This is a genomic window from Micromonospora sp. WMMD1274, from assembly GCF_049179035.1.
Taxonomy (GTDB): domain Bacteria; phylum Actinomycetota; class Actinomycetes; order Mycobacteriales; family Micromonosporaceae; genus Micromonospora; species Micromonospora tulbaghiae.
On sequence record NZ_JBMHMG010000001.1, the window covers coordinates 920,217 to 975,835 of the forward strand.

Genomic DNA, 55,619 nt, shown 5'->3' on the forward strand with positions numbered 1-55,619 from the left:
GCGGATCGTGTTGATCTCGCCGTTGTGCGCGATGAACCGGTACGGGTGCGCCAGCGGCCAGGACGGGAACGTGTTCGTGGAGAAGCGCGAGTGCACCAGCGCGACGGCGCTCACCACCCGCTCGTCGGTCAGCTCCGGGTAGAACGCGGGGAGCTGGTCCGGGGTGAGCATGCCCTTCCACACCATCGTGCGGCCGGACAGCGACGGGAAGTACGCCGGCACGCCCCGCTCGGCGGTCTCCCGCTCGACCTGCTTGCGCAGGCAGAACGACACCCGGTCCAGGTCGAGCCCGGTCAGCGGGGAGCCGGCCGGGCCGTCCGGCGAGCCGGTCAGCCGGTGCGCGGCCACGAACAGCTGCCGGACCCGGGGCATCGCCGCGAGCGCGGTCTCACCCAGGCCGGACGGGTCGGTCGGCACCTCCCGCCAGCCGAGCACGTCGGCGCCCTCGACCAACGCGTACTTGTCGACCACCTGGCGGGCACGGGCCTCGGCCGCGTCGTCGTCGGGCAGGAACACCAGGCCGGTGGCGTACTGGCCGGCCGGGGGCAGCGGGAAGTCGACGGTGGCGCGCAGGAACGCGTCCGGCACCTGGATCATGATGCCGGCGCCGTCCCCGGTGTTGTGCTCCGCGCCCCGGGCGCCCCGGTGGTCCAGCCGGCACAGCGCCCCGAGGCCGTTCGCGACGACCTGGTGCGAGCGCCGCCCGTGCAGGTCGGCCACGAAGGCCACACCGCAGGCGTCGTGCTCGTACGCGGGGTCGTAGAGCCCGGTCGCGGGTGGGGCCGACTGCGGGCTGTGAGGGTACGGAAAGGCCACCGGGCCTCCTGTCGTCACTCAGGATGGATCATGATGGGGACGACGTCGGCCCTCTGCGGTTTATTGAGTCTACGTTAGGGCTTCCGGCGCAAGGCCAGTTCAGATTGATCACACTTCCAGATGCTGGGACGTGTAGTCTCGCGCGGTGGATCTCGCACGCGCTGACGTACTCGACCGGTTGGAGCGGTTCTACGACGCGGTGCCCCGCGACGGGGCCCGGACCGAGGAGTACGGCGCCCTGGTGCTGTTCGTCCGGGACGGCGCCGGATGGCCGTTCTACGCCCGGCCCCGGCTCGGCGCCGACGAGGCGCCCACGCTCGCCGACGTCACAGCCGTCCGCGCCCGGCAGCGGGAACTGGGCCTGCCGGAGGCGTTCGAGTGGGTGCACGAGCACCAGCCGGACCTGCTCGCGGTGACCCGCTCGGCCGGGCTCAGCGTGCTGGAGGCGCCGCTGATGCTGCTGGAACCCCAGCGGCTGCCCGACCCGGGGACGTTCAGCGACGTACCGGTGCGGGTGCTGGACCCCGCCGAACCCGGCTTCGCGGCGGACATCGCGCTGCGGCGGGCCGTCGCGGCGGTCGGCTTCGCCAACGGCGGCACCGCGCGCGGCGACGCCGGACCGGCCGAGCGGGACGCCGCTCTCGCCCAGCTGGACGTGGCCGCGCTGGAGGAGGAGGCGACCCGGGTCGCCGAGGGGCGGCGCATCTCGGTGCTCGCCGGAACGCCCGGCGAGGGCGCGCTCGCCAGCGGGATGGCGATGCGGGTCGACGACGTGGCGGAGATCGCCGGCGTGGCCACGCTGCCGTCCGCCCGGCAGCGCGGGCTGGGCGCGGCGGTGACCGCCACGCTCGCGCGGGAGCTGCGCGCCGCCGGCACCGACCTGATCTTCCTGAGCGCCGGCAGCGAGGACATCGCCCGCGTCTACCTGCGGGTCGGGTTCCGCCGGGTGGGCACCGCCTGCATCGCCGAGCCCGCCGCCGTCATCTGACCACCGACCCGGCTGTCAGGTCGGGCCGGGCCGGGCCGGTCGCCCGGGGACCGCGCCGGCTGAGGGCCGGGCCGCCGGGAAGCCGTGCCGCCCGAGGGACGGCCGCACGCGGACGGGCCCGCGCGCGGACGGTCAGGACGGCGGCTGCCAGGCGGCGGCGGCCGCGGCGGCGGTGTTGCGCAGCCGCGGGCTGATCGTGCCCAGGGCGGCGTCCCGGGCGCGCAGCGCCAGCCGGCCCCGGGCCTGCAGGACCGCCGACATCCGCCGGGTCTGCCGGACCATCGTGGCCGCGCGGGGGCGGCGCAACCTGTCGTACGCGGTCACCGCGTCCGGCAGTCGCGACTCCCGCAGCAGCCCGGCCAGCGTCGCCGCGTCCTCGAACGCCAGGCAGGCGCCCTGCCCGAGGTGCGGCGGCATGGCGTGCGCGGCGTCGCCGAGCAGCACCACGCCGCCCGGGCCGGCCGGGAAGCCGTACGCCTTGGGCAGCGGGCGCAGCTCGCGGATCTCCTGCTGGACCACGTCCTCCGGGTCGGTCGCCTCCAGCAGCGTGCCGATCGGGGCGGGCCAGCCCGCGAACCAGCGCTTGAGCAGCGCGAGCTGGATCTCCGGCGGCTCCGGCCGGGGCGCGCCCGCGGCGGTGGCGACCCAGTAGACGCCGCCCCGGCGGGACGCACCCGCGGTGCCCCGCTCGCCGAGCGAGGCGGCCAGGAAGCGGTACCCGGCGCCGAGCGTCTCGCCGTGCACCGGCTGGTCGTCCGGCAGTTGCGGGGCCCGGTACCAGGGGATGACCGCACGCCAGGCCGCGCACCCGGAGCTGACCACCGCGGTCTCCGGTGCGAGGTGCCGGCGGATCTCGCTGTCCGTGCCGTCGGCGGCCACCACCAGGTCCGCCTCGTAGGTGTGCCGGCCGTCGCCCACCGCCGGGCGCTCGCCCGACGCCGCGCGCACCGTCCGCACGGTGACGCCGGTACGCAGCTCGACCCGGTCGCCCAGGCCGGCGATCAGCGCGTCGTGCAGGTCCTCCCGGTGCACCACCACCGGCATCCGCTCGGCCGGCGTGGACCGGGCCTGCACCAGCCAGTGCCCGTCCGGCCGGCGCACGCCGCCGTCGGGCAGCGGGGTGGCGATCGCGTCCAGCCCGTCGCCCAGCCCGAGGGCGCGCAGCGCGCGTACCCCGTTGGGCCAGAGCACCACGGCGGTCGCCTCCGGGCGGACCCGGTCGGCGCGTTCCAGCAGCGTGACCTGCCAGCCCGAACGGGCCAGCACACCGGCCGCCGCCATTCCGCCGAGGCCGGCGCCGACCACCACCGCGCTGCACATGACTCCCCCGCTCAGCTGTCCCGGTCCGCCGGGCGCCCGCCGCCGTCGGCCCGGCCGGCGTTCGTGCGCTCGGCGTCCGCCCGCTCCGGATCCGTGTCGTCGCCGTCCGCCCGGTCGGCGTCCGCGCTGTCGTCGCCGTCCGTGCCGCCCGTCGCGGCGTCGTCGGCGGCGGACTCGGCCCGTGCCGGTTCGTCGTCCGGCTCCGGGGGCAGCACACCGGTCTCCCGGTACGCGTCGAACTGTTCCTCGCTCACCACCCGGTAGCCCTCGGGCGCGACCGGCCGGGCGGCGGCCTCCCGGGCGGACAGGTCGACCTGCGACACGTCGCCGGCCGGACCGGCCACGGGAGCCGGCTCGCCCACCGGCACCAGGTATTCGCGGGGACCGCGCACCCGGATGAAGTAGGCCAGCGCGCCGAGGAAGACCAGCGCGGCGGTCCAGACGTTGAGGCGTACGCCGAGGATCAGGTTCGCCTCGTCGGTGCGCATCAGCTCGATCCAGAACCGGCCCGCCGTGTAGCCCATCACGTAGAGCGCGAACGCCCGGCCGCGACCGAGCCGCAGCTTGCGGTCGAGGAACAGCACCAGCGCGGCGACGCCGATGTTCCAGAGCGCCTCGTAGAGGAACGTCGGGTGGTAGAGCCCCGGCTGGAGCACCGGGTTGCCTGCGTCGTCGCGCAGCGCGTGACCCGGGTTGTCCGGGTCCATCACGTGCACTTCGAGGCCCCAGGGCAGCGTGGTCCGCCCGCCGTACAGCTCGTTGTTGAACCAGTTGCCCAGGCGGCCGACGGCCTGCGCCAGGGGCAGCCCCGGAGCCAGCGCGTCGGCGACGACGGCGAACGGGATGCCGAGCTGCCGGGCGGCGAGCCACGCGCCGACGGCGCCACCGGCCACCGCGCCCCAGATGCCGAGACCGCCCTCCCAGATGTAGAGCGCCTTGATCGGCTCACCACCGGCGCCGAAGTATTTCTCCGGCGAGGTGATCACGTGGTAGATCCGCGCGCCGATGATGCCCGCGGGCACCGCCCAGACGGCGATGTCGAGCACCGCGCCCGGCGCCACGCCGCGGCGGCGCAGCCGGTACTCGGTGACCACGCAGGCCACCACGATGCCGAGGATGATGCAGAGCGCGTACGCCCGGATCGGAACCGGACCGAGCTGCCAGACGGCGGTGCTGGGGCTGGGCATGGCCGCCAGTGGGGTCATCGGGGCGAGGGTCACGGGTGCACACGGTACCGGTGCGGACCGTGTGTGCGGCACCCCGGGCCGCCTGCCGCGCGGGTCGGATGACTTCTGGTTTGCACGGTCGTACGCTCTTTGTCCATGAGCCCGCTCACCTGGGCGGTCGCCGCTGTCGTCACCGACGGGTCCGGCCGGCTGCTGCTCTGCCGCCGGACCGAGGGGGCCCGCCGCTGGGGGTTGCCGGGCGGGCGGCTGCGTCACGACGAGAGCCCGGCGGACGCCGCCGTCCGGGCGGTCCGCGCGGAGACCGGCTGGGCGGTGGAGCTGACCGACCTGGTCGGCCTCTACCGGGTCACCGGTCCACCGGCGCCCGCCCCACCGGCCGGGCGGTGCGGCGCGCGCCCCGACGTGCTGGTGCACGTGTTCCGCGCCGGGCCGGCCGACGTCGAACCGGCGGGCGAGCCGGTGGCCGGGTGCCTGCCGCGGTGGTGGCCGCCGCAGGAGCTACCCGACGTGCTGACCCCCACCACGCGCGCGGCGATCGCGGACGCGCTCGCCGGCCGCGCCGGCGTGCTGCGGCACACGACCGGCCAGCGCGCTCGCGCATGATCGACACCAGATCGGCGAAGTGGCGGCATCCCGGCGGCCCCGACCACGCCACCTCGGCGGAACGGAGTCGATCGAGCAGGTGGGCGGCCAGGAGCGGTCAGCGGGCCGGGTTGCGGACGCCTTCGGCCAGTTCGGAGCTGAGCTTGCGCAGCGCGGTCAGGCCGGCGGCCTGGTCCGGGGCGTCCAGCACGCAGCGGACCAGCGCGCTGCCCACGATCACCGCGTCGGCGTACCCGGCGACGGTGGCGGCCTGCGCGCCCGTGCCCACGCCCAGCCCGACGCCGACCGGGATGTCGGTGACCTCGCGCAGCCGGGACACCAGGACCGGGGCGGCCTCGGAGGTCTGCGCGCGAGCGCCGGTGACGCCCATGATCGCGGTGGCGTAGACGAACCCGCGGCAGTGCTCGACGGTCATCCGCAGCCGCGCGTCGGTCGAGGACGGGGACACCAGGAACGTACGGTCCAGGCCGTGCGCGTCGGAGGCGGCCAGCCACTCGGCGGCCTCGTCCGGGATCAGGTCCGGCGTGATCAGGCCGGTGCCACCGGCGGCGGCCATGTCGCGGGCGAACGCGTCCACGCCGTACTGCTCGATGGGGTTCCAGTAGGTCATGGTGACCACGCTGGCCCCGGTCGCGGCGACGGCCTCGACGACGCGCAGCGCGTCCGCGACGCGGACACCGCCGGCGAGCGCGATGTCGCTCGCCTTCTGGATGACCGGGCCGTCCATCACCGGGTCGGAGTACGGGATCTCCACCTCGATGACGTCCACGCCCGCCTCGACCATGGCCTTCATGGCGGCGATGCTGCCCTCGACGGTCGGGAAGCCCGCCGGCATGCAGCCGACCAGCACCGCCCGCCCGTCCGCCCGCGCCTTGTCGAAGGCGACCCCGATGCGGCTCACGCTGTCACTCCTTGTCGAGGATGCCGAAGTACGCGCCGGCGGTGTGCACGTCCTTGTCGCCCCGGCCGGACAGGTTGACCACGATCACCGGCTCCCGGCCCAGTTCCTCGGCGAGCCGGGGGGCGATCGCGCGGGCACCGGCCAGCGCGTGCGCGCTCTCGATCGCCGGGATCACGCCCTCGGTGCGGCAGAGCAGCTCGAACGCGGCCATCGCCTCGTCGTCGGTGACGGGGAGGTAGGTGGCCCGGCCGCTGTCGTGCAGCCAGGCGTGCTCCGGCCCGACGCCCGGGTAGTCCAGGCCGGCCGAGATCGAGTGCGACTCGATGGTCTGCCCGTCGGCGTCCTGCAGGACGTACGTGCGGGTGCCGTGCAGCACGCCGGACGAGCCGCCGGTGATGCTGGCGGCGTGCCGGCCGGTGTCGACGCCCTCGCCGCCGGCCTCGAAGCCGTAGAGCCGGACCCCGGTGTCCGGCACGAACGCGTGGAAGATGCCGAGCGCGTTGGAGCCGCCGCCGACGCAGGCCGCGACCGCGTCCGGCAGCGCGCCGGTCAGGTCCAGGCACTGCCGGCGGGCCTCCTCGCCGATGCCGCGCACGAAGTCCCGGACCATCTCCGGGAACGGGTGCGGGCCGGCGGCGGTGCCGATCAGGTAGTGGGTGTCCTCGACGTTGGCGACCCAGTCCCGCATCGCCTCGTTCATCGCGTCCTTGAGCGTGCGCGAGCCGGTGGTCACCGGGACGACGGTGGCACCGAGCATCCGCATCCGCGCCACGTTCAGCGCCTGCCGCTCGGTGTCCACCTGCCCCATGTAGACGACGCATTCCAGGTCGAACAGCGCGGCGGCGGTAGCGGTGGCGACGCCGTGCTGGCCGGCGCCGGTCTCCGCGATGACCCGCCGCTTGCCCATCCGCTTGGTGAGCAGCGCCTGGCCCAGCACGTTGCGGACCTTGTGGGCGCCGGTGTGGTTGAGGTCCTCGCGCTTGAGCAGGACCCGCGCGCCGATCTGCGCGGAGAACCGCCGGGCCTCGTAGAGCAGCGAGGGCGTGCCGGCGTAGTCGCGCAGCAACGCGTCGAACTCGGCGAGGAAGTCCTCGTCGCCCATCGCCTTCCGGTACGCCGCGTCCAGCTCGTCCAGCGCGGCGACCAGCGCCTCGGGGACGAACCGGCCGCCGAACCGGCCGAAGTGACCGGCGGCGTCGGGGACCTGGCCGGCTGCGGGTGCGGCGCTCATCGCGGGCGTCCTCTCGGATCGGGTGCCCGGCGGCTCAGCGCACCGGGCGGGGCGTGGCCGGGTGGTTACCGGCGTTGACCAGCTCGGCGACCGCTTCGCGCGGACTCTTCTGGGTGACCAGGCCCTCGCCCACCAGCACGGCGTCGGCGCCGGCGGAGGCGTACCGGATCAGGTCGTGCGGACCGCGCACCCCGGACTCGGCGATCTTGACGACGCTGCTCGGCAGGCCGGGAGCGATCCGCTCGAACACCGAGCGGTCGACCTCCAGGGTACGCAGGTCGCGGGCGTTCACGCCGATCACCTGCGCACCGGCCTCCAGGGCACGGTCCGCCTCCTCCTCGGTGTGCACCTCGACCAGCGCGGTCATGCCGAGCGACTCGATCCGCTCCAGCAGCCCGACCAGCGCGTTCTGCTCCAGCGCGGCGACGATCAGCAGCACCAGGTCGGCGCCGTGCGCGCGGGCCTCGTGCACCTGGTAGCTGGAGACCACGAAGTCCTTGCGCAGCACCGGCACGTTCACCGCGGCCCGCACCGCCGCCAGGTCGTCGAGCGACCCGCCGAACCAGCGGCCCTCGGTCAGCACGCTGATCGCCCGCGCGCCACCGGCGGCGTAGTCCCCGGCCAGGTCGGCCGGGTCGGCGATCTCGGCCAGCCGCCCCTTGGACGGCGACGAACGCTTCACCTCGGCGATCACGGCCACGCCGGGGCGGCGCAGCGCCGCGTACGCGTCCAGCGGTGGCGGCGCGGCGGCGGCCAGTTCCCGGATCCGCTCCAGCGGAACCTGCTCCTGGCGCCGGGCCACGTCCTCGCGCACGCCGGCCAGGATCTCGTCGAGCACCCCTGCGGACGGCGCCGCTCCGGCGTCGTCCCCCTCCGCGTGCGCATGCTCAGCAGTCACCAACGGACTCCCCTCTCCGGGCGTCATGGGCCGATGCTAGGGGGCGCCACCTGGCGACGAGTGCCGGGGGGTATGGCGCACCTCACGACATGGGCTGTGGCATGATGGCCGACTTCCGGTGAACGCCATGTCACGCAGCGCCACCGCTGGCATCGACCGTCACCCATCCCCTATCTCACCACGATCGTTCCGGGCCCGCAGGACGGGTTCCGGCGATGGGCTGTGACCAAGCTCAAGGACCTCCGGCCCTGCCCAGGTCGACCCCGGTGCGACAGCGTTGACCTGTGCTTCACGGCGGCGAAACGTCCACCCGGAAGCATCGTCGTCGGGCACACTCGACGCCGGCGGCTGCCGACCGTCGCCAACGATCTCGTATGGGGTGACCATGAGCGCCAACGGGCCGACCCAGACCATCGGCTTGACCACCATCTCCCGTACCGTCGCCTCGCTCGCCGTCGGCGTGGTGCACACGCTCGAACGCGCGGTGGCCGGTGAGGGCCGGATGCGTACCGCCCGGGGCAACGCCTGGGAGGCGGTCTGCGCCGACCGGGCCCGCGCCGCCCAGCGCCGCGAGCTGGAGCGGCTGGTGGCCGAGCTGGCCGCCGCGCGGGCCGCGGCCCGGCAGCGGCGCGACGCCCGCGAGGCGCAGCCGGTCAGCTGACCGTCGGGTCCTCGCCCCGGTCCAGCGCGTCCCACGCGTCCCGGGTGCCGCGTTCGACCGCCGGCCGGCCGGGCTCGTCCGCCGGGGCGGACCGCCGCTCGTACCGGGCGCCCATCGCCGGCCAGCCGTCGCCGCGCAGCGCGGTGAACGCGCCGCCGGCCGCCAGGGCCAGGCCGCCGGCCAGCACCAGCGCCGGCCACTGCCGGCTCACGCCGGTCTCGGTCAGGCCGATCCCGCCGCCGACCGCCACCGCCAGGCCGACGCCGGCCAGCAGCACACCCAGCAGCCGGCGCAGCCGGCCCCGGGTGGCGAGCACCGCGCCGCCGCCGGCGAGTCCCACGTACGTCAGCGCCAGCACCCAGGGCAGCAGCTCCGTACCCGTGCGCCCGGCCCGGCCGGACGGCAGCGATCCCCGGGCGGTCACCTCGACCGCCCAGGTCCGGGTCACCGCCCAGCAGGCCAGGCCCGCGCCGGCCAGGCAGAGCAGCACCGCGTACGCGAGTTCGCGCCGGCCGCGGGCGGTCGGCACGGTGGTGCCGGGCGCGCTCACCGGGCGGCCCGCAGCGTCTCGGCGGCCGCGATGGCGGCGAGGACGGCGGCGGCCTTGCTGCGCGTCTCCTGGTCCTCGGCGGCGGGGTCCGAATCGGCCACGATCCCGGCACCGGCCTGCACGTAGGCGCGGCCGTCGCGAATCAGCGCGGTACGGATGGCGATGGCCATGTCCAGGTCGCCGCCGAAGGCGAAGTAGCCGACGGTGCCGCCGTAGACGCCGCGCCGCACCGGCTCCAGCTCCTCGATGATCTCCATGGCGCGCACCTTGGGCGCGCCGCTGAGCGTCCCGGCCGGGAACGTCGCGGCCAGCGCGTCGAACGCCGTGCGGTCGTCGCGCAGCTCGCCGACGACTGTGGAGACGATGTGCATGACGTGGCTGTAGCGCTCGATGGTGGCGAACTCGGGCACCTCGACGGTGCCCGGGCGGCACACCCGGCCCAGGTCGTTGCGGCCCAGGTCGACGAGCATCACGTGCTCGGCGCGTTCCTTGGGGTCGGCGAGCAGTTCGGCGGCGAGCTTGGCGTCGCCGTCCGGGGAGCCGCCGCGCGGCCGGGTGCCGGCGATCGGGTGCAGCAGCGCGCGGCGCCGCCCGTCCGGGCCGGCGCTGACCTTGAGGTGCGCCTCCGGTGACGAGCCGACGATGTCGAAGCCGTCGAAGCGCAGCAGGTACATGTACGGGCTGGGGTTCGTGGTGCGCAGCACCCGGTAGACGTCGAGCGGGTCGGCGTCGGTGGGGCGCTCGAAGCGCTGGCTGAGCACGATCTGGAAGCACTCGCCGGCCCGGATCGCCTCCTTGGCCGCCTCCACCGCCTGCGGGTAGCCGCCCTCGGGGGTGCGGCTGACCACCTCGCCGACGCCGGGCCGGCCCACAGTCGAGACCATGGGCGGGATCGGCCGGGACAACGCGCTGGTCATCGCGTCGAGGCGGCCGACGGCGTGGTGGTACGCGGCCTCGACCCGCCCGGCCCGGTCGGGGTCGTCCAGCGGCGGCAGCACCGCGTTGGCGACCAGGATCGCGGAGCCCTCGTAGTGGTCGAGGACCACCAGGTCGGTCGCGAGCATCATGCCCAGCTCGGGCACGTCCAGCTCGTCCTCGGTCAGCTCGGGCAGGCGCTCGAAGCGGCGGACCAGGTCGTACCCGAGGTAGCCGACCAGGCCGCCGGTCAGCGGCGGCATGTCACCGGCCGGGTCCCAGCCCGGCCCGGCGAGCGCGGCGACCGTCTCGCGCAGCACGGTGACCGGGTCGCCACCGGTGGGCACGCCCGCCGGTGGCGTGCCGGTCCAGCTCGCCGCGCCGTCGCGCTCGGTGAGCGTGGCGCTGCTGCGGACGCCGATGAACGAGTAGCGCGACCAGGCCGTGCCGGCCGAGCCGACGCCCTGTTCGGCGGACTCCAGCAGGAACGTGCCGGGACCGCCGGCCAGCTTGCGGTAGACCCCGACCGGCGTCTCCGCGTCGGCGAGCAGCCGCCGTGTCACCGGCACGACCCGCCAGCGGGCGGCCAGGTCGGCGAAGGTGGACCGGTCCGGGCTGACCGTGCCGTCGGTCACGGGGTCGCCTCCGGGGTGCTGACCGGCAGTTCGGTGAAGAAGCAGGTGCGCTGCCCGGTGTGGCAGGCCGCGCCGACCTGCTCGACGCTGACCAGCAGCGCGTCGCCGTCGCAGTCGAGGGCCACCGAGCGCACGTACTGGTGGTTGCCCGAGGTGGCGCCCTTGACCCAGTACTCGCCGCGGCTGCGCGACCAGTAGGTGGCCCGGCCGGTGGTGAGCGTGCGGTGCAGCGCCTCGTCGTCCATCCAGGCGACCATCAGCACCTCGCCCGAGTCGTGGGCGCGGACCACGGCGGCGACCAGGCCGTCCGGGGTGCGGCGGAGCTTCGCCGCGATGGCCGGGTCGAGCCGGGACGGGCGGGCCGGTCCGGGAACGGGGGCGCCGGTCAGCGGCGCGTCAGGGGCGGGCACGGTTGACCATTCTCCCGCACGCGGTCCGGGCACCGCCGACGTGTCCCGGGAGGCGGTCGTCACCGTGCCCAGCGCCCGGCCCAGCCGGGCGAGGTAGCGGTCCACCCGGCCGTCGACCAGCGCCTCGGCCAGGTCCGCGCCGTGGGTGGCGGCGATCTCGCCGGCGTACGGGCGGATCAGCGGGAGGATGCCGGTGACCAGCCGTCCGGCGGCGGCGCCGACCTCGGCCGGGTCACCGGCGCGCAGGCCGAGGCAGAGCAGCATGTCGTGGCGGTAGCCGGGCGGGGCGACCGGCAGGTCCAGCGCGGCGGTCAGGGCGGCCCGGCGGGACACCACGCGCACGGTCGGGTTGGCCGGCCGCAGCACCGAGGGGCAGAGCCGGGCCAGGTCGGCCGCGGCGAGCCGGACCCCGACCGGGTCGTCGGCCACGCGGGCCGCGGCGACCTTGCCCAGCGTCGCGATCAGCTCCTCCAGTCGCGGCTCGTCGGCGGGCTGGCAGAGCACCGGCAGGTCGATCAGGCGGCGCCATTCCGGTACGGCCCACAGCAGCCGGGCGGGCGCGGTGACCGGGAGCCCGAACGCCCAGTCGGCGGGCTGGCCGAGGCGGCGTACCCAGGAGCGGACGTCGCGGGCGGCCACCGAGACGTGCACGAGGCGACCGGCGAACTCGGTCAGGTACGCCCGCCGGGCCGCGTACGGCGTGCCGCGGCGGGACGTGGCCTGCCGGGCGCCCGCATCGGCGGGCCGTCCGTCGTCGGCGGCCACGAGCACGTCCACGTCCACGTCGCTGTGCTCGGTGGCGGCCCGCCGGGCGTGGCTGCCGCGCAGCATGATCCCGACGACCGGCCGGTCGGCGGCCTGCCGCAGGCGGGCGGCCCAGTCGTCGAGGAACGCGGTGTCGGGCAACTGCGCTGGACCCACGGCGCCATGGTGCCGAAATCCGATCTTCACCGCAATGACCGTTGCCGGACCCCGTGTCCGCCACTGGGGCGTTCAGCCGGATTCCTCCTCCGCACGGCGGTACGCGTCGATCTTGTGTTCGAGGACCTTCAGGTCCTCCTCCAGCTCGGCCATCCGGGCCAGGACGCGGGCCCGGTGCGCCTCGAACAGCGCCCGCCGCGCGCCGAGCGTGCCGTCCCCGTGCCGGGCCAGTTCGGCGTAGCGGCGCATGTCTCGCACCGGCATCCCGGTGCGCCGCAGCCGGGTGAGCAGGAACAGCCAGTTGACGTCGGACTCGGTGTAGCGCCGGCGGCCGGACGAGTCCCGTCCGACGCGGCCCACCAGGCCCTCCTGCTCGTACCAGCGCAGCGTGTAGGTGGTCAGGCCGACCCGTTCCGCCGCCTCACCCACGGTGAGGCTCATCTCCCGCGTGCTGATGTCCACGCCCTCCAGACTTCCAGTTCGAGCGCACTCGAAGTCAAGTCCCCCGTTGCCCTCGGGGAGGAATTCACCTACCGTTGAGTTCAACGGGTGATGAATTGACGGAGGCGAGCATGGACGACGCGGTGTCGGTCCGCGAGCTGGTGGTCGACCGGGGCGGGCGGCGGGTGCTGCACGGCATCACCTGCGGGGTGCCCCGGGGCACCGTGACCGGGCTGCTCGGGCCCAGCGGCAGCGGCAAGACCACACTGATGCGCGCGGTGGTCGGCGTGCAGACGGTCGGCTCCGGCGCGGTGGACGTGCTCGGCCGCCCCGCCGGCTCGGCCGACCTGCGCCGCCGGGTCGGTTACCTGACCCAGGCGCCGAGCGTGTACGCCGACCTGACGGTGCGGGAGAACGCCCGCTACTTCGCGGTGCTGCAGGGCCGGGGCCGCGCCGAGGCCGACCGCGCGGTGGCCGACGTCGGCCTGGGGAACGCGGCCGACCAGCTCGTCGGCACGCTCTCCGGCGGCCAGCGCAGCCGCGCCTCACTCGCCTGCGCGCTGGTCGGCGAACCGGAGCTGGTGGTCCTCGACGAGCCGACTGTCGGCCAGGACCCGGTGCTGCGGGCCGACCTGTGGGCCCGGTTCCACGCCATGGCCGCGAACGGCACCACGCTGCTGGTCTCCAGCCACGTGATGGACGAGGCGGCCCGCTGCGACCGGCTGCTGCTCATCCGCGAGGGCCGGCTGGTCGCCGACGACACCCCGGCCGCGGTCCGCGCCGCAACCGGGACCGACGACCTGGAGGAGGCGTTCCTGCGCCTGATCCGCGACGCCGAGGGAGAGGCGCGATGAACGGACGGATCCTGGCCGCCACCACCGGGCGCATCCTGCGCCAGCTCCGGCACGACCGGCGGACCGTGGCGCTGCTCGTGGTGGTGCCGTCGGTGCTGCTCACGCTCGTCTACTTCATGTACGTCGACCAGCCCGCCCCGCCCGGCGCGCCGAGCACGTTCGACCGGGTGGCCCTGATCATGCTGGGCTTCTTCCCGTTCATCATCATGTTCCTCGTGACCAGCATCGCCATGCTCCGCGAGCGCACCACCGGCACACTGGAGCGCCTGCTCACCACGCCGCTGGGCAAGCTCGACCTGCTGTTCGGGTACGGCATCGCGTTCGGCCTGGCCGGGGTGCTCCAGTCCACTGTCGCCTCGGTCGTCGCGTACCGGGTGTTCGGGCTGGAGACCGCGGGCAGCGCGTGGCTGGTCGTGCTGATCGCCGGGGTGAACGCGGTGCTCGCGGTGGCGCTCGGGCTGTTCTGCTCGGCGTTCGCCCGCACCGAGTTCCAGGCGGTCCAGTTCATGCCGGTGGTGGTGGCCCCGCAACTGCTGCTGTGCGGCCTGTTCGTGCCGCGCGACCAGATGGCCGGCTGGCTCCAGGCGGTCAGCGACGCGTTGCCGCTGTCGTACGCGGTCGAGGCGCTCCAGGAAGTCGGCGCGCACGCCGAGCCGACCGGGACGATGTGGCGGGACGTGGCGATCGTGGCCGGGGCGGCGGTGGCGGCGCTGGTACTGGCCGCCGCGACGCTGCGCCGGCGCAGCGGGTGAACGCGCGGCGCACCGGGCGGCGGCCCGGCAGCCCGGACACCCGTGAGGCCATCCTCGCCGCGGCGCGGGAGGCGTTCGCCGAGCGCGGCTTCGACGCCGCGTCGATCCGGGCCATCGCCGCGGCGGCCGGCGTGGACCCGGCGCTCGTGCACCACTACTTCGGCGGCAAGGAGGAGCTGTTCCGGGCCGCCACGGCGTTCCCGGCCGACCCGGGGCGGCTGCTGCCGGCGGTGCTCGCCGGCGGCCCGGACGCGGCCGGCGAGCGGATGGTCCGGGTGTTCCTGGAGGTCTGGGACTCCCCCACCGGCACGGCGGCGGTGGCGCTGCTGCGCTCGGCCGTCAGCAACGACTGGACCGCGCGCCTGCTGCGCGAGTTCCTGGTCACGCAGGTGCTGCGCCGGGTGCTCGACCACCTCGGCGTCGACCCGGCGCAGCGCGCGCTGCGCGGCGGGCTGGTCGCCACCCAGCTCGCCGGGCTGGCCATGATGCGGTACGTGCTCCGTCTCGACGCGGTCGCCACCGCCGAGCCGGCGACACTGGTGGCCGCCATCGGCCCGACGGTCCAGCGGTATCTGACCGGCGACATCACCTGAGCCTCCCGGCCGCCGGCTCCGGCAGCCGGGACGGCGCCGCTCAGGCCGCGGCCCGGGGGCAGAGCATCGGGTGCAGCAGGCGGGACAGCTCCGCCACGTCGGCGACGGGCCGGGGGAAGGCGAGCCGGGCCCGCCGGGTCGCGCCGGGCCGCCCGTGCGCGACCAGCAGCCCGTACCTGTCGATCCGGACCACCCGGGGTACCTGGTCGCCGGGCAGGGCGAGCCGCCGCCGCAGGTAGTCGCCGACCTGCTCGGTGTGGTGGTCGGCCAGGTCGGCCAGCAGGTCGGCCTCGACCGGGTGCAGCGGGTCGGGCTCGGCCTCCGCGAACGCCTCCGGGTCGACCCGGCGCACGCGCCCGGCGCGCTCCCAGCGGGCCTCGGCCACCTCGAAGCGGTGCAGGTGGAACCGGCGGCCCACGTCGAGCAGGTCGCCGGCCGGGTCGGTGGCGGCGAAGTCGACCGCCGCGTCGCGCGCCTCGTCCCCGTCCAGCCGGGCGGCCCAGCCGGACACCCAGGCCCGGCCGAGCGAGGGCGCCCCGGCCGCGGGCGGCAGGTCGAGCACGTCGAGCACGGTGGCCACGTCGGTGTCGCCCGCCGGCGGCACGAGCGCCGCGGCGAGATCACTGACCACGGGTACGAGCAGCAGCACCCGCCCGTCCGGGTCGACGGCGTGCCGGACCTGGTGCGGGCCGGGATGCCGGGCCAGGTGAACGAGGGCGGGCAACCGGCCCGCGACCAGGGTTCGCACGATCTCCGCCGGGCTGGGCCGCATGATCCCGACCTCCTCAATATAGGTTAGGCTTACCTAAGAAGCAGGCTAGACGATCGGAGACGTCGACGTGAACCACCCCCGGCCCAAGGCCCGGCTCTCCCGCGCCCTCGGTATCCCGCTGACCCGCAAGTGCGTGCGGTACTTCGAGCGGCGCCCCTATCCCCCGGGCGTGCACGGCCGGTCCCGCCGCACCACCTCCGACTACCAGGTTCGGCTGCTGGAGAAGCAGCGGCTGCGCCACCAGTACAACGTCAGCGAGGCCCAGCTGCGCCGGCTGTTCGACGAGGCCGCCCGGGGCGCCGGCAAGACCGGCGAGACGCTCGTCGCGCTGCTGGAGCGGCGCCTCGACGCGGTGGTGCTGCGGGCCGGGCTGGCGCGCAGCATCTACCAGGCCCGCCAGCTCGTCGCGCACGGCCACATCACAGTGGACGGGCGCAAGGTCGACCGGCCGTCGTACCGGCTGCGGCCCGGCCAGGTGGTCGGCGTACGCGAGCGCAGCCGCGCGCTGCCGCCGTTCCAGCTCGCCGCCGCCGGCGCGCACGCCGACGCCCAGCCCCGGCCGTACCTGTCGGCGCAGCCGGCCGAGCTGCGCGCCACGCTGGTGCGCGAACCGGCCCGGCACGAGGTGCCGGTGGTGTGCGACGAGCAGCTCGTAGTGGAGTTCTACTCCCGCTGACCGGTTACCGGGTCTGCTCCAGCCCTGGCGGACCCGCCAAGATCAGCGGGTCTGTTCCAGCCAGGAGGCGTACAGCAGGGCGTAGACCGAGTCGGTGTCGCGGACCAGCTCCTCGTGCGGGCCGCGCTGCACGATCCGGCCCCGGTCCACCACGATCACCTCGTCCGCCGCCTGCGCGGTGGACAGCCGGTGCGCGATGGCGAGCGTGGTCCGGCCCCGGGTCACCGCGTCGAGCGTCCGTTGCAGGCGGACCTCGGTGGCCGGGTCGACAGCGCTCGTCGCCTCGTCCAGCACCAGCAGGTCCGGGTCCGCGACGTACGCCCGGGCCAGCGCCACGAGCTGCCGCTCGCCGACACTCAGCGCCTCACCGCGCTCGCCGACCGGCGTGTCCAGCCCGGACGGCAGCCCGTCCAGCCAGTCGGACAGGCCCAGCTCGCCGAAGGCGGCGGTGAGCCGCTCGTCGGTCAGGTCGGGGCGGGCGAAGCGGACGTTCTCCCCGACCGTGGCGTCGAACAGGAAGCCGTCCTGCGGCACCATCACCACCCGGGAGCGCAGCGAGTCGAAGCGCACCTGCCGCAGGTCGACCCCGGAGAGCAGCACCGCGCCCTCGGTCGGATCCATCAGGCGGGTGAGCAGCTTGGCGAACGTGGTCTTGCCGCTTCCGGTCTCGCCCACCACCGCCACCCGGCTCTTGGCCGGAATGTCCAGCGTCACGTCGTGCAGCACCGGCGGCCCGCCGGGGTAGGCGAACGTCACGCCGGCGAACCGGGCGTCCAGCGGCCCCGGCGGCAGCTCCCGCCCCTGCTCGCCCGGGTCGGCCACGTCCGGGGAGACGTCCAGCACGTCCAGCACCCGGCGCCAGCCGGCGATCGCGTTCTGCGCCTCGTTGAGCACTTCGGTGGCGATCTGCACCGGCTGGATGAACAGCGTGACCAGGAACAGGAACGCGGTGAGCTGACCGATCGACAGCGTGCCGTCGACGCCCAGGCTGACCCCGACCACCACCACGCCGGCCAGCGCCAGCCCGGCGGCCAGCTCCCCCACCGAGCTGCCCATGATGCTGATCCGGATCGCCCGCTGCTGGGCCACCCGCTGCCCGTCGATGGCCGTGTCGAGCCGCCGCGCGGTGCGCCCGGCGATGCCGTACGCCCGGATCACCGGCGCGCCCACCACGCTCTCGCCGATCGCGCCGAGCAGCGTGCCGGTGCGCTGCCGCACCAGCCCGTACGCCCCGGCGAGGCGGCGCTGCAACTGCCGGATCACCAGCACTGCCGGCGCGAACGCGACGAGCACCACGAGCGTCAACTGCCAGGAGTACGCGAGCATCACGGCGGTGGTGACCAGCAGCTGGCCCAGGTTGACGATGAGGATCACGCCGCCCCACTGGAGGAACTGGGTGATCTGGTCGACGTCGCTGGTGACCCGGGAGACGAGCGAGCCGCGCCGCTCGGACTGCTGGTGCAGCATGGACAGGTCGTGCACGTGCCGGAACGCCCGGGTGCGCACCCCGGCCAGCGCGGTCTCGCTCACCGTGAACAGCCGGCGCATCATCAGGTAGCCGCAGATGGTGGTGACCACCAGCACCCCGGCGGTGATCGCCACGGTGAGCGAGATGACGTTCAGGTCGAGCCCGCCGACGATTCCGTGGTCGATGCCGCGCTGCACCGCCACCGGCACGGCGACCCGGCCGACCATGTAGACCAGCGCCAGCGCCAGCGTGCCGGCGAGGCCGGTGCGCAGCTCCGGGGAGAGCGCCAGCCCGCGCCGCAGCGTCCGCCAGGTCGACTCGGTGGTCTCGGTGTTCCGGTCCGCCTCCGCCGTGGTCGCGCTCACCGGGCCCGCCGTTCGTTCGCGACTGCGGGGCTCCGCTCCGCTGCACTCCTCGCGCTCACCGGTCCACCTCCAGGCCCGAGGTCAACGGCGTGACCTCGTCGTACGTCCGATTCTGCTCGCGTTCCTGCTCGGCCTGCTCGTACGCGGTGACCAGGTCGGCGTAGCCGGGCACGGTGGCCAGCAGCTCGGTGTGAGTGCCGCGGGCGACCACCCGGCCCTGCTCCACGTAGATCACCTCGTCGGCGAGCGCGATGGTGGCCCGGCGGTACGCCACCACCAGGATCGACGCCGGGGCGCCGCCGTCGGTCGGCGCGCGCAGCCCGGCCAGGATGGCCGCCTCGACGCGCGGGTCGACGGCGCTCGTGGCGTCGTCGAGCACCAGCAACCGGGGGCGTCCGGCGAGCGCCCGGGCCAGCGTCAGCCGCTGGCGCTGCCCACCGGACAGCGACGTGCCCCGCTCGCCGACCATGGTGTCCAGCCCGTCCGGCAGCGCGGCCACGAAGCCGTCCGCCTCGGCCAGCCGCAGCGCCGCCCACACCTCGTCGTCGCCGATGCCGGCGCGGTCGAGCGCGATGTTGGCCCGGACCGTGTCGTCGAAGACGAACGGCACCTGCGCCACGAGCGCCACCGTGCCGGCGAGCGAGGCGGCGGTCAGCTCCCGCACGTCCACGCCGTCCAGCGTGACCCGTCCGGCGCCCGGGTCGACCAGCCGCACGGCCAGCGACGCGATCGTCGACTTGCCCGCACCGGTGGGGCCGACCAGGGCGACGGTCTTCCCGGCCGGCACGGTGAACGTCACCTCGCCGAGCACCTGGGCGCCGGGCAGGTGCGCCTCGGCCGGCTCGTACGCGAAGTGAACGTCGTCGAAGGCGAGCGTGGCCGGCTCGCGGGTGGCCGGGTCGAGCGTCCTCGTGCCGTACGGCATCTCGCCGGTGGCGTCCAGCACCCGGCGGACCCGGTCCCAGCCGGCGACGCTGCGCGGCAGTTCGGCCAGCACCCAGCCGATCGCGCGGACCGGGAAGGCCAGCACGGTGAACAGGAACGCGACGCTGACCAGTTCGGTCACGCTGATCGCGCCCTGCCGCAGCCGGATCGCGCCGACCACCAGCACGGCGAGCGTGCCGAGGCTGGGCAGCGTCTCCAGCAGCGGGTCGAACACGCCGCGCAGCCGGCCGACCGAGATCAGCGCGTCGCGCAGCTCACCGGCGCGGGAGGCGAAGCGGGCCGTCTCCTGCGCCTCGCGGCCCATCGTCTTGACCACCAGCGCGCCGTCGAAGCTCTCGTGCGCGATGCCGCTGACCTCGGCCCGCAGCCGCTGTGCCCGGGCCTGCCGGGGCGCCATCCGGCGGGAGTAGACCACGTTGAGCGCGAACAGCGCGGGGAACACGGCGAGGCCGACCAGGGCCAGCGCCCAGTCGGTGAAGAACAGCGAGGCCACCGCGCCGACGAGCATCACCAGCGTGCCGACCGCGAACGGCAGCGGCGCGATCGGGTACCAGGCCGCCTCCACGTCGGAGTTGGCGTTGGACAGCAGCGTGCCGGTGGAGTTGCGGTGGTGCCAGGCCAGCGGCAGTTCCAGGTAGCGGCGGGTGACCCGGCGACGGTAGGCGGCCTGGAGCCGGTACTGCATGTAACCGGCGCCGAGCCGGCGGCCGAAGATGCCGACGACGCGCAGCACGCTGATGCCGAACAGCGCCGTCGCGGCCAGCGCCAGCGCCCCTTCCGCCACCTCGCCGCGCTCCACGGCCGGCACCACCACGTCGCCGACCACCGCCCCGACCACGTACGCGCTGGCGATCACCAGGAGGCCGAACAGCACGCTGCCGCTCACCGCGACCGCGAAGATCCGTGGCTGTTCCCGGATGGCCCGGCCGAGCACCCGTAGCCCTCTGCCGAGCACGTCCCGACTTGTCCCGCTCGCCACGCTCTCCCCCGCCGTAAGCCGCAGTTTTCTCCCCCATCCTTACCGCTCGCCGCCGGTCCCGCCGACCCGGCCGGGATATGTCCGCCGTCACGTTCCCGCCGGACCCTGGTGGAGGGCGGCCGGAACCGGTCCGGCGGTGGGGTCCCGCCGGGCGTGGCGCGCCGATCGGCCGGAACGGGCCTACGATCGGACCATGCCGCGGTACGCCCGAGCGGAGCGCGAGGCGCTCGCCGACCTGATGCTGGAACTGGGACCGGACGCACCGACTGTCAACGAGGGGTGGACCACCCGTGACCTGGCGGCGCACCTGCTGGTGCGGGAGCGCCGGCCGGACGCGGCGGGCGGGATCCTGCTGCCGCCGCTGCGCGGCTACGGCGAGTCGGTCCGCCGGCGCATCGCCGCCGGGCCGTACGCCGACCTGATCGCCCGGGTACGCCGTCCCCCGGTGTGGAGCCCGGTCAGCAACCCGCTCACCGACGAGCTGGCCAACGGGATGGAGTTCTTCATCCACCACGAGGACGTGCGGCGCGCCCGGCCGGGCTGGCACCCGCGCGACCTGCCCGCCGGGCAGCAGGCGGTGCTGTGGAAGCGGGCGTCCCTGCTGGCCCGGATGGCGCTGCGGCGGTTCCCGGCCGAGGTGCTGGTGCAGGCCCCGGGGCACGGCGAGCTGCGGGCCGGCGCAGGCGGCGAACGGCTGCGGGTGGTGGGCGCACCGGGCGAGCTGGTGCTGTTCCTCACCGGACGGCAGCGGGTGGCCCGGGTCCAGGTGGACGGTCCGGCCGAGCGCGCCGAACGCCTGCGTACCGCCGAACTGGGCTTGTGACCGAGGGTATGCAGCCGATCGCCGGCTGACAGTGGACAATGGACACCCGAACGTCGATAACGGTTACGTCCTCCCGTACGCTCCTGCGCACCGGCCCGACCCCGCGGGGCGGCGGACAGGGGGACGACGATGCGCGACTTCGCCCTCTCGGCACTGCACGAACCGCCCTTTCCCTCCCGGCGTCACCCCGCCGTCGACCAGGCGGCCGCGGAGAGCGCCGCCTGGGTACGTGACTTCGGCCTGGTGGAGGACCAGGCCGGCCGCCGGCGGCTGGCCGGGGCGCACGCGGCGGAGCTGGCCGCTCGCGCCTGCCCCGAGGCGTCGCCGCACGGGCTGCGCCTGCTCACCGACCTGATCAACTGGCTGTTCGTGGTGGACGACGCCTGCGACGACGACGGGCTCGGAGCGACGCCCACGCTGCTGGCGCCGACGCTCGCCGCGCTGCTGGCGGTGCTCGACCGGCACGGCGACCCGGACGCGCCGGCGCCCGCCGACGGCGGACCGATCGCCCTGGCGCTGCACGACCTGTGCCGGCGGGTCCGCGACCGGGGCCGGCCGGCCCACCTGCTGCGCCTGGTCAGCCAGTTGCGGGAGTACCTGCTGGCGCTGCTCTGGGAGGCCGCCAACCGGGAGCGCCGGCGGGTGCCGGGGGTGGCCGAGTACACGCAGATGCGCCGCCACACCGGCGGGGTGCGTCCCAGCTTCACGGTGACCGACCTGGCCCGCCCGTCCGCGCCCCGCGCCGACCAGCGGGTCGCGCCGGCGCTCACCGTCCTGGACACCCTCGCCACCGACCTGGTCTGCTGGTGCAACGACCTGTTCTCCTACGGCAAGGAGCGCGGCACCGCCCCGGAGGCGCACAACCTGGTCACCACGATCGCGGGTGAGACCGGGCAGGACGAGTCGGCGGCGCTGTACGCGGCGGCGGACCGGTTCAACAAGGCCCTCGCCACGTACGCGGAGCGGGACGCGGCGCTGAGCGTCGTGGCCGACGAGGGGATGCGGGTCTTCCTGGACACCCGCCGGGACTGGATCAGGGCCACCTACGACTGGTCCCGCGCGGCCAGCCGGTACGCCTGAGCGGTTCCAGCAGGCGGGACCGGTGGCGACTCGACCGATCGGGGCTAGCCGCTGGCCGGGTGCAGGCAATACCCTTCGGTAACCGCAGACCGGCGTGACCCCCGTCACGTCCCTCCACCCCTGAAGGCGGCTACAGCGATGGCTCTCGATGTACCGTACCGTTCCGTACCGGACATGTTCCTCAAGCGCGTGGCGGATTCCCCCGACCGGCACGCCTTCGCCCACCCCGCACCCGACGACTCGGGCCCGGTCTGGCTGACGTGGGAGCAGGTCGGGCAGCGCGCCAAGGCGATCGCCGCCGGGTTGCACGGGCTCGGTGTCGGCCTGGAGAACCCGGTCGCGATCCTGGCCAACACGCGCCTGGACTGGGTGCTCGCCGACTTCGGCATCATGTGCGCCGGTGGGGCGACCACCACCGTCTACCCCACCACCGAACCCGACGACGCGGTCTACATCATCGCCGACTCCGGCTCGAAGGTGCTGTTCGCGGAGAACCCGGCCCAGGCGGCGAAGATCGCCGGGGCGGACCTGCCCGCGCTGACCCACGTCGTGCTCTTCGACGGCACGCCCGACCCGGCGGCGGCCGTCCCGCAGCTCACCCTGGCCGAGCTGGAGGAGCGCGGCGCCGCCGCGCTCAGCGCCGAACCGGACCTGATCGACATGCTCGTCGCCGGCATCGGCCCGGACCACCTGGCCACGCTGATCTACACCTCGGGCACCACCGGCCGCCCGAAGGGCGTGGAGCTGCTGCACGGCGGCTGGTGCTGGGAGGGCGTGGCACAGGCCGAGCTGGGCCTGCTGCGCGTCGACGACCTGCAGTACCTGTGGCTGCCGCTGTCGCACTCGTTCGGCAAGACGCTGCTCTGCGGCGCCACGCACGTCGGCCTGCCCACGTACGTCGACGGCCGGGTGGACAAGCTCGTCGACCTGCTGGGCGTGGTGCAGCCGACGCTCATGTGCGGCGCGCCCCGGGTCTTCGAGAAGGTCTACAACAAGGCGGTCACCACCGCGCAGGGCGCGGGCGGCGCCAAGGCCAAGATCTTCGCCTGGGGCGTCGCGGTCGGCAAGGAGAAGGTCGCGCTGGAGCAGGCCGGCAAGCCGGTCCCGGCCGGCCTGCGGATGAAGTACGCGGTGGCCGAGAAGCTCGTGTTCAGCAAGCTCCAGGCCCGGCTCGGCGGCCGGATGCGGGTGCTGGTCTCCGGCGCGGCGCCGCTGAGCAAGGAGATCGCCACCTTCTTCGCCGCCGCCAACCTGCCCATCTCGGAGGGCTACGGTCTGACCGAGACCAGCGCGGGCGCGTTCGTGAACCCGCCGGACGGGCTGAAGATCGGCAGCGTGGGCCGCGCCATGGGCGACCTGGAGTGCCGGATCGACACCGACGGCGAGGTCCTGCTGCGCGGCAAGCCGGTCATGCGCGGCTACCACAACCTGCCCGAGGAGACCGCCGCCGCGTTCACCGAGGACGGCTTCTTCCGCACCGGCGACATCGGCACGCTCGACGCCGACGGCTACCTGCGCATCACCGACCGGAAGAAGGACCTGGTCAAGACGTCCGGCGGCAAGTACGTCGCGCCGTCGCACATCGAGGGCATGTTCAAGGCGGTGTGCCCGTACACCTCGCAGGCGGTGGTGATCGGGCAGGCGCGCAACTACTGCACCATGCTCGTCACGCTGGACCCGGACGCGATCAAGGGCTGGGCCGCCGGCACCGCGCTGGAGGGCAGCGACTACACCACGATCGTCACCTCGCCGCAGGCGCGGGAGATGGTCGAGGGGTACGTGGCCGAGCTGAACGCCAAGCTCAACCGCTGGGAGACGATCAAGAAGGTGTCGATCCTCCCCCGTGACCTCACCATCGAGGACGGCGAGGTCACGCCGTCGCTGAAGATCAAGCGCCGCAGCGTGGAGACGAACTTCGCCTCCGAGATCGACAAGATGTACGAGGGCACGCTCGCCGAGCTGTAGCCGCACCGCCACACTGTCGCGCCGGCCGTGCCCCACCGTCCCGGGGCGCGGCCGTGCGCCGTTCACAGGTGCTGCTGCCGCCAGTGGCTCTGCTCGGCCTCGGCGGCGATCTGCTCCTCCAGCGCGAGCCGGCGTACCCGGCGCCGGACGCCGTCCTCGCGGCGCGTCTCCCAGGTGACACCGACGCCGGTGATCACCCCGAGCACACCGAGCGCGATCAGCTCCGGGATGCGGAAGACGAACGGACCGACCACGGCCAGCGCCACCACCGCGGCCAGCAACGGCCAGTGCACCTCGCGCAGCGCGAGCCACCAGCACCCGGCGAGGCTGAGCAGGTACAACGCCACCCCGCCGAACAGGATCGCGCCCCAGAAGCCGCCCAGCGGCAGCCCCCAGGTGGGCGTGGCCGGGTCGGCGGCCTCGGCCAGCAGGTCCTTGAGGCCGAGCGCGTAGAGGATGACCCCGGCGACCATCGGCAGGTGCATGAACGTGTACACGTCCCGGGTGAGCCGGACCCGGGTCACCTCGTTCCGGGCGTGGTGCAGCGCCTGTTCCATCGCGAACGCGAGCGTGTCGAAGTACGCCCACCACAGCGCCGCGACGACCACGATGCCGAGCAGCGCCGACACCGCCACCGGCCCGGTCAGCGGCAGCCCGTGCTTCGGGCCGAAGCCGAGCGCGATGATCGACTCGCCGAGTGCGACCAGCACGATCAGCGCGTGCCGTTCCGCCCAGTGCCCGGCCGAGACCACCATCCACCACTGGCGGGCGAGCGTCACCCCGCCGACGTACTCGACGAGCAGCGCCAGCGTCCAGAGCGCCAGTTGCAGCGGGATCGCGAACCGTTCCTGCGGCAGCCGCGGCGGCACGGTTCCGGCGATGACCAGCAGCACCGTGGCGACGGTCGGGAACACGGCGCGCAGGAGCAGCCGGCGGCGCCGGACCGGGTCGGCGCGGTCCACCCAGCCGAAGACCGTGAGCTGGGCCATCCGGATCACGAAGTAGCAGCCGGCGAAGACCAGCGGGCCGGGCAGCCCGCCGGGGAGGTCCTCGAACGCGCTGGGCTCGCTGAGCACCAGCATGAACGTCGCCGCCACGGTGACGAAGCCGACCAGCGGCAGCACGCCCTGGTCGGCACGGAAGAAGTTGCCCATCCGGGCGAAGCCGGTCCACGACCACCAAAGCAGCGCCAGCACCAGCAGGAAGCGGTACAGGTTGGCCGGCGTGAGCTCCGAGGCGGTGAGCGTGGTGACGTTCAGGAACGCGAAGACGAAGACCAGGTCGTAGAAGAGCTCCAGCCGGGTGGTGCGGGAACCCGGGGCGGCGGACCGCACGGTCCACGACCGCCGGACACCGCTCCCGTTCCCCACTCGGGCAGTCTGCGGACACCGGGCGGGCCGGAGCCGCATTTCGGGCCGATCACCACCGGATCGGGCGGCCGGACTCGCTCAGGCGATGACGCTCGGCTCCCGCCACTGCGGCCGGCTGGTGCGGTCCAGGTCGTAGCGGACCGCCGCGAGGCGCCCGACCGCCTCCACCAGCTCGTCGGCGGGCAGCGTGAAGGGCAGCCGCAGGAAGCGTTCCAGCGTCCCGTCCAGGCCGAACCGTGGGCCGGGCGCCAGCCGTACGCCGACCTCCTCGGCCGCGCGGGCCAGCGCGCTGGAGATCGGGCCGTCCAGCTCGGCCCAGAGCGTGACGCCGCCGCTCGGTACCCGTACCCGCCAGTCGGGCAGCCGGTCGGCGAGCGCGGCGACCAGGGCGTCCCGCTGGGCGACGAGCTGCGCCCGGCGGGCGGCCACGATGGCCGGCGCCTCGGTGAGCAGGTGCACGGCGACCAGCTGGTCGAGCACCGGGCTGGCCATGTCCACCCCGACCCGGGCCGCGGCCAGCCGCTGCACCTGGGGCGCGGAGGCGCGTACCCAGCCGATCCGCAGCCCGCCCCAGTAGGGCTTGCTCATGCCGCCGATGCTGATCACCCGGGAGTGCCGGTCGAAGACGGCCACCGGCGGCGGCAGCGTGGTGTCGTCCAGCGGCAGGTCGACGAAGGACTCGTCGACCACCAGGTCGGTGCCGGCCGCGTGGGCCGTCCCGACGAGCCGCTCGCGCAGGTCGGCGGCCATCAGGTGGCCGGTCGGGTTCTGGAACTCGGGGATCACGTACGCGAGCTTCGGCCGGGTCTGCCGGAGGCTGCCGAGCAGCAGTTCGGCGTCCCAGCCCTCGTCGGACAGGCCGTGCGTGGCGATCCGGGCCCGCCGGGCGGACAGCGCGGCCAGCGCGTTGGGGTAGGTGGGCGACTCGACGAGCACCGCGCCGCCGGGCGACAGGGCCAGCCGCAGCACCAGGTCCAGCGCGTGCTGGGTGCCGCTGGTGACCATGATCTGTTCCGGGCTGGTGGGCAGACCGCGCTCGGTGTAGGCGCGGGCCACCGCCTCGCGCAGCTCGATGATGCCGGTCGGGTGGTAGCCGGCGCCGCCGAGGTAGCGGGGCAGGTCCTCGGCCGCGGCCCGGGCGGCCGGGACGAGCTGCGGGGGCGCGGACAGCGCGGCCACGCCCAGGTCGATCATGTCGCGGTCGTCCAGCGGCGTCCACAGCCCGGTGCTGGCCACCCGGTGCCCGCCGGGCAGCATGGTCCAGCTCCCCGCGCCCCGGCGGCTGGCCAGGTGGCCGCTCTCCCGCAGTTCCCGGTACGCGGCCGTGACAGTGGTCCGGCTGATCCGCAGCGCCTCGGCCAGCTCCCGCTCGGCCGGCAGGCGTACCCCGAGTGGGAGCCGCCCGTCGGCGAGCAACCCGCGGACGGCGCCGGCGAGCGCGGCGTAGTCGGGGCTGCGCCGGCGGCCCGGCAGGGCGTGCCACTGGCCGAGGAGTCGCGCCAATTGGACGCCGCGCACCTGGCTGGTCATGGCCACACCTCCGAAATTGGCACCCTTGATGACCGCGATTGGCCCCTAGGGTGGCATGCATGGCACCGCTTGGCAATCTCCGGCACCGGCCCGCGCGACGACTCACCCAGCTCTATGCCGGGCTGGTCCTGTACGGCGTGAGCATGGCGCTGATGATCCGGTCGGAGCTGGGCCTGGACCCGTGGGACGTGTTCCACCAGGGGCTCGCCCGGCAGACCGGCCTGTCCTTCGGCACCGTCACCATCGCCGTCGGCGCCCTCGTGCTGCTGCTCTGGATCCCGCTGCGGCAGCGGCCCGGCCTCGGCACGGTCAGCAACGTCGTGGTGATCGGACTGGTCGTCGACGCCACCCTGGCCGTGCTGCCGCCCGGGGAGGGCATGCCGGCGCGCGTCGCGCTGCTCGTCGCCGGGATCGTCGCCAACGGCGCCGCCACCGGCCTCTACCTCGGCGCCGGGCTCGGCCCCGGCCCGCGCGACGGCCTGATGACCGGCTTCGTCGCCCGCCACCCCCGGTTCTCGGTCCGGCTGGTCCGCACCGTCATCGAGATCACCGTGCTGGCGCTCGGCTGGCTGCTCGGCGGCACCGTCGGCCTCGGCACGGTGGCCTACGCGCTGACCATCGGCCCGCTGGCCCAGTTCTTCATCCCGGTCTTCGCGCTGCCCGCACGACCGGCGGCCGGCGCCTACGCTACGTGACCACGGCCGGGCCGACCGCCACGGCCGGCCCGAGCCGCAACGCGCTGAGCTGCGACGACGCAGAACCGGGAAACCAGGTGTTTCCTCCGCCGTCGCCGCCGGGCATCATTCCTGCATGGGGGAGAACGGATGGCGTTGGAGCGACGCCTGGATCTTCGTCGCGTTGGTCATCGCCAGTGGCGCCGGCCGGCACCGGCGGGCCGCCGCGACACGCCGCCCCGAAGGCGTACGGCTGGCCGACGTCCTCTCCACCGCCGACCACCTCAACCAGGCCATTCCGGAGCGGCACGAGGTGGAGGGGGCGGTCCGGCGGCTCGTCGGCGCGGGCCTGGTCAGCGTCGCCGACGGCTGGTTCCGGGTCACCCCGGACGGTGAGCGGCTCTGGCGCACCCGGCCCAGCGCCGGGCTCGGCACCACTGTCGACACGGTGCAGGGCGTGCTGACCCGGCGGCACCCGCCCGCCGAGTCCGAGTGGCAGCTCGACGAGGACGACCACGCCGCCGCCGTGCAGGAGTACGTGGTCCGGTCGATCCCGATGCCGCGCCGCTCCCCCGAGGGGCAATCCGGCCGGCAGTGACCGCCGCCTCAGCGCACCGGGTGCCCGGCGCCGCGCAGCGCGTCCTTGACCTCGCCGACCGTGAGTTCGCCGAAGTGGAAGACGCTCGCCGCGAGCACCGCGTCCGCCCCGGCGCCGATCGCCGGCGGGAAGTGGGCCACCTCGCCCGCACCGCCGCTGGCGATCACCGGCACGTCGACCACCTCGCGGACCGCCTGGATCAGCGGCAGGTCGAACCCGGCCTTGGTGCCGTCGGCGTCCATCGAGTTGAGCAGGATCTCGCCCGCGCCCAGCTCGGCGCCGCGGGCCGCCCACTCGACCGCGTCCAGCCCGGTGCCCCGCCGGCCGCCGTGCGTGGTCACCTCGAAGCCGCTCGGCGTCGTGCCGTCCGGTGCGCGGCGCACGTCGAGCGAGAGCACCAGGACCTGGCGGCCGAACCGGTCGGCGATCTCGGCGATCAGCTCCGGCCGGGCGATGGCGGCGGTGTTCACGCCCACCTTGTCCGCACCGGCGCGCAGCAGCGTGTCGACGTCGGCGACCCGGCGGACGCCGCCGCCCACGGTGAGCGGGATGAAGACCGACTCGGCGGTGCGCCGCACCACGTCGAGCATGGTGCCCCGGTCGCTGGACGACGCGGTGACGTCGAGGAAGGTCAGCTCGTCCGCGCCGGCCCGGTCGTACGCCGCCGCCAGCTCCACCGGGTCGCCGGCGTCGCGCAGGTCGAGGAAGTTGACCCCCTTGACCACGCGCCCGGCGTCCACGTCCAGACACGGGATGACCCGTACCGCCACCGTCATGCCCCGAGCCTAACGAACGCGCGCGCGGTGGTGACCCGCCGGTGAGGCCGGTCACCACCGCCCGCGGTGGAGTGCGTTCCCGCCGGTCAGAGACGGACCAGCATCTTGCCGAGGTTCTCGCCGCGCAGCAGGCCGAGGAACGCCTCGGGGGCCTGCTCGATGCCGTCCACGATCGTCTCGTCGTACGACAGCCGGCCCTCGCGCAGCCAGCCCGCCACCTCCTGCACGAACTGCTCCCGCAGGTGACCGTGGTCACCGACGAGGAAGCCGCGCAGCGTCAGCCGCTTGCCGATCACCAGCGCCAGGTTGCGCGGCGCGGCCGGCGGCTCGGTGGCGTTGTACTGCGCGATCATGCCGCAGATCGCGGCCCGGCCGTGCAGGTTCATCGCCCCGATCGCGGCCTCCAGGTGGTCGCCGCCGACGTTGTCGAAGTACACGTCGACGCCGTCCGGAGCGGCGGCCCGCAGCTGCTTGTACACCGGGCCGTCGTGGTAGTCGAAGGCGGCGTCGAACCCGAGCGCGGTGAGGCGTTCCACCTTCGCCGCGGAACCGGCACTTCCGATCACCCGCCCGGCGCCGCGCAGCTTCGCGATCTGGCCGACCATGCTGCCCACCGCGCCGGCCGCGCCGGAGACGAACACCGTCTCCCCCGGCTTCATCGCCGCCACGTCCAGCAGCCCGGCGTACGCGGTCAGCCCGGTCATGCCGAGCACGCCCAGGTACGCGGTGACCGGCGCCAGGCCGGGATCGACCTTGCGCACGCCCTTGGCGTCCACCAGCGCGTACTCGCGCCACCCGAGCCCGTGCAGCACCGTGTCGCCGGGCTTGACGCCGCCGGCCTCGCCGGCCACCACCTCACCGATCGCGCCGCCGTCCAGCGGTGCGTCGAGCGCGAACGGCGGCACGTACGACTTGACGTCGTTCATCCGTCCGCGCATGTACGGGTCGACGGACATGAACCGGTTGCGGACCACTACCTGTCCCGGACCCGGCGTCGGCACCTCGGTGGTGACCAGCCGGAAGTTCTCCGGGGTCGGCCAGCCCTCCGGCCGGGACGCCAGGTGGATCTCCCGGTTGACGCTCGCCTCGCTCACCGTGCTCACAGGGCCTCGCGGACCGTGCGGGTCACCTCGACGTTGCCCCGGGTCGCGTTGGAGTAGGGGCAGACCTGGTGGGCCGCGTCCACGAGCTGCTCGGCGGCGGCGCGCTCGACGGCGGGCAGGTCCACCACGAGCGTCACGGCCAGGCCGTAGCCGCCGCTGCCGTTCGGGCCGATGCCGACCTCCGCCTCGACGACCGAGCCGGAGACGTCCGCCTTGGCCTGCCGGGCCACCACGCGCAGCGCGGAGTGGAAGCAGGCCGCGTAGCCGGCCGCGAAGAGCTGCTCCGGGTTGGCCGCGCCGCCGGCGCCACCCATCTCCTTCGGTACGGCGAGGTCCAGCTCGACCGTGCCGTCGGAGGTCCGGACGTGACCGTCGCGGCCGTCGCCGGTGGCGCGGGCGGAGGCGGTGTAGAGCACCTGCATGTCACTGCTCCTTCTGTCGGTGGATCGTCTCGGTGACCCGGGTGAGGATGCCGTGGAGGAAGACCAGCTCGGTCTCGGTGAGCCCGGTCGCGGTGGCCACCCGGCGCGGCACGTCACCCATCCGCTCCCGCAGCGCCCGGCCCCGGTCGGTGAGGCCCACCTCGACCCGGCGCTCGTCGGCAGCCGAGCGGGTACGCACCACCAGACCGGCCGCCTCCAGCCGCTTGAGCAGCGGGGAGAGCGTGCCGGAGTCGAGCCGGAGCTGACCGCCGAGCTCGGAGACCGTGGGGGCGTCGTCGTCGTGCTCCCAGAGCACCAGCAGCACCAGGTACTGCGGGTAGGTCAGTCCGTGCTCGTCGAGGATGGGCCGGTAGACGTCGGTCAGGGCGCGCGACGCCGCGTAGAGCGCGAAGCACACCTGCCGGCGCAGCACCAGATCATCGGTCACACCCTGAACCGTAGCGTGCAATCAAGTTGTGCACAACTTATCGGGCCGCGAGACGGCCGGCGCCGACCGCTCCGGGGACCGGTCAGCGCTCCGGCAGGTACGCCTCCAGCTCGACCTCGACCAGGAGATCCGGATCGATCAGCCCGGCCACGACCACCATCGTGGCGACCGGACGCACCGGGCCGAAGACCGCGTTGTGCGCCCGGCCCACCTCGTCGGCGTAGATCCGGTCCGTCACGTACATCCGCGTCCGCACCACGTCACCCGGCCCGGCGCCGACCTCGGCCAGCGCGTCCAGGCCGATCCGGATCGCCTGCGCGGTCTGCGCCGCCGCGTCGCCCGCGTGCGCCACCCGGCCGTCCACAGTGGAGGTGCAGCCGGCGGTGATCGCCAGCGAGCCGGCCCGGACCACCCGGGAGTAGCCGTACAGCGCCTCCCACGGGCCGCCCGAGCCGAGCCGGGTCACCACCCCGGCGTCCACGGGCGTCCGGACCGGCTCGGCCGTCACGCGCCGGCCCGCAGCGTCGCCAGCGCCTCGGCGACTGTGAACGCGCCCGCGTAGAGCGCCTTGCCGGCGATCACACCCTCCACACCCACCGGCTCCAGCGTGGCCAGCGCCCGCAGGTCGTCCAGCGTGGACACGCCGCCGGAGGCGATCACCGGGGCGTCGGTGCGGGCGCACACCTCGCGCAGCAGGTCCAGGTTGGGCCCGCGCATGGTGCCGTCCTTGGTGATGTCGGTGACCACGTACCGCGCCGCCCCGGCGGCGTCGAGCCGGGCCAGCACCTCGTAGAGGTCACCGCCGTCGCGGGTCCAGCCGCGCGCCGACAGGGTGCGACCGCGCACGTCCAGCCCGATCGCCACCCGGTCGCCGTACTCGCCGCAGATCCGGTCGCACCACTGCGGGTCCTCCAGCGCGGCGGTGCCGATGTTGACCCGGGCCGCCCCGGTGCCCAGCGCCGCCCGCAGCGACTCGTCGTCGCGGATGCCGCCGGACAGCTCCACCTTCACGTCCAGCTTGCCGACCACCTCGGCGAGCAGCGCGGCGTTGGAGCCCCGCCCGAACGCGGCGTCCAGGTCGACCAGGTGGATCCACTCCGCGCCGTCGGACTGCCAGGCCAGAGCCGCGTCCAGCGGGTCGCCGTACGCGGTCTCGCTACCGGCGGCGCCCTGCACGAGCCGGACGGCCTGGCCGTCGGCGACGTCCACGGCGGGCAACAGGGTGAGGCTCAACGCTTCTCTCCTCGGATCCTCAACGACGGTCCAGCGCGATCACCACGACCGCGGGCAGGACCAGCAACAACAACACGACCAGCACCAGCCGCAGCGCGAGGTCGTCCACCAGATTCCAGATGGCGACCACCGCCACCACGGTGAGCACCAGGATCGTCGCCCGCTCGCGGCGGGTGTGCCGGCGCAGCCGGCCGGTACGGCCGCGCCGCAGCGACGGCGTCAGCCGGCGTACCAGGGAACGACGCCGCTCCCGGCGCGCCACCCGGCGGGCGCGGACGGCGCGCGCCCGCTCCTGCTCGGCCTCGCGCGCCGCGCGGCGGCGGGCCCGCTCCTTGCTCACGCGAACACTCGCGGACGCCCCGCCCGCGTGCCCCGGACCGGTCCGGTCACAGCGTGCCGAGCCAGTTGCGCAGCAGCGCGGCACCGGCGTCGGCCGACTTCTCCGGGTGGAACTGCGCGGCCGACAGCGGCCCCCGCTCCACCGCCGCGACGAAGTCCGCGCCGTGGTGCGAGGTGGTCACCGCGGCACCCGCCTCGGCCAGCGCCGCCGGGTCGGTCACGCCGTAGGAGTGGACGAAGTAGAACCGGGTGTCGTCCGGCAGCCCGGCGAACAGCGTCGAGCCGGCCGGTGGCCGCACGGTGTTCCAGCCCATGTGCGGCAGCCGCCGCGCGGGCAGCCGGGTCACGCCGCCCGGCAGCAGCCCGAGCCCCTTGGTGACCACGCCGTGCTCCTCGCCGTGCCCGAACAGGATCTGCATGCCGACGCAGATGCCCAGCACCGGCCGCCCGGCGGCGACCCGGTCGGCGATGACCGGCCCGGCGCCCAGCGCCTCGATCCCGGTCATGCACGCGGCGAACGCGCCCACGCCCGGCACCACCAGACCGTCGGCCGACGCGGCGGCGTCCAGGTCGTCGGTGACAGTCACCTCGGCGCCGGCCCGCGCCACCGCGCGCTCGGCCGAGCGCAGGTTGCCCGAGCCGTAGTCGAGCACCACCACCCGTGCCATCAGCTCTCCCCCGGCAGCAGCCAGAGCACCCCGGCGACGGTGGCCAGCACGGCCAGCAGGCCGGTGATCACCACGGCGGCGCGGGGCGCGCCCTGCTTGAGCAGCGACCACGTCCCGCCGACCAGCAGGCCGGCCAGGATCAACAGAAGTGTGGGCAGCACCTTCATCAGAGAGCGCCCTTCGTGGACGGCACCACGCCCGCGTTACGCGGATCGATCGCGGTGGCCTCGCGCAGCGCGCGGGAGACGGCCTTGAACTGCGCCTCGACCACGTGGTGGGCGTCCGGGTGGCCGCCGGGACGGGCCGCGCGCAGCACGTCGACGTGCAGCGTGATCCGGGCCGACTGACCGAACGACTCCCAGATGTGCCGGGTCATGCTCGTCGGGTAGACCGGCCCGATGTACGGGGCCAGCGCCGGCTCGTCGTGCACCACGTACGGGCGGCCGGACAGGTCGACGGCGGCCCGGACCAGCACCTCGTCCATCGGGACGGTGGCCGAGCCGTACCGCCGGATGCCGGCCTTGTCGCCCAGCGCCCGGTCGAACGCGGCGCCCAGCGCGAGCGCGGTGTCCTCCATCGTGTGGTGCGCGTCGATCTCCAGGTCGCCGACGGTGTGCACGGTCAGGTCGAAGCCGCCGTGCCGGGCGATCTGGTTGAGCATGTGGTCGTAGAAGCCGACGCCGGTCTCGATGTCGGCCTTGCCGGTGCCGTCGAGGTCGATCTCGACGAGCACCTTCGTCTCGTTGGTGACCCGCTCGATCCGGGCGATCCGGCTCATGAAACTGTCTCCATCGCGGTGAGGAAGGCGTCGGTCTCGGTCGGGGTGCCCGCGGTGACGCGCAGCCAGCCGGGCAGGCCGACGTCGCGCACCAGCACGCCGGCATCGAGCAGGGTACGCCAGGCCACCGCCTGGTCCCCCTCGACGGCGAACAGCACGAAGTTGGCGTCGCTGTCGGCCACCCGGTGACCCCGGGCGCGCAGCTCGGCGACGATCCGGTCCCGCTGCTGCATGATCGCGGCCACGGTGCCGAGCAGGGCGTCCCGGTGCGCCAGCGCGGCACGGGCCGCGGCCTGGGTGAGCGCGGACAGGTGGTACGGCAGCCGGACCAGCTGCACCGCGTCCACCACCGCCGGGTCGGCGGCCAGGTAGCCGAGCCGCCCGCCGGCGAACCCGAACGCCTTGCTCATGGTGCGGGTCACCACCAGTCGCGGGTGGCCGGGGAGCACCGCGAGCGCGCTCACCGTGCCGGGCCGGGCGAACTCGGCGTACGCCTCGTCCACGACCACCATCCCGGGCGCCGCGTCCAGCACGGCGGCGACCACGGCCGGGTCGAGCGCGGTGCCGGTCGGATTGTTCGGCGAGCAGAGGAAGACCACGTCCGGCCGGTGCTCGCGGACCTGGGCCACCGCCTCGCCGGCGGTGAGCCCGAAGTCCTCGCCGCGCCGGGCGGGCACCCACCGGGTGCCGGTGCCGAGCGCCAGCAGCGGGTGCATCGAGTACGCCGGCGTGAAGCCGAGCGCCGTGCGCCCGGGACCGCCGAACGCCTGGAGCAGCTGCTGCTGGATCTCGTTGGAGCCGTTCGCCGCCCACACGTGGTCGGCGGTGAGACCGTGACCGAGGTAGGCGGCCAGGTCGGCGCGCAGCGCCACCGCGTCCCGGTCCGGGTAGCGGTTGAGGTCGCGCAGCTCGGCGGCGACCGCCTTGCCGATCGCCTCCACCACCGGCTCCGGCACCGGGTAGGAGTTCTCGTTGGTGTTCAACCGCACCGGCACGTCGAGCTGCGGCGCACCGTACGGCGTCCGCCCGCGCAGGTCGTCGCGGATCGGCAGATCGTCGAGCGTGGTCACGACGCGCCGCCCTCGGGGAAGCGGACGCTGACCGCCTGGCCGTGCGCTGGCAGGTCCTCCACCGTCGCCAGCGTGACCACGTGCGGCGCCACCTCGCGCAGCGCGTCCTGCGTGTATTCGACCAGGTGCACGCCGCGCAGGAAGGACTGCACGGACAGGCCGGAGGAGTGCCGGGCGCAGCCGCCGGTGGGCAGCACGTGGTTGGAGCCCGCGCAGTAGTCGCCGAGCGACACCGGCGACCAGGCGCCCACGAACACCGCACCGGCGTTGCGCACCCGCAGCGCCCACTCGCGGGCGTTCTCGGTCTGGATCTCCAGGTGCTCGGCCGCGTACGCGTCGACCACCCGCAGCCCCGCCTCCAGGTCGTCGACCAGGACCACGCCGCTCTGCTCGCCGCGCAGCGCGGTGCCGATCCGCTCGGCGTGCTTGGCCGCCGGCGCCTGCCGGGCCAGCTCGGCGTCGACCGCGTCGGCCAGCGCGGTGGACGGGGTGACCAGCACGCTCGCGGCGAGGGGGTCGTGCTCGGCCTGGCTGATCAGGTCGGCGGCCACGTGCGCCGGGTCGGCGGTGTCGTCGGCCAGGATCGCGATCTCGGTCGGACCGGCCTCGGCGTCGATGCCGACCACGCCCCGCAGCAGCCGCTTCGCGGCGGTGACCCAGATGTTGCCCGGACCGGTGATCATGTCGACCGGCTCGCAGCGCTCGTCGCCGGCCGCGTCGACGGCCGCGCCGTACGCGAGCATGGCGACCGCCTGGGCGCCGCCGACGGCGTACACCTCGTCCACGCCGAGCAGCGCGCAGGCGGCGAGGACCCGCCGGTCGGGCAGCCCGTCGTTGTCCTTCTGCGGCGGGCTCACCACCACCAGCGAGCGCACCCCGGCCGCCTGGGCCGGGACCACGTTCATCACCACCGTCGACGGGTACATGGCCAGGCCGCCGGGGACGTAGAGACCGACCCGGTCGACCGGCACCCACCGCTCGGTCACCGTGCCGCCCGGCACCACGGTCGTGGTGTGGTCGGTGCGGCGCTGGTCGGCGTGGACCTTGCGGGCCCGGGTGATCGACTCCAGCAGCGCGGCGCGGACCTGCGGGTCCAGCTCGTCCTCGGCGGCGCGGATCGTCTCGACCGGCACCCGCAGCCGCTCCGGGGCGACGCCGTCGAACCGTTCGCTCGCCTCCCGGATCGCCGGGTACCCATGGTCCCGGACCGCCTCCACGAGCGGGCGGATCCGCTCGACCGCCACGGAGACGTCGAGCTGGGCACGGGGCAGCAGGCGGCGCGGGTCACGGGCCCCGCCGCGCAGGTCGATCCGATTCAGCACGACTGCGAGTCTAGGCCGCCGCCGGTGTCACCGGCCGGGCCCGCCCGCACGCCGGGACGGTGAGCCGGGACACGCGCGGGCGGGCGGGTTGGCGATACGCTCGATCACGTGAGCGCACGGCTGCCGGTGTTCCCGCTCGGGACCGTCCTCTTCCCCGGGCTGGTCCTTCCGCTGCACATCTTCGAGGAGCGCTACAAGGCGCTGGTGCGCCACCTCGTGGGGCTGCCCGAGGGCGCGCCGCGCGAGTTCGGCGTGGTGGCGATCCAGGCCGGCTGGGAGGTCGCGCCGGCCGGGCCGCCGGGGCGTTCCGGGCCGGCCGGCGGCGAGGTGACGCTGCACGAGGTCGGCTGCACCGCCGAGCTGCGGCAGGTCACCGAGCTGGCCGACGGCGGCTTCGACATCGTCACCGTCGGGCGGCGGCGGTTCCGGGTCGCCGAGGTCGACGACTCCGCCGAGCCGTACCTCACCGCCGAGGTGGAGTGGCTGCCGGAGCCGGACGGCCCGGACGAGGTCTCCGACCTGCTGGCGGCCCGGGTGATCTCGGTGTTCCGGCAGTACCTGGGCCTGATCCGGCCGGACCAGCAGGAGATCACCGAGCAGTTGCCGGAGGACCCGACGGTCCTGTCGCACCTGGTCGCCGCGACCGCCGCGCTGACCGTCGCCGACCGGCAGCGGCTGCTCGCCGTCGACGACACCGCCGGCCGGCTGCGCGCCGAGCTGCGCCTGCTCCACCGGGAGACGGCGTTGCTGCGGCAGGTGCGTGCGGTGCCGGTGCCGCTCAGCGAGCTGGCTGGTCCCCCGGCGCCGAACTGAACCCGGGCGGGGGCGGCCAGGCCGCGTCGGGCTCCGGCTCCGGCCGCAGCGACGGCCACCGCGACCAGCCCGCCAGCAGCGTGTACGTGACTGCCGCGCCGAACGCGGCGAGCAGCAGGTTCCCGTGCGGCAACGGCAGCGGGCCGTACCAGTCGACGCCGCCGGCGCGCAGGTCGACCGGCTTGGTGAACGCGGTGCCCGGCGGCGCGGTCTCCACCAGCCGCTGGAACGTCGACAGCCCGATCCGGCGGCCGACCTGCCAGGCCACCGCCGCCGCGCCGAGACCGCCGAGCGTCACCGCGAGCAGGCCGGCCGGGCCGCGCCGGCGGCGCAGCAGCACCCACAGGGCGACGGCGGCGAGCACGCCGAAGCCGAGCGTCAGGAGGCTGAACCAGCCGTCCGCGGCGATCGGCTGCTCCGGCTGCGTGGTCGCGTAGACCGCGCCCGCCGGGGTCTGCCGTACCGGCGTCTCGGGCGCCGCCCACGCCCACAGCAGCCCCAGCGGCACGCCGAGCGCGGTGAGCAGCGCGACCACGCCGAGAGTGGTGAGCAGCGGGCGGCCGGACCGGGTGGCGCCGGGCAGCTCCGCCACCACGCCGGGATGCCCGGCGAGCGGGTCGGCGCCGGGCGCGGTGACCGGCGTGCCGGCGGGCACCGGCAGGCCACCGGGCCAGCCGGGCGGCTGCTCGCGCGCGGGCCACGCGCCGCCGGGACGCGGGGCATCGTCCGGCCGTGGGGCGTCGCCGGTACGCGCGTCGGTGCCGTCGGTGCGCTCGCGCGCCCGCTCGGGCTCAGGGGTGTCCGGACTCACCCGTTGATCCTCTCAGGCCCGGGCACGGCGCGGGGCGGTGGTCGGCGCTCAGCGCGCGAACGGTTCCAGCATCACCGCTGCCGCCTTGAGCCAGGCGTTGCGGGTCTCGGCCTGGAGCTGGTGGTACTCGATCGAGGAGCCGGTCTCCAGCGCCGGGTCGTACGGCACCACGGCGACCGCGCGGGTCCGGGTGGCGAAGTGCCGTTCCAGGTCGTCCTGCAACGAGGTACGCCCCGGCGTGGGGCAGGAGATCAGCGTGACCGCGTTGTCGGCCAGCTCGCCCATGCCCACCTCGTGCAGCAGGTCGAGCATCCAGTCCGCGCTGAACGCCGCGTCCTCGCGCGGCACCGTGGTCACCACGAGCTGGTCGGCGGCCTGCATGACGGTGCGCCAGTTCGGGCTCTCCACGTTGTTGCCGGTGTCCACGCAGACCACCTCGTGGGTGCGGCGCAGCAGCTCCAGCACCCGCTTGACGGTGAACTGGTCGAGCCGCTGGGCGAAGCGCGGGCTCTCCTCGCCGGCCAGCACGTCGTACGAGCCGTCGGAGGCGTGCCGCAGGTAGTCGTCGAGGTGCGACAGCAGCGTGTTGCCCTCGAGGATCTCGATCTGCGCCAGGTCGTGGACCAGGTGGCGGATGGTGCGGGCGTGCCGGGCGCTGCCGGCCCGCAGACCGAGCGTGCCGCGCAGCTCGTTGTCGTCCCAGGCGAGCACGCCGCGCCCGCGTACGCTGCCCACCGTCGCGGCGGCGAGCACCGTCGCGGTGGTCTTGTGCACTCCCCCCTTGGGGTTGGCGAACGCGAGCACCCGGGGGGTGCCCAGCTCGCGGCGCAGCACGCCGGTCGCCCGTTCGAGTTCCGGGTCCGGCTCCGGGGCGCGCCACTGCACCTGGGCCGCGTCGACCCGGCCGGAGCGGCCCTCCAGCGGGCGGCGGGGCGCGGGCACCACCGGCTCCGGTGCGGGCGGCGTGTCCGGCCGGTAGCGGCCCCGGTCGAGCAGCGCGTAGCGGGACTCCGGCGGGGGCGGCGCGGGCCGGTAGCCGCCGTCGAGAAGGGAGTACCGGGACTCGGCCGGCGCCTCGGCCCGGCCGCGCGGCTCTGGACGGGCCGGCTCGGGCCGCCAGGACGGTTCCGGGCGTGGCTCGGCGGTGAAGGGCTGCTCGGGCGCGAACGACGGGTCGGGCGCGAACGACGGGTCGGCGCGCCAGGACGGGTCGGGCGGGTAGGGCTGCCCGGCGCGCCAGGACGGCTCGGGGTCGCTGCGGTACGCCGGTTCGGCCCGGTAGGCCGGCTCGCCGTCGTGCCGGGGATCGGCGCGGAAGGCCGGGTCGACCCGGAACGTGGCCTCGGCCCGGTAACCGGGCTCGGCGCCGTACGACCCGTCGGGGGCGCGGCCGACGGCGGTGGCGCGGCCGGTCCACCCGGTGCCCGCGCCACGGCGGGGCAGCGGGTCGGGCGGCGGCGCCGGTTGCTCCTCGACGTGCCGGTCAGCGTCGGCGTGCTCCGCGCCGCGACCGCCGAGCCGGGCCCGGTCGAGCAGCGCCCGCCACCGCGGTGCCGGCTCGCCCTGCCGACCCCAGCCGGTCTCGCTGCCGTCCAAGGATTCGCCCTCCCCCAGCCCATCGATCTCCGCCTGACAGGCTACGAACGAAACCCTATTCGGACCACTCCCCGCGCCGCACATCGCCCGGTGGCCCGCCGCACCATGGGATCGGCCCGGTCGCCGCGTGCCCCGGTGTCTCAGGAGGTGGGAGCGGGATTGGGTGTCCCGGAGCCGGCGACGGACGCGGGGGCGGTGGGTGAAGGTTCGCTCACCGTCCGTGCGGCTTCCGACGAATCGCCCATTCCGCCTGCCCCGGCCGGCCCGGTGTCGGCCGGCGGCCGGACCACGTCACGCTGCTCGGGCAGCGGCGGGGTGAACACGGTCCGGTCCAGACGGGTCACCTCCGGCGCCGGGTCCACCGCCCGCACGCCCGGACGACCGGCGAGCGCGCGCAGGGCGTCCGGCGCGGCACTGACCACCGCGGCGTAGACGCAGGCGCAGCCCGTCCGGTACGCCTGCGCCTCGCGGGCGGCGACCTCGGCGCCGCTGTCGTACACCCGGCGCAGCTCCGGGTCGACTGTGGTCGCGGCGGCGCGGGACCGGTAGTCCGCGGCCTCCCGGTCCTTGCGGGTCGCGACGCCGGCCATCCCGGCCACCACGTCCTGCGGCACGCGCAGTGCCGCGATCCGGACGATCTCGGTCTGCCGGCCGGGCAGCGGCACCCGCGCCACCACAGCCGAGACCCGCGTGCCGTCCAGCGCGGCGGCCGCCCGCGCCGGGGTCAGGTAGTCGGCGAACGACACGAGCGCGTAGCCGTCGGGCGCGTCGAGGCGGGCCAGTTCGTCCCCGGCGGCGCGCAGGTACGCCGGGATGCTCGCGCCGTCGGTCACGCCGACCCGGGTCACCTCGCCGACCGTGCGGTCGCTCACCGGGCGGTCCCGCCGCTGCGCCACGGCCACCACCAGCACGACGAGCGCGCAGGCCAGCGCGACCCAGGTCAGCGCGGCGGACCGGGACCGGCGCGGTGGCGCGGGATCGTCGCTCACGTCAGTCGCGCAGGATCTCCAGCGCCCGGGCCAGGTCGTCCGGGTACTCGCTGACGAACGTCACCTCGTCGCCGGTGCCCGGGTGCGCGAAGCTCAGCGAGCGGGCGTGCAACCACTGCCGGGCCAGCCCCAGCCGGGCGGACAGCGTCGGGTCCGCGCCGTAGGTCAGGTCGCCCACGCAGGGGTGCCGCATGCTGGAGAAGTGCACCCGGATCTGGTGCGTCCGCCCGGTCTCCAGCCGCACGTCGAGCAGGCTGGCGGCGGGAAACGCCTCGATCGTGTCGTAGTGCGTGATGCTCGGCTTGCCGCCGGAGACCACCGCCCAGCGGTAGTCGTGGTGCGGGTGCCTGTCGATCGGCGCGTCGATGGTGCCGCTCAGCGGGTCCGGGTGGCCCTGCACCACGGCGTGGTAGCGCTTCTCCACCTCGCGGAACTTGAACGCCCGCTTCAACGCGGTGTACGCGCGCTCGCTCTTGGCCACCGCCATGATCCCGGTGGTGCCCACGTCGAGCCGGTGCACCACGCCCTGCCGTTCGGCGGCGCCGCTCGTGGAGATCCGGTGGCCGATGCCGGCCAGCCCGCCGATCACGGTGGGGCCGGTCCAGCCCGGGCTCGGGTGCGCCGCCACCCCGACCGGCTTGTCGACCACCACGATGTCGTCGTCGGCGTACACCACGGTCAGGCCGGGCACCGCCTGCGGCACCACGGTCGGCGGCGCCGGCGGCGCGGGCAGCGTGACCTCCAGCCACGAGCCCGCCTTGACCTTGTGCGAGTTGGGCCGGGCCACCCCGTCGACGAGCGCGTCGCCGGCGTCGATCAGGCCGGCGGCGGCGGTACGGGAGAGCCCGAACAGCCGGGCCACGGCCTGGTCCAGGCGCATCCCGTCGAGGCCGTCGGGCACGGGCAGGGAGCGGGTGTCGCCGGCGGCGGCGAACGCGGAGGTCACGCGCTCTCCCGCTGCTCGGCCGGGGCGGCGGCGTCGCGCTTCTCGTCGCGCAGCCGGGAGCCGTCGCGCTGGCGGCCGGTCAGCTCCAGGAAGACCGCGAGCACCACGCCGCACACCAGCGAGCTGTCGGCCAGGTTGAACACCGGCCAGACCTGGCCGTACGGGTCGAAGAGGCTGATCATGTCGACCACGTGGCCGACGAAGTGGCCGGGCGCGCGGAAGATCCGGTCGATCAGGTTGCCCAGCGCACCGCCCAGCACCAGGCCCAGCGACACCGCCCAGGGCAGCGAGCGCAGCCGCAACGCCATCCAGGTGATCCACCCGATCACCACGAACGTGATGATCGGGAAGACCCAGGTGTGGTCGGAGCCGATGCTCCAGGCCGCGCCGCTGTTGCGGGTGAGGCTGAAATAGACCGCGCCGCCGAGCAGCGAAACCGGTTCCCGGCCGGTCAGCTCGGCGAGCGCGAGCTGCTTCGTGCCGAGATCCGCCAGCAGCGAGAACAGGGACACGCCGAGCAGCAGGCCGACGGCCTTACGGCGGGGCGCGCCGGCGCCCGACTCGGTGGTGCCGGCCCCGGCGGGCGGTGCTGCGGTCATCTGCTCCCCATCGACGCTCGCGACGGTGTGGTCACCGTCTGCCGTACGGCCGCCGGGGAGCGGTGATCAGCGCCGCTCCTCCAGCTGCTTGCACGTCACGCAGAGGGTGGCCGACGGGAACGCGGCGAGCCGCTCCACCGGGATCGGGTTGCCGCACCGCTCGCACCAGCCGTAGCCGCCCTCGTCGAGGCGCTCAAGCGCGCGCTCGACCTGCGTGATCCGTTCCTTGATGCTGTTGGCGAGAGAGATCTCCTGCTCCCGCTCGAACGTCTTGGTGCCGGTGTCGGCCTGGTCGTCCCCGGCCGAGTCGGTCAGCCGGTCGCGCTGCAGCTCGGTGATCTCGCTCAGCGTCTGATCGTACTCGGCGTTCAGCTCGTCCCGCCGTGCCGCCAGGGCGGCCCGGATCTTCTCGGTCTCCGCCGCGCTGCGGGTGGCCTTCGCCACCGGCTTGCGACCGGCGGTCCTGGTGTCGGCTGGCTTCGCCATCGTCAGCTCCCTCAGCCGCACGGAGCGGCGGTCAGCGGTGCGTGGGCGGGGACGCCGTCGTCGGCGCCGTCCGCGTACGGAAGGGTGCACGGCGAGCGGGTCCGCCGTGCACTCCGGAGGTTGGCAAGAATACGGAACGTACAGGCGTCCGACAACGTGCCGCACCGTCGTCCCACGTATCCGCCCCGGACTGCCATCAATCGGGGCAAAAGGAACGGTAGCAGATCAGCGGGCCGGCTCCTCGCCGTACTCCCCGAACCACCTCGCCAGCCGGCCCCGGCGGCTCACCGCCCGCAGCCGCCGCTCGGTCTCGTCCCGTACGCCCGCGGTGGCGACGATGAGCAGGCTGTCCCCGACCTTGAGCCGGGTGTCGGCACCCGGCACGAAACCGACGCCGTCACGCAGCACGAGCGTCACAGCGGCGCCGACCGGCAGCCGCAGCTCGTCCACGTGCACCCCGGCCAGCCGCGACCCGGCCGGCACCTCCAGCTGGAGCAGGTCCGCGCGCATCCGTTCCAGCGGGGCGGTCTCCAGCAGGATCTCGCTCGCCTCGGCCGGCGCGGTCACGCCCAGCCGGCGCGCCGCCGGCGCCAGCGTCCCGGCCTGGAGCAACGTGAAGATCACCACCAGGACGAAGACGGCGTCGAACAGGCGGTCCGCCCCCGGCACGTGCAGCGACAGCGGGATGGTCGCCAGCACGACCGGCACCGCGCCGCGCAGCCCGGCCCAGGACAGGAAGAGCTGCTCGCGCAGGTTCACCCGGAAGGGCAGCGCGGACACCGCCACCGACAGCGGCCGGGCGAGCAGCAGCAGCGCCAGCCCGGTGATCACGGCCGGTAGCACCGCCGCGTCCAGCCGGCTCGGCGAGACCAGCAGGCCGAGCAGCACGAACAGGCCGATCTGGGCCAGCCAGGCCAGCCCGTCGGCGAAGCCGAGGATGGCCTGGCGGTGCGGCAGCCGCGAGTTGCCGAGCAGGACACCCGCGACGTACACGGCGAGGAAGCCCGAGGCGTGCAGCACCGAGCCGGCCGCGTACGCCAGCACGGTGAAGCCGACCACCGCGATCGGGTACAGGCCGGCCGACGGCAGCGCGGCCCGGCGCAGCGCGTACCGGCCGGCCAGCCCGGCGCCGACCCCGACCGCCGCGCCGGTGCTCAGCTCGTAGCCGAGCAGCAGCACCTCGTACCACCAGGGGTGGTGGGCCTCGACCCCGGCGCGGGACAGCAGCAGCACCAGCAGCACGACCGGGGCGTCGTTCACCCCGGACTCGGCCTCCAGCGCGGCCACCAGCCGGGGCGGCAGGCGCAACCGGCGCAGCGTGGCGAACACCGCCGCGGCGTCGGTCGAGGAGAGCACCGCGCCGTAGAGCAGCGACAGCCGCCAGTCCAGGCCGAGCAGCAGGTGCACCACCACGCCGACGACCACGATGCTGACCACGACGCCGACCGTGGACAGCGCCGCGGCCAAGCCCAGCACCGGCCGCAACGTGCTCCACCGCGCGGTCAGGCCGCCCTCCGCGATGATCACGATGAGCGCGCAGAAGCCGAGCACCCGGGTCAGCTCGACGTCGTCGAACCGGATGCCCAGGCCGGCCTCGCCGAGCAGCACGCCCAGCGCCAGGTAGACCAGCAGACTGGGTACGCCGAGCCGGGTGGAGAACCGCACCGCGCCGACCGCGACCAGCAGCACGGCGGCGCCCACGAGCAGCGCGACGTCGAGCCCCGGGGTCATCGCCGGCCGGCCCGACCGGACCTCACGCCGTGCTGCCGTCGCGCAGCCGGCGCAGCACCTCGGGCAGCCCGTCGTGCGGGCGCTCGACCAGGAACAGCTTGTCGCGGCTGGCCGCGCCGGACCGCAGGGACACGGTCGCCGGCCGGACGCCGAGCGCGTCGGCGAGCGCGCGCCGGGCCGCCTCGGTGGCGCGGCCGTCCACAGCCGGCGCGTGCACCGCGACGACGAGCGCCGGACCGTACGGCCCGTCGAACCGCCCGCCCACCCGGGCGCGGGCCGCTCCGGGCTTCACCCGCACCGCGACGGTGAGTGTGTCGTCCGCGATCGTCATGGTCAGCGCGGCCGGGCCTCGGCGAGCAGGGTGGTGGCGGCGGCGCAGTGCGCGCACGGGGTGAAGCCCAGCGCGACCGCCTCGGCGACCGGCAGCGGTTCGTCCTCCCGGCCCACCAGGTGCGGGCAGTCGGGCAGGTGGAAGCGGGGGTGGCCGTCGACCACCAGGACCTCGCCGGGCAGCCGGACCAGCCGGGAGACCTCACCGGTGGAGAGGAACTCGGCCGGCGGGTCGCCGTCGAACGCCTCGCCCGGTGCGGGCGAGGTGGGCCGCGCGGTCTCCGGCGTCCGCGGGCCGGGCGGCGAGTAGGGCGCCGAGTCCGCGACCACCGGATCCGGCGCCGTGTACGGCCCGGCGGCGGGTTCGGCGTCGAACGCCGTCGTGTACGGCCCCGCGGCGGCCTCGGTGTCGAGCGGCCCGGTGGCCGGCTCGTACGGCCCGGCGTCGAACGGCTCGGCCGGCGGCGAGTACGCGGCCGGCGGCGGGACGTCGTCCGGCTCGGTCACCGGCGACCCGGGCGGTTGCCGCCACCCGGATCCACCGGCGCCGACCGTGGACGTGTGGTGCGGGACCGGGCTCACCGGTTCGTCCGGGGACGGGACGGTGTGCGCGGTCCGCGGTCGCGGCCCGGCCTCCCGGCCGGCCGTGGCCCGTGCCGCGGCTGCCTGGCGGGCGAACGCGACGAAGGCGACGGCGGACAGCAGGCTGGCCGCGATCGAGACGATGAGCAGGAGGCTGGATCCGCCGGCGAGGCCGGCGATCAGCAGCACGACCGCGACGAGGATGAGCAGGATGCTGGCGGCTACCACGGCTCACCCCCGGCCGCGTCGTGTCGGTCTGGGCGGTCGGGGGCCGTCACGGGGACGGCCACCGACGCGGGATCAGCGGCCGGACTCGAGCGAGCCCGCGCGGCCACCGCCGTAGGAGCCGGCGAGGCCGGCCGCGGCGAGACCGTTGCTGCCGGTGGCACGGTTGCCCTCGGAGCGGTTCATCTCCACCTCGAGACCCTGGCCGCGACCGTCGAGGTCACGCAGCTGGCTCTCCAGGTACGCCTTGAGGCGGGTGCGGTACTCGCGCTCGAACTGCTTGAGCTCCTCGATGTGCTTCTGCAGCGCGGTGCGCTTGGCGTCCAGGCCGCCCATGGCCTCCTGGTGCCGCTGGCGGGCGTCCCGCTCCAGGGCGTCGGCCTTGGCGCGCGCCTCCCGGGTGACCTCCTCGGCCTTGGAACGGGCCTCGGAGAGCAGCTGGTCGGCCTCGCGACGGGCGTCGGAGACGTGGTCGTCGGCGGTGCGCTGGGCCATCATGAGCACCCGCAGCGCCTGCTGCTCGCCGTCACCGGTCACGCCGGCCGGGCCGCCCTGCGTGCGGACCTGCTCCAGCTCGGCCTGCATCGCGCGGGCCGCCTGCTCGGCGGCCGCCTTGTCGCGCTGCACCCGGTCGAGCTGGGCCTTGACGTCGTTGAGCTCCGCCGCGAGGCGGGCGTCGCCGCCGGGGCCGGCGGGAGCGCCACCCCGACCGCCGCGCTCCACCTGGGCGCGCAGCTCGTTGTTCTCCTCGATCAGACGGGCCAGCTCGCGCTCGACCTCGTCCAGGAAGGCGTCGACCTCCTCCTCGTCATACCCCCGCTTGCCGATCGGCGGCTTTTTGAAGGCGACGTTGTGGACGTCGGCCGGGGTCAGCGGCATCGAAACTCCTCGGGTCAGTTGCGGCCGCGAAAGCGCTCTGGTCAGGCAAACGCGAAGATCAGGCGCCTAAACACGAACTCCATCAGCACGAACAGGATAACCAGGAGCACAAGGGAGGCCAGGTCGATGCTCACGGTACCAATTCGCAGTGGTGGGATCACACGCCTCAACGCTCGCAGGGGCGGATCAGTGACGCTCCACACGACTTCCAGTCCCGCCGACGCTCCCCGTCCCGGTTGCCAGCGGCGACCATAGGCCAGCACCGCCCCAAGAACAAATCGCGCCAAAAGGACAATTAGGAAGATGTACAGCAGCAGGTAGAGCACCTGGAACAGGATCGACAACACGGCAGGCGACGTCCCTCGGTCGTGCGGCTCAGCTCAGGCTGAAGAAGCCGCCCTCAGCGATCTTGGCCTTGTCCTCCGCGGTGACCTGGACGTTGGCCGGTGAGAGCAGGAACACCCGGTTGGTCACGCGCTCGATCGTACCGCGCAGACCGAACGCGAGCCCGGCGGCGAAGTCGACGAGCCGGCGGGCGTCCGCCTCGTCCATCTCGGTGAGATTGATGATCACCGGTACGCCGTCGCGGAAGTGCTCGCCGATGGTCCGCGCCTCGCGGTACGTGGTCGGGTGCAGCGTGGTGATCTGGTAGCGCTGTTCGTCCTCCGGCGCCACACGCTCCCGCTCCCGCGGCTGGGTCTGCGGCGCGAGCGCGAGGTTGTCGCGGGTGTGGTAGGTCAGGGCGCCCGAGGCGTCACCGGCGGAGGACCGGGTGATCGACCGCACGCTGGACCGCTCGGCCCGCTCCGGGCGCTCGGACTCGGCCCGGTCGGCGTCGACCGCGCGGCTGGAGGCGCGCTCGGACAGCCGGCCCCGGTCGCCGAGCCGGCTCCGCGTCGTCGGCGGCTCCTCGGCCTCGTCGTCGTCCTCGTCGGCGAACTCCTCGGCGTACCGGCTCGACCGGTAGCGCGACGAGTCCCGGTAGCCACCCTTGTCGTAGCCACCGTCCTCGTACGCCCGCTCGTCGTCCTCCTCGACGAGACCGAGCCAGACCCCCGCCTTGCGCAGTGCACCCATCCCCGCGCCCTTCCGTCCGCCGTGCGGCACGCGCCCCCGTGCCGTGTCGCTTGATCACGAGTGGACGATCATGCCCACCGGACCGGATCGGCAATCCCCTGACGCGCGGTTCGCGGTCCGCCCGTCACGGCCCCCGGCTACGGGAACGCCGTCCTGAACAACACTGATGTAATTTGCTTCCGTCGTGGTGAGGCTACCGCAGCGCAGGGCGCATTCCGAGCAACGCGCTGCCGACACGGACATGTGTCGCGCCGTGACCGATCGCGCTCTCCAGGTCTCCGCTCATGCCCGCCGACAGCACCGTCGCACCCGGATGGTCGGCCCGCAGCGCCGCCGCCACCTCGGCCAGCCGGGCGAACGCCCGGTCCGGCTCCCAGCCCAGCGGCGCCACCGCCATCAGGCCCGCCAGCCGCAGAACGTCGGCGCCGGCCACCGCCGCGGCCACCGGGTCGAGCCCTCGCTGCGGATCGGCCGCGCCGGGCAGCGCCCCGCCCCGGGCCGCGTCGCCGTCGATGCTCACCTGCACCAGCACGTCCAGCGGCCGGTCCCGGACCGCGCCGGCGGCGGCGTCCAGCGCGGCGGCCAGCCGGACGCTGTCCACCGACTGGACCACGTCGGCGTACCGGACCACCGAGCGGGCCTTGTTGCGCTGCAACTGGCCGATGAAGTGCCAGCGCGGCGCCGCCCCGGCGGCGGCCACCGCCTCCGCCTTCGGCGCCGCCTCCTGGTCGCGGTTCTCCCCGACGTCGGTCACGCCGAGCCCGGCCAGCGCGACCACGTCCGCCGCCGGATACGTCTTGGTCACCGCGACCAGTGTGACCTCGTCGCGCTGCCGCCCGGCCGCGGCGCAGGCGTCGGCGATGCGGGCCCGCACCCGGGCCAGGCCGGCCGCGAGTTCGGCGCGCCGCTCGGGCCGCACCGCCGTCTGTGACTCCGTCATCGGCGCGGCTCAGGACCCGTTCTTGAGGAAGTCGGGCACGTCGACGTCGTCGAAGAGCACCCGGCGCGACGGCTGCTGCGGCGCCGGCATGGTGGCCGGCGGGCTCACCGGCGCGTTCGGCTGGGCCGGCGGGTTCTGGTTGCTCTTGCGCGGCGGCTCCACCGCCTTGTACGCCGGCGCGCCCCCGTCGAAGCCCGCCGCGATCACGGTGACCCGCACCTCGTCGCCGAGCGCGTCGTCGATGACCGCGCCGAAGATGATGTTCGCGTCCGGGTGGGCCGCGTCGGTGACCAGTTGAGCCGCGTCGTTGATCTCGAACAGGCCGAGGTCCGATCCGCCGGCGATGGACAGCAGCACGCCGCGCGCGCCGTCCATGCTCTGCTCCAGCAGCGGGCTGGAGATGGCCGCCTCGGCCGCCTCGACGGCGCGGTTCTCGCCCCGGGCGCTGCCGATGCCCATGAGGGCGCTGCCGGCGCCGCTCATCACGCTCTTCACGTCGGCGAAGTCCAGGTTGATCAGACCCGGCGTGGTGATCAGGTCGGTGATGCCCTGGACACCGGAGAGGAGCACCTGGTCCGCGGTGCGGAACGCGTCCATCATGGAGATGTTGCGGTCGCCGAGCGCGAGCAGCCGGTCGTTCGGGATCACGATGAGCGTGTCGCACTGGTTGCGCAGCTCCTCGATGCCCGCCTCGGCCTGGACCTGCCGGCGCTTGCCCTCGAACGAGAACGGCCGGGTGACCACGCCGATGGTGAGCGCGCCGAGCTTGCGGGCGATGTTCGCCACGACCGGCGCGCCGCCGGTGCCGGTGCCGCCACCCTCGCCGCAGGTCACGAACACCATGTCGGCGCCCTTGAGGACCTCTTCGATCTCGTCGCGGTGGTCCTCGGCGGCGTTCTTGCCGACGTCCGGGTTGGCGCCCGCGCCCAGTCCCCGGGTCAGCTCCCGGCCCACGTCGAGCTTGACGTCGGCGTCGCTCATCAGCAGCGCCTGCGCGTCGGTGTTGATCGCGATGAACTCGACGCCCTTGAGCCCAACCTCGATCATCCGGTTGACGGCGTTGACGCCGCCGCCCCCGATGCCGACGACCTTGATGACCGCCAGGTAGTTGTGCGGAGGTGTCATCTCCGGTCCTTTCCCTTCGAGATTGGCATGGGCCGACCCCACACGGCTTGGCCGGATCAGCGGCCTCCGACGGCTGAACCCTCACCCTCTACTAGAGGCTTAGAGTTATGTCAACCACTGATCTCTTCGGGGCAACGTATGCGCCGCCGCGCCAGGAGCCAAGGACCTGTTCCGGCGTGTCGCCGACCGAGCGACAGGGGACACATCACCCGCTCGCTGAGCCACGGGTCACTCGAACGTGACCACGTCCGGCGCGCTGACGTCGATCCGGTCCGCCTTGCGGCTCAGCAACGCGGTGGCCACTGTCGACTTGTCGGTGCCGCGGGAGGCGTCGCCCCAGAAGACCTCACGCTCCCCGCGCAGCACCAGCGTGATCCGGGCCAGCCCGGCCACGTCCACCGCGACCAGCTCCGCGCGCAGCTTCTCCCCCAGCGCGGCGAGCACCGCCAGCCCGGCCCGCGTACCCGGGTCGTCGGGGCCCGGCCGAGCCACCCTGACCAGCGGCAACCCGTCCGGCACCCGGTCCAGGCGCTGGAACACCACCCCCGAGCCGTCGACGACCAGGAAGCCCTCGCCCTGCGGCACCGCTGCCACCGGGGTGCGCTCCTGCACCCGGATCACGAGCGTGTCCGGCCACTGGCGCTCCACCGTGGCGCGGGCCACCGGCGGCAGCGTGCCGACCTTGCGCGCGGTCGCGTCCAGGTCCACCCGGGCCAGCGGCGCGTTGTCCGGCACCGCGGCGGCGTCGCGGATCTGCACCGGGGTGACCAGCCGCGCGCCGACCACCCGTACCTCGCGCACGCCGAACAGGCCGGTGCCCAGCACCGTCCACACGACCAGGCCCGCGACGGCGAGCACCGCGGCGGCGACCGCCCAGGGCAGCGCCGCCCGCATCCGCCGCTGCCGGGCCCGGGCCATGAACCGGCGGGTCGACGGCGGCACGGCGTCCGCGTTCGCCCGCACGAGCTGCCAGCGCCGGGCCGGGCTGCGCCGCCCGCCGCCGCCGTCCGGTCCGGGGGTACGGCCGCGGGCCGGACCGGGACTCATCCGGCCGGGGTCGCCGCGCCGTCCGGGTCGACGCCGGCGCCGAGCCCCGTGCCCCCGGCGGAGCGGGCGAGCAGGGCGTCGAGCAACTGGTCACCCATCAGCGAGATCGGCGGGGCGCCCATGGTCACCACCACGTCGCCGGTCCGCGCCCGCCGGGCCACCTCGGCCGGCACGTCGTCCCACGACTCGACGAACACCTTCCGCTCGGCCGGCAGCGACACCTCCTGGATCAGCGCGGCCGAGCCCTCGCCGGGGCGGCGCGTCTCGCCGGGGCCGAACACCTCCAGCAGCACCACCTCGTCGGCGATGCCGAGCGCGGCGGCGATCTCCGCCTGGTTGTCGCGGGTGCGGTAGAGCCGGTACGGCTGGAACACCACGATCAGCCGGCCGTCGCCGGCCACCTCGCGCAGCGTCTGCAGCGCCAGCGTCATCGAGGTCGGGTGGTAGGCGTACTCGTCGTAGACCAGCACGCCGTCCGCGGCACCCTTGCGCTCGAAACGGCGCCGCACGCCCGGGAACGCGCCCAGCGCGGCCTCCGCCGCGGCCACCGGCAGTTCCAGCAGGTACGCGGCGAGCACCGCGGCGGCGCTGTTGAGCGCCATGTGCCGGCCCGGTACGGGCAGCCGGATCTCACCCAGCGCCCGGCCCTCGACCTCGGCCTGGTAGCGCACCCCGTGCGCGGACGACACGACCTCGCTCATCCGCAGGTCCGCGTCGGCGGATTCGCCGTACGTCCAGACCCGGCGGCCCTCGGCGCGCAGCGTCTCGGCCAGCCGGCGCCCGCCCGCGTCGTCGGCGCAGGTGATCACGAAGCCGGCCGGGTCGGTGAGCCGGGCGAACTCGGCGAACGCCGCCTCCAGGGTGGCCAGGTCGCCGTAGGTGTTGAGGTGGTCCGCCTCGACGTTCGTGATGATCGACACGAACGGCCGGTAGATGAGGAACGAGCGGTCGCTCTCGTCCGCCTCGACCACGAAGTGCTCGCCGGTGCCGTGGTGCGCGCCGGAACCCACCTCGGAGATCTCGCCGCCGATCACGAACGACGGGTCGGTGCCGGCCTGCTGGAGCACCATGGTGACCATCGACGTGGTGGACGTCTTGCCGTGGGTGCCGGCCACCGCCACCGTGCGGCGCCCGGTCATCGCGGCGGCGAGCGCCTCGGAGCGGTGCAGCACCCGCAGACCCCGGCGGCGCGCCTCGACCATCTCCAGGTGGTCCTGCGGGATGGCGGAGGAGTAGACGACCGTGTCCACCCCGTCGAGGTTGGACGCCTCGTGGCTGGAGTGGATGGTGCCGCCGAGCGCCCGCAGGCCGGCCAGCGACGGCCACTCCCGCAGCTCGCTGCCGGAGACCGGCAGGCCCCGGGTCAGGAAGAGCCGGGCCAGCCCGGCCATCCCGACGCCGCCCACCCCGATCAGGTGGATCCGGCCCAGGTCCTCCGCCGTCATGGTGCCGGCGGGCGTGAACTGCGCGGTGTTCATCAGACGTACCTTCCCGTCGCGGTTGCCCACATCGCTGAGCCACCGTCGTTCGCGACTGCGGGGCTCGCAAGCTCACTCCTCGCGCTCACCGAGCCACCGCCTCGTAGACGAAGTTCAGCAACGCCACGTCGCCGTCGCGGCGGCCGTAGCCGGCTGCGGCGTGGCTCATCGCGTACAGGCGCTGCGGGTCCCGGATCAGCGGGATCACCGTCCGCTCCACCCAGGCCGGGGTCATCTCGGCGTCGTCGACCAGCAGGCCGCCGCCCGCCTCCACCACCGGCAGCGCGTTGCGCTTCTGCTCCTGGTTGCTGTGCGGGTAGGGCACGTAGACGGTGGGCAGGCCGATCGCGGCCACCTCGGCGCAGGTCATCGCGCCGCCGCGGGCCAGCATCAGGTCGGCCGCGGCGTAACCCAGCTCCATCTCGGACAGGTACGGCAGCGTGACGTACGGCACCGGCAGGTCGGTGGGCACGGAGACCGGCTCGTTGCGGGCGCCGATGACGTGCAGCACCTGCACACCGTTGCGGGCCAGCTCCTTCGCCGCGCCGGAGACGGCCAGGTTGATCGAGCGGGCGCCCTGCGAGCCGCCGGCGACGAACAGCACCGGCAGGTCGGGGCGGAGTCCGAAGTGGGCGCGGGCGGCGTCGCGCAGCGCGGCCCGGTCCAGCCCGGCGATGCCCCGGCGCAGCGGCACGCCCACCACGCGGGCGTCGCGCAGCGCCTCGGCCTGGGCCGGCTGGTGCGGGAAGCCGACAGCGACGTTCTTGGTGAACTTCATCCCGAGCCGGTTCGCCACGCCCGGCGGCACGTTCACCTCGTGGATGACGATGGGCAGCTCCCGCCGCCACGCGGCCAGGTAACCGGGCACCGAGACGTACCCGCCGAAGCCGACCACGGCGTCGGCCTGGACCTCGTCGATCACCTTGCCCGCAGCGCGCGCCGCCTTCCACATCCGGTCCGGGGTACGCACCAGGCTCATGTTGACCGACCGGGGAAGCTGGTAGGCCGGGATCTGCCGCAGGTCGTAGCCGGCCGGCGGGATCAGCTCGTTCTCCAGCCCTTTCGGTGTGCCCAGACAGGTGATCCGGACGCTCGGGTCGTGTCGGCGCAGGCAGTCGGCGAAGGCGAGCAGCGGGTAGATGTGCCCGCCCGTACCCCCTCCGCAGAGCACCACCGAACGCAGCGGACCCATCAGCGTCTCCTCTCGCTCGCCGCGCCGGAGCGCGCCCGGTCGGGCCGGGCGCCGCGGGGCGCGGCCTGATCGTCCTGCCGCCGCTGCCGGGACCGGGGCACGGACCCTCGGTCGGCCGGGGGCGGCGCCGGCTTGCGGCGCCGGCCGGGAAGCGGCGGCAACGGGGCCCACACTAGTCGGACCCATCGGGCGGGCGGACGGGCATGCAGCGCTCGCGCCGCGTCCGGCTCCGCGCGGGCGAACGAGGCGAGCATGCCGATCGCGGCGAGCGTCACCACCAGGGCGCTGCCGCCGTCGGAGATGAACGGCAGCGGTACGCCGGTCAGCGGCAGCAGGCCGGTCACGCCACCGATGTTGATGACGGCCTGGCCGACCAGCCAGGCGGTCACGCCGGCGGCGGCGAGCCGGCGGAACGGGTCCTCGACCCGGCGGGCGATCCGCATCCCGGTGTACGCGAGCACGGCGAACAGCGTCAGGACCACTGTGCAGCCGACCACGCCCAGTTCCTCGGCGACGATGGCGAAGATGAAGTCGTTGTGCGCCTCGGGCAGGTAGTTCCACTTCAGCGAGCTCTGGCCCAGGCCGACGCCGAACCAGCCGCCGTTGCCGATCGCGTAGCGGGCCTGCACGAGCTGGTAGCAGTAGTCCAGCTTCTGCTCGAAGCAGGTCTTCGGGTCCGGCGGGTCGAGCCACATGGTGAGGCGGCCGAGCCGGTAGTTGTCCGCGTCCCGGGAGCCGGAGCCGGCGCCGAGCGAGGCGGCGGCCACCAGCAGGCCGATGCCCGCCAGGCCGATCGCGGAGAGCGCGGCGAAGACCCGGCCCCGCACGCCGGCCGCCCAGAGCAGCCCGACCACGAGCGCCAGCAGGCAGAGCATGCTGCCCAGGTCGTTGAAGCCGACCAGCACGAACAGCAGGCCCACCACCGGGAACAGCGGGGTGGCCAGTTCCTTCCACCAGCCCAGCGCAGCGCCCTTGCGGGCCAGCACGTGCGCCGCCCACAGCACCAGCGCGAACTTCGCCACCTCGACCGGTTGCAGCGAGATCGGGCCGAGGGAGAGCGAGAGGAGTTCGGCCCGCAGCGGCCCGATCGCCGTCACCCCGAACAGCGAGTTCAGCGCGACGAACAGGTTGAGCGTGAGCAGCAGCGCCACCGCCACGCCGAGCGCCGGGCGGCTCACCGCCCGGAACGTGCGCGCGGGCAGCCGCTGGCAGGCCCAGAACGCGCCGATGCCGATCACCGCGAACACGGCCTGCTTGGTCAGCGACGCGGACGCGTCGCCGCCCTCGGCGAAGTCCTTCACGCTCGTGGCGGAGAAGACCATGGTGAGGCCGATCAGCAGCAGCAGGCCGGCGCTGGACAGCAGCAGGTAGTACGAGGCCAGCGGCCGGGCCAGCAGGCCGCGCAGCGCGGCCAGGCCACCGGCCGGATCCCAGCGCGCCGCGGGCGGGTCGGCCGGAGGCGTGGCAGCCGGGGCACGGCGGGCCGGCGGGTCGCTGGTCACCTGGATGTCTCGTCCCTCCCCCACAGGCCCATCATGGCCGTTCGACCCGCCCGCCCGTGGCGCAACCGCCCGGTCGGCGTGTCGGAACGTGAGACGGCGGGGCCCCGGTGACAATCGGGAGCCCCGCCGTGACGCGGTGGTGCGGTCAGCTCACCGCGGCGAGGAACTCGCTGTAGAACAGGCCCAGCGCGATGGCCACGCCGATACCGGCGATGATCCAGAACCGGACCACGATGTTGACCTCGCTCCAGCCGGCCAGCTCGAAGTGGTGCTGCAACGGCGACATCCGGAACACGCGCTTGCCGGTGGTGCGGAAGGAGATGACCTGGATGACCACGGACATCGTGATGATCACGAACAGGCCGCCCAGGATCGGCAGCAGCAGGATGGTCCGGGTGGACATCGCCATGCCGGCGATCAGGCCGCCCAGCCCGAGCGCGCCCGTGTCACCCATGAAGATCCGCGCCGGGGAGGTGTTCCACCACAGGAAGCCCACGCAGGCCCCGGCCGCCGCGCCGGCGATCAGCGCGATCTCCAGCGGGTCGCGCACCGTGTAGCAGTACGACTCGGTGTAGTTCGGGTCGGCGCACCAGTGCCGGTACTGCCAGAACGCGATCAGCGCGTACGCCGCGAGCACCATCACCGAGGCGCCGGTGGCCAGGCCGTCCAGGCCGTCGGTGAGGTTGACGCCGTTGGTGGCCGCCATGACCACCATGATGATGACGATCACCGCGCCGATCTTGCCGATCTCCAGCGCCGGGATGTCCCGGATGAAGCTCAGCGTGGTGCTGCCCACCGTCTCGGTGTTCGTCGCGTTGCCGCCGGCGTCGGTCATGCTCGACGGGAAGTAGACGGCCACCGCGCCGAACACGGCACCGACCAGGATCTGCCCGGCCAGCTTGCCCCGCTTGTTGAGGCCGCCGCTGTGCCGCTTGCGCACCTTCAGGAAGTCGTCGATGAAGCCGACCGCGCCGGAGAACACCATCAGCCCCAGCAGCACCAGCGCCGTGATGGTCGGCTCGACCTGGGCGATCTGCGCGTCCGGCAGCGTGGTCAGGGCAAGGTGCCCGGCGACGTACGCGATGACCGTGGCCAGGATGAAGACCACGCCGCCCATCGTCGGCGTGCCCTTCTTGCCCTCGTTGCTGGCGAGCCCGAGATTCGATCGGATCGGCTGGCCGGCCTTCAGCC

At 74.6% G+C, this 55,619-nt stretch carries 59 protein-coding genes and 1 pseudogene (2 of these 60 cut by a window edge); 13 read left to right on the top strand and 47 right to left on the bottom strand.

Translation table 11 applies throughout. The features are described 5' to 3' along the window. Window positions 1-816 carry the start of a glutamate synthase large subunit gene (gene gltB, locus ACN27D_RS03730; RefSeq protein WP_421498544.1) on the bottom strand. The gene continues 3,852 nt to the left of window position 1, outside the view, so the window shows 816 of its 4,668 coding nt (coding positions 1-816); its start codon is at window positions 814-816; the stop codon falls past the left edge of the window. 145 nt (window positions 817-961) lie between these two features. On the opposite strand from gltB, the gene ACN27D_RS03735 reads away from it, so the two are divergent. Continuing rightward, entirely contained in the window at window positions 962-1,804 is an 843-nt protein-coding gene (locus ACN27D_RS03735; protein WP_421498545.1) for a GNAT family N-acetyltransferase, read from the top strand. 132 nt (window positions 1,805-1,936) lie between these two features. Here ACN27D_RS03735 and ACN27D_RS03740 read toward each other — a convergent pair whose 3' ends face one another. Next, window positions 1,937-3,124 carry an FAD-dependent oxidoreductase gene (locus ACN27D_RS03740; protein WP_421498546.1) on the bottom strand — a complete coding sequence of 396 codons (1,188 nt, stop codon included), beginning with the start codon at window positions 3,122-3,124 and terminating at the stop codon, window positions 1,937-1,939. Window positions 3,125-3,135: 11 nt separating this feature from the next. After that, window positions 3,136-4,344 carry a prolipoprotein diacylglyceryl transferase gene (gene lgt / locus ACN27D_RS03745; RefSeq protein WP_421498547.1) on the bottom strand — a complete coding sequence of 403 codons (1,209 nt, stop codon included), beginning with the start codon at window positions 4,342-4,344 and terminating at the stop codon, window positions 3,136-3,138. A 102-nt stretch (window positions 4,345-4,446) separates the two neighbouring features. Here lgt and ACN27D_RS03750 point away from each other — a divergent pair, with 102 nt between their 5' ends. Then, window positions 4,447-4,914, top strand: a complete 468-nt coding sequence (locus ACN27D_RS03750) for an NUDIX hydrolase (protein WP_421498548.1) — start codon at window positions 4,447-4,449, stop codon at window positions 4,912-4,914. Between the two features lie 97 nt (window positions 4,915-5,011). Here ACN27D_RS03750 and trpA read toward each other — a convergent pair whose 3' ends face one another. The 3 genes from trpA to trpC are packed head-to-tail and all read right to left on the bottom strand — an operon-like array spanning window position 5,012 to window position 7,884. Beyond that, window positions 5,012-5,815, bottom strand: coding sequence for a tryptophan synthase subunit alpha (trpA, locus tag ACN27D_RS03755; RefSeq protein ID WP_121686169.1), 804 nt, complete (start codon window positions 5,813-5,815; stop codon window positions 5,012-5,014). Between the two features lie 4 nt (window positions 5,816-5,819). Next, window positions 5,820-7,046, bottom strand: a complete 1,227-nt coding sequence (gene trpB, locus ACN27D_RS03760; RefSeq protein ID WP_358172686.1) for a tryptophan synthase subunit beta — start codon at window positions 7,044-7,046, stop codon at window positions 5,820-5,822. Between the two features lie 34 nt (window positions 7,047-7,080). Beyond that, window positions 7,081-7,884, bottom strand: coding sequence for an indole-3-glycerol phosphate synthase TrpC (gene trpC / locus ACN27D_RS03765; protein WP_194801305.1), 804 nt, complete (start codon window positions 7,882-7,884; stop codon window positions 7,081-7,083). A gap of 445 nt (window positions 7,885-8,329) precedes the next feature. Between trpC and ACN27D_RS03770 the strand changes: the two genes are divergently transcribed. Then, a complete protein-coding gene (locus ACN27D_RS03770; RefSeq protein ID WP_120573671.1) occupies window positions 8,330-8,605 on the top strand; it encodes a hypothetical protein in 276 nt (91 codons plus the stop codon). Here the strand turns inward: ACN27D_RS03770 and ACN27D_RS03775 are convergent. The 5 genes and pseudogenes from ACN27D_RS03775 to ACN27D_RS03795 form a co-directional block, all read right to left on the bottom strand. Continuing rightward, window positions 8,598-9,155, bottom strand: a complete 558-nt coding sequence (locus tag ACN27D_RS03775) for a Trp biosynthesis-associated membrane protein (protein WP_357897279.1) — start codon at window positions 9,153-9,155, stop codon at window positions 8,598-8,600. The two genes, ACN27D_RS03770 and ACN27D_RS03775, sit on opposite strands and share 8 nt — an antisense overlap. Next, on the bottom strand, window positions 9,152-10,705 hold the full coding sequence (locus ACN27D_RS03780) for an anthranilate synthase component I (RefSeq protein WP_145751857.1): 1,554 nt from the start codon (window positions 10,703-10,705) through the stop codon (window positions 9,152-9,154). The genes ACN27D_RS03775 and ACN27D_RS03780 overlap by 4 nt, the downstream gene beginning before the upstream one ends. After that, window positions 10,702-11,115 (bottom strand): phosphoribosyl-AMP cyclohydrolase, encoded by a 414-nt coding sequence (hisI, locus tag ACN27D_RS03785; RefSeq protein ID WP_357897558.1) that lies wholly within the window; start codon window positions 11,113-11,115, stop codon window positions 10,702-10,704. Before hisI ends, ACN27D_RS03780 begins: the two co-directional genes overlap by 4 nt. 180 nt (window positions 11,116-11,295) lie before the next feature. Then, a pseudogene (locus ACN27D_RS03790) lies at window positions 11,296-11,946 on the bottom strand (phosphoribosyl-AMP cyclohydrolase); the annotation flags it as partial. 162 nt (window positions 11,947-12,108) lie between these two features. Beyond that, the gene (locus ACN27D_RS03795) at window positions 12,109-12,498 is read right to left on the bottom strand and encodes a MerR family transcriptional regulator (RefSeq protein ID WP_121686165.1); all 390 of its coding nucleotides are present in this window, start codon (window positions 12,496-12,498) and stop codon (window positions 12,109-12,111) included. A gap of 110 nt (window positions 12,499-12,608) precedes the next feature. Between ACN27D_RS03795 and ACN27D_RS03800 the strand changes: the two genes are divergently transcribed. The 3 genes from ACN27D_RS03800 to ACN27D_RS03810 are packed head-to-tail and all read left to right on the top strand — an operon-like array spanning window position 12,609 to window position 14,676. Then, entirely contained in the window at window positions 12,609-13,331 is a 723-nt protein-coding gene (locus ACN27D_RS03800; RefSeq protein WP_358172682.1) for an ABC transporter ATP-binding protein, read from the top strand. Next, window positions 13,328-14,083, top strand: a complete 756-nt coding sequence (locus ACN27D_RS03805) for an ABC transporter permease (protein WP_120568851.1) — start codon at window positions 13,328-13,330, stop codon at window positions 14,081-14,083. Before ACN27D_RS03800 ends, ACN27D_RS03805 begins: the two co-directional genes overlap by 4 nt. Further along, complete coding sequence (locus tag ACN27D_RS03810; protein ID WP_120568850.1) at window positions 14,080-14,676, top strand: TetR family transcriptional regulator; 597 nt, start codon at window positions 14,080-14,082, stop codon at window positions 14,674-14,676. The genes ACN27D_RS03805 and ACN27D_RS03810 overlap by 4 nt, the downstream gene beginning before the upstream one ends. 40 nt (window positions 14,677-14,716) lie before the next feature. Here ACN27D_RS03810 and ACN27D_RS03815 read toward each other — a convergent pair whose 3' ends face one another. Continuing rightward, window positions 14,717-15,448, bottom strand: coding sequence for a DUF2470 domain-containing protein (locus tag ACN27D_RS03815; protein ID WP_358172680.1), 732 nt, complete (start codon window positions 15,446-15,448; stop codon window positions 14,717-14,719). A 67-nt stretch (window positions 15,449-15,515) separates the two neighbouring features. On the opposite strand from ACN27D_RS03815, the gene rpsD reads away from it, so the two are divergent. Continuing rightward, on the top strand, window positions 15,516-16,124 hold the full coding sequence (gene rpsD / locus ACN27D_RS03820; protein WP_047892216.1) for a 30S ribosomal protein S4: 609 nt from the start codon (window positions 15,516-15,518) through the stop codon (window positions 16,122-16,124). A 42-nt stretch (window positions 16,125-16,166) separates the two neighbouring features. Here rpsD and ACN27D_RS03825 read toward each other — a convergent pair whose 3' ends face one another. Both ACN27D_RS03825 and ACN27D_RS03830 read right to left on the bottom strand, forming a co-directional pair. Next, entirely contained in the window at window positions 16,167-17,957 is a 1,791-nt protein-coding gene (locus ACN27D_RS03825; protein ID WP_120568848.1) for an ABC transporter ATP-binding protein, read from the bottom strand. A 55-nt stretch (window positions 17,958-18,012) separates the two neighbouring features. Further along, entirely contained in the window at window positions 18,013-19,881 is a 1,869-nt protein-coding gene (locus tag ACN27D_RS03830) for an ABC transporter ATP-binding protein (protein WP_199733309.1), read from the bottom strand. A 193-nt stretch (window positions 19,882-20,074) separates the two neighbouring features. Here ACN27D_RS03830 and ACN27D_RS03835 point away from each other — a divergent pair, with 193 nt between their 5' ends. The 3 genes from ACN27D_RS03835 (at window position 20,075) to ACN27D_RS03845 (ending at window position 23,749) form a co-directional block, all read left to right on the top strand. Beyond that, window positions 20,075-20,704: a TIGR03085 family metal-binding protein gene (locus ACN27D_RS03835; RefSeq protein ID WP_393377081.1), complete on the top strand. Its 630-nt coding sequence runs from the start codon at window positions 20,075-20,077 to the stop codon at window positions 20,702-20,704. Between the two features lie 129 nt (window positions 20,705-20,833). Continuing rightward, entirely contained in the window at window positions 20,834-21,784 is a 951-nt protein-coding gene (locus tag ACN27D_RS03840; RefSeq protein ID WP_421498549.1) for a terpene synthase family protein, read from the top strand. A gap of 138 nt (window positions 21,785-21,922) precedes the next feature. Further along, window positions 21,923-23,749 (top strand): AMP-dependent synthetase/ligase, encoded by a 1,827-nt coding sequence (locus ACN27D_RS03845; RefSeq protein ID WP_421498550.1) that lies wholly within the window; start codon window positions 21,923-21,925, stop codon window positions 23,747-23,749. Between the two features lie 62 nt (window positions 23,750-23,811). On the opposite strand, the gene ACN27D_RS03850 is transcribed toward ACN27D_RS03845, so the two are convergent. Continuing rightward, window positions 23,812-25,083 carry a low temperature requirement protein A gene (locus ACN27D_RS03850; protein WP_421501105.1) on the bottom strand — a complete coding sequence of 424 codons (1,272 nt, stop codon included), beginning with the start codon at window positions 25,081-25,083 and terminating at the stop codon, window positions 23,812-23,814. 114 nt (window positions 25,084-25,197) lie between these two features. Continuing rightward, window positions 25,198-26,649: a PLP-dependent aminotransferase family protein gene (locus ACN27D_RS03855; RefSeq protein WP_030271948.1), complete on the bottom strand. Its 1,452-nt coding sequence runs from the start codon at window positions 26,647-26,649 to the stop codon at window positions 25,198-25,200. Window positions 26,650-26,708: 59 nt separating this feature from the next. Between ACN27D_RS03855 and ACN27D_RS03860 the strand changes: the two genes are divergently transcribed. After that, entirely contained in the window at window positions 26,709-27,344 is a 636-nt protein-coding gene (locus ACN27D_RS03860) for a YczE/YyaS/YitT family protein (RefSeq protein ID WP_121686157.1), read from the top strand. 115 nt (window positions 27,345-27,459) lie between these two features. After that, window positions 27,460-27,921, top strand: a complete 462-nt coding sequence (locus tag ACN27D_RS03865) for a hypothetical protein (protein ID WP_421498551.1) — start codon at window positions 27,460-27,462, stop codon at window positions 27,919-27,921. A gap of 8 nt (window positions 27,922-27,929) precedes the next feature. Here ACN27D_RS03865 and hisF read toward each other — a convergent pair whose 3' ends face one another. The 12 genes from hisF to hisD form a co-directional block, all read right to left on the bottom strand. Next, window positions 27,930-28,697: an imidazole glycerol phosphate synthase subunit HisF gene (hisF, locus tag ACN27D_RS03870; RefSeq protein ID WP_120568843.1), complete on the bottom strand. Its 768-nt coding sequence runs from the start codon at window positions 28,695-28,697 to the stop codon at window positions 27,930-27,932. Between the two features lie 86 nt (window positions 28,698-28,783). Continuing rightward, complete coding sequence (locus ACN27D_RS03875) at window positions 28,784-29,791, bottom strand: NADP-dependent oxidoreductase (protein ID WP_120573667.1); 1,008 nt, start codon at window positions 29,789-29,791, stop codon at window positions 28,784-28,786. A gap of 5 nt (window positions 29,792-29,796) precedes the next feature. Beyond that, on the bottom strand, window positions 29,797-30,222 hold the full coding sequence (locus tag ACN27D_RS03880; protein WP_013287575.1) for an organic hydroperoxide resistance protein: 426 nt from the start codon (window positions 30,220-30,222) through the stop codon (window positions 29,797-29,799). A gap of 1 nt (window position 30,223) precedes the next feature. Then, entirely contained in the window at window positions 30,224-30,670 is a 447-nt protein-coding gene (locus ACN27D_RS03885) for a MarR family winged helix-turn-helix transcriptional regulator (protein WP_120568842.1), read from the bottom strand. An 82-nt stretch (window positions 30,671-30,752) separates the two neighbouring features. Beyond that, complete coding sequence (locus tag ACN27D_RS03890; protein ID WP_184975489.1) at window positions 30,753-31,178, bottom strand: RidA family protein; 426 nt, start codon at window positions 31,176-31,178, stop codon at window positions 30,753-30,755. Then, window positions 31,175-31,903 (bottom strand): bifunctional 1-(5-phosphoribosyl)-5-((5-phosphoribosylamino)methylideneamino)imidazole-4-carboxamide isomerase/phosphoribosylanthranilate isomerase PriA, encoded by a 729-nt coding sequence (gene priA, locus ACN27D_RS03895; RefSeq protein WP_018785235.1) that lies wholly within the window; start codon window positions 31,901-31,903, stop codon window positions 31,175-31,177. The genes ACN27D_RS03890 and priA overlap by 4 nt, the downstream gene beginning before the upstream one ends. Before the next feature lie 19 nt (window positions 31,904-31,922). Continuing rightward, window positions 31,923-32,243 carry a hypothetical protein gene (locus ACN27D_RS03900; RefSeq protein WP_013475800.1) on the bottom strand — a complete coding sequence of 107 codons (321 nt, stop codon included), beginning with the start codon at window positions 32,241-32,243 and terminating at the stop codon, window positions 31,923-31,925. Window positions 32,244-32,289: 46 nt separating this feature from the next. Beyond that, the gene (gene hisH / locus ACN27D_RS03905) at window positions 32,290-32,910 is read right to left on the bottom strand and encodes an imidazole glycerol phosphate synthase subunit HisH (RefSeq protein ID WP_421498552.1); all 621 of its coding nucleotides are present in this window, start codon (window positions 32,908-32,910) and stop codon (window positions 32,290-32,292) included. Then, a complete protein-coding gene (locus ACN27D_RS03910) occupies window positions 32,910-33,077 on the bottom strand; it encodes a hypothetical protein (protein WP_013287581.1) in 168 nt (55 codons plus the stop codon). Before ACN27D_RS03910 ends, hisH begins: the two co-directional genes overlap by 1 nt. Next, a complete protein-coding gene (gene hisB / locus ACN27D_RS03915) occupies window positions 33,077-33,688 on the bottom strand; it encodes an imidazoleglycerol-phosphate dehydratase HisB (protein ID WP_013287582.1) in 612 nt (203 codons plus the stop codon). The genes ACN27D_RS03910 and hisB overlap by 1 nt, the downstream gene beginning before the upstream one ends. After that, window positions 33,685-34,758: a histidinol-phosphate transaminase gene (locus tag ACN27D_RS03920; protein ID WP_358172672.1), complete on the bottom strand. Its 1,074-nt coding sequence runs from the start codon at window positions 34,756-34,758 to the stop codon at window positions 33,685-33,687. Before ACN27D_RS03920 ends, hisB begins: the two co-directional genes overlap by 4 nt. Next, a complete protein-coding gene (gene hisD / locus ACN27D_RS03925; protein WP_421498553.1) occupies window positions 34,755-36,080 on the bottom strand; it encodes a histidinol dehydrogenase in 1,326 nt (441 codons plus the stop codon). Before hisD ends, ACN27D_RS03920 begins: the two co-directional genes overlap by 4 nt. A 108-nt stretch (window positions 36,081-36,188) precedes the next feature. On the opposite strand from hisD, the gene ACN27D_RS03930 reads away from it, so the two are divergent. Next, window positions 36,189-36,893 (top strand): LON peptidase substrate-binding domain-containing protein, encoded by a 705-nt coding sequence (locus ACN27D_RS03930; protein ID WP_393377071.1) that lies wholly within the window; start codon window positions 36,189-36,191, stop codon window positions 36,891-36,893. Here the strand turns inward: ACN27D_RS03930 and ACN27D_RS03935 are convergent. From ACN27D_RS03935 to mraY, 19 genes are all read right to left on the bottom strand, one after another. After that, window positions 36,859-37,704 carry a DUF2567 domain-containing protein gene (locus ACN27D_RS03935; protein WP_358172668.1) on the bottom strand — a complete coding sequence of 282 codons (846 nt, stop codon included), beginning with the start codon at window positions 37,702-37,704 and terminating at the stop codon, window positions 36,859-36,861. The genes ACN27D_RS03930 and ACN27D_RS03935 overlap by 35 nt on opposite strands. 48 nt (window positions 37,705-37,752) lie before the next feature. Continuing rightward, on the bottom strand, window positions 37,753-39,300 hold the full coding sequence (locus tag ACN27D_RS03940; protein ID WP_357897262.1) for an ATPase: 1,548 nt from the start codon (window positions 39,298-39,300) through the stop codon (window positions 37,753-37,755). Between the two features lie 140 nt (window positions 39,301-39,440). Beyond that, window positions 39,441-40,289: a hypothetical protein gene (locus ACN27D_RS03945; protein ID WP_421498554.1), complete on the bottom strand. Its 849-nt coding sequence runs from the start codon at window positions 40,287-40,289 to the stop codon at window positions 39,441-39,443. 1 nt (window position 40,290) lies between these two features. Next, a complete protein-coding gene (locus tag ACN27D_RS03950) occupies window positions 40,291-41,235 on the bottom strand; it encodes an RluA family pseudouridine synthase (protein WP_357897258.1) in 945 nt (314 codons plus the stop codon). Continuing rightward, window positions 41,232-41,834 carry a signal peptidase II gene (gene lspA, locus ACN27D_RS03955; RefSeq protein WP_121684259.1) on the bottom strand — a complete coding sequence of 201 codons (603 nt, stop codon included), beginning with the start codon at window positions 41,832-41,834 and terminating at the stop codon, window positions 41,232-41,234. The genes ACN27D_RS03950 and lspA overlap by 4 nt, the downstream gene beginning before the upstream one ends. A gap of 66 nt (window positions 41,835-41,900) precedes the next feature. Then, a complete protein-coding gene (locus ACN27D_RS03960) occupies window positions 41,901-42,320 on the bottom strand; it encodes a TraR/DksA family transcriptional regulator (protein WP_018785248.1) in 420 nt (139 codons plus the stop codon). A 225-nt stretch (window positions 42,321-42,545) separates the two neighbouring features. Then, window positions 42,546-44,051, bottom strand: a complete 1,506-nt coding sequence (locus ACN27D_RS03965) for a potassium/proton antiporter (RefSeq protein WP_120568831.1) — start codon at window positions 44,049-44,051, stop codon at window positions 42,546-42,548. Window positions 44,052-44,073: 22 nt separating this feature from the next. After that, window positions 44,074-44,382 carry a DUF167 domain-containing protein gene (locus tag ACN27D_RS03970; protein WP_120568830.1) on the bottom strand — a complete coding sequence of 103 codons (309 nt, stop codon included), beginning with the start codon at window positions 44,380-44,382 and terminating at the stop codon, window positions 44,074-44,076. 2 nt (window positions 44,383-44,384) lie between these two features. Next, entirely contained in the window at window positions 44,385-45,191 is an 807-nt protein-coding gene (locus ACN27D_RS03975; protein ID WP_121684258.1) for a hypothetical protein, read from the bottom strand. 72 nt (window positions 45,192-45,263) lie between these two features. Next, window positions 45,264-46,067 carry a DivIVA domain-containing protein gene (locus tag ACN27D_RS03980; protein ID WP_091331126.1) on the bottom strand — a complete coding sequence of 268 codons (804 nt, stop codon included), beginning with the start codon at window positions 46,065-46,067 and terminating at the stop codon, window positions 45,264-45,266. Window positions 46,068-46,108: 41 nt separating this feature from the next. Continuing rightward, the gene (locus ACN27D_RS03985) at window positions 46,109-46,414 is read right to left on the bottom strand and encodes a YggT family protein (protein ID WP_013287596.1); all 306 of its coding nucleotides are present in this window, start codon (window positions 46,412-46,414) and stop codon (window positions 46,109-46,111) included. A gap of 28 nt (window positions 46,415-46,442) precedes the next feature. Next, window positions 46,443-47,144, bottom strand: a complete 702-nt coding sequence (locus tag ACN27D_RS03990; RefSeq protein WP_091331125.1) for a cell division protein SepF — start codon at window positions 47,142-47,144, stop codon at window positions 46,443-46,445. A gap of 193 nt (window positions 47,145-47,337) precedes the next feature. Further along, the gene (locus tag ACN27D_RS03995; protein WP_421498555.1) at window positions 47,338-48,084 is read right to left on the bottom strand and encodes a YggS family pyridoxal phosphate-dependent enzyme; all 747 of its coding nucleotides are present in this window, start codon (window positions 48,082-48,084) and stop codon (window positions 47,338-47,340) included. A 9-nt stretch (window positions 48,085-48,093) separates the two neighbouring features. Further along, complete coding sequence (gene ftsZ / locus ACN27D_RS04000; protein ID WP_030500246.1) at window positions 48,094-49,209, bottom strand: cell division protein FtsZ; 1,116 nt, start codon at window positions 49,207-49,209, stop codon at window positions 48,094-48,096. 228 nt (window positions 49,210-49,437) lie between these two features. After that, window positions 49,438-50,256, bottom strand: a complete 819-nt coding sequence (locus ACN27D_RS04005) for a cell division protein FtsQ/DivIB (protein WP_421498556.1) — start codon at window positions 50,254-50,256, stop codon at window positions 49,438-49,440. Continuing rightward, window positions 50,253-51,734, bottom strand: coding sequence for a UDP-N-acetylmuramate--L-alanine ligase (gene murC, locus ACN27D_RS04010; protein WP_120568826.1), 1,482 nt, complete (start codon window positions 51,732-51,734; stop codon window positions 50,253-50,255). Before murC ends, ACN27D_RS04005 begins: the two co-directional genes overlap by 4 nt. An 85-nt stretch (window positions 51,735-51,819) precedes the next feature. Then, window positions 51,820-52,926, bottom strand: coding sequence for an undecaprenyldiphospho-muramoylpentapeptide beta-N-acetylglucosaminyltransferase (murG, locus tag ACN27D_RS04015; RefSeq protein ID WP_030500243.1), 1,107 nt, complete (start codon window positions 52,924-52,926; stop codon window positions 51,820-51,822). Further along, a complete protein-coding gene (locus ACN27D_RS04020; protein ID WP_120568824.1) occupies window positions 52,926-54,428 on the bottom strand; it encodes an FtsW/RodA/SpoVE family cell cycle protein in 1,503 nt (500 codons plus the stop codon). Before ACN27D_RS04020 ends, murG begins: the two co-directional genes overlap by 1 nt. A gap of 145 nt (window positions 54,429-54,573) precedes the next feature. Further along, window positions 54,574-55,619: the 3' portion of a phospho-N-acetylmuramoyl-pentapeptide-transferase gene (gene mraY, locus ACN27D_RS04025; protein ID WP_120568823.1), read on the bottom strand. The gene runs 82 nt beyond the window's last position; 1,046 of the gene's 1,128 nt are visible here — the last part of the coding sequence; its start codon lies off the right edge, out of view — the gene reads right to left on this strand; its stop codon occupies window positions 54,574-54,576.

What these genes read in the sequence shown, in the direction of transcription:
- ACN27D_RS03980 (WP_091331126.1), bottom strand. Translation starts at nt 46,067, where the DNA reads ATGCCGCTGACCCCGGCCGACGTCCACAACGTCGCCTTCAAAAAGCCG.
- hisB (WP_013287582.1), bottom strand. Translation starts at nt 33,688, where the DNA reads ATGAGCCGGATCGCCCGGATCGAGCGGGTCACCAACGAGACGAAGGTG.
- ACN27D_RS03805 (WP_120568851.1), top strand. Translation starts at nt 13,328, where the DNA reads ATGAACGGACGGATCCTGGCCGCCACCACCGGGCGCATCCTGCGCCAG.
- ACN27D_RS03960 (WP_018785248.1), bottom strand. Translation starts at nt 42,320, where the DNA reads ATGGCGAAGCCAGCCGACACCAGGACCGCCGGTCGCAAGCCGGTGGCG.
- ftsZ (WP_030500246.1), bottom strand. Translation starts at nt 49,209, where the DNA reads ATGACACCTCCGCACAACTACCTGGCGGTCATCAAGGTCGTCGGCATC.
- ACN27D_RS03990 (WP_091331125.1), bottom strand. Translation starts at nt 47,144, where the DNA reads ATGGGTGCACTGCGCAAGGCGGGGGTCTGGCTCGGTCTCGTCGAGGAG.
- ACN27D_RS03750 (WP_421498548.1), top strand. Translation starts at nt 4,447, where the DNA reads ATGAGCCCGCTCACCTGGGCGGTCGCCGCTGTCGTCACCGACGGGTCC.
- ACN27D_RS03995 (WP_421498555.1), bottom strand. Translation starts at nt 48,084, where the DNA reads ATGACGGAGTCACAGACGGCGGTGCGGCCCGAGCGGCGCGCCGAACTC.
- murC (WP_120568826.1), bottom strand. Translation starts at nt 51,734, where the DNA reads ATGAACACCGCGCAGTTCACGCCCGCCGGCACCATGACGGCGGAGGAC.
- ACN27D_RS03815 (WP_358172680.1), bottom strand. Translation starts at nt 15,448, where the DNA reads ATGCGGCCCAGCCCGGCGGAGATCGTGCGAACCCTGGTCGCGGGCCGG.
- murG (WP_030500243.1), bottom strand. Translation starts at nt 52,926, where the DNA reads ATGGGTCCGCTGCGTTCGGTGGTGCTCTGCGGAGGGGGTACGGGCGGG.
- ACN27D_RS03740 (WP_421498546.1), bottom strand. Translation starts at nt 3,124, where the DNA reads ATGTGCAGCGCGGTGGTGGTCGGCGCCGGCCTCGGCGGAATGGCGGCG.
- ACN27D_RS03840 (WP_421498549.1), top strand. Translation starts at nt 20,834, where the DNA reads ATGCGCGACTTCGCCCTCTCGGCACTGCACGAACCGCCCTTTCCCTCC.
- ACN27D_RS03835 (WP_393377081.1), top strand. Translation starts at nt 20,075, where the DNA reads ATGCCGCGGTACGCCCGAGCGGAGCGCGAGGCGCTCGCCGACCTGATG.
- hisH (WP_421498552.1), bottom strand. Translation starts at nt 32,910, where the DNA reads ATGGCACGGGTGGTGGTGCTCGACTACGGCTCGGGCAACCTGCGCTCG.
- hisF (WP_120568843.1), bottom strand. Translation starts at nt 28,697, where the DNA reads ATGACGGTGGCGGTACGGGTCATCCCGTGTCTGGACGTGGACGCCGGG.
- ACN27D_RS03910 (WP_013287581.1), bottom strand. Translation starts at nt 33,077, where the DNA reads ATGAAGGTGCTGCCCACACTTCTGTTGATCCTGGCCGGCCTGCTGGTC.
- ACN27D_RS03800 (WP_358172682.1), top strand. Translation starts at nt 12,609, where the DNA reads ATGGACGACGCGGTGTCGGTCCGCGAGCTGGTGGTCGACCGGGGCGGG.
- ACN27D_RS03855 (WP_030271948.1), bottom strand. Translation starts at nt 26,649, where the DNA reads ATGACCAGCCAGGTGCGCGGCGTCCAATTGGCGCGACTCCTCGGCCAG.
- ACN27D_RS03860 (WP_121686157.1), top strand. Translation starts at nt 26,709, where the DNA reads ATGGCACCGCTTGGCAATCTCCGGCACCGGCCCGCGCGACGACTCACC.
- trpB (WP_358172686.1), bottom strand. Translation starts at nt 7,046, where the DNA reads ATGAGCGCCGCACCCGCAGCCGGCCAGGTCCCCGACGCCGCCGGTCAC.
- ACN27D_RS03845 (WP_421498550.1), top strand. Translation starts at nt 21,923, where the DNA reads ATGGCTCTCGATGTACCGTACCGTTCCGTACCGGACATGTTCCTCAAG.
- lspA (WP_121684259.1), bottom strand. Translation starts at nt 41,834, where the DNA reads ATGACCGCAGCACCGCCCGCCGGGGCCGGCACCACCGAGTCGGGCGCC.
- ACN27D_RS03770 (WP_120573671.1), top strand. Translation starts at nt 8,330, where the DNA reads ATGAGCGCCAACGGGCCGACCCAGACCATCGGCTTGACCACCATCTCC.
- ACN27D_RS03880 (WP_013287575.1), bottom strand. Translation starts at nt 30,222, where the DNA reads ATGCAGGTGCTCTACACCGCCTCCGCCCGCGCCACCGGCGACGGCCGC.
- ACN27D_RS03970 (WP_120568830.1), bottom strand. Translation starts at nt 44,382, where the DNA reads ATGACGATCGCGGACGACACACTCACCGTCGCGGTGCGGGTGAAGCCC.
- ACN27D_RS04005 (WP_421498556.1), bottom strand. Translation starts at nt 50,256, where the DNA reads ATGAGTCCCGGTCCGGCCCGCGGCCGTACCCCCGGACCGGACGGCGGC.
- ACN27D_RS03865 (WP_421498551.1), top strand. Translation starts at nt 27,460, where the DNA reads ATGGGGGAGAACGGATGGCGTTGGAGCGACGCCTGGATCTTCGTCGCG.
- ACN27D_RS03965 (WP_120568831.1), bottom strand. Translation starts at nt 44,051, where the DNA reads ATGACCCCGGGGCTCGACGTCGCGCTGCTCGTGGGCGCCGCCGTGCTG.